The sequence below is a fragment of the Sphingobium sp. TB-6 genome, from assembly GCF_012927365.1.
Classification (GTDB): domain Bacteria; phylum Pseudomonadota; class Alphaproteobacteria; order Sphingomonadales; family Sphingomonadaceae; genus Sphingobium.
Genome location: NZ_JABBGL010000026.1, coordinates 1 through 52,938, shown reverse-complemented (window position 1 = coordinate 52,938; position 52,938 = coordinate 1). Strand labels below are relative to the sequence as shown.

General features: G+C 60.1%; 55 protein-coding genes and 1 pseudogene. 20 read left to right on the top strand and 36 right to left on the bottom strand.

Features of this window, described 5'->3' with window-relative positions; all coding sequences use genetic code 11:
• From HHL26_RS22085 to HHL26_RS22010, 16 genes are all read right to left on the bottom strand, one after another.
• On the bottom strand, positions 1-882 hold an 882-nt coding region (locus HHL26_RS22085; protein ID WP_169576724.1), incomplete at its 3' end, for an SDR family NAD(P)-dependent oxidoreductase.
• Positions 883-915: 33 nt separating this feature from the next.
• Positions 916-1,722, bottom strand: a complete 807-nt coding sequence (locus tag HHL26_RS22080; protein WP_066564604.1) for an SDR family oxidoreductase — start codon at positions 1,720-1,722, stop codon at positions 916-918.
• Between the two features lie 2 nt (positions 1,723-1,724).
• Positions 1,725-2,486, bottom strand: a complete 762-nt coding sequence (locus tag HHL26_RS22075; protein ID WP_066564606.1) for an SDR family NAD(P)-dependent oxidoreductase — start codon at positions 2,484-2,486, stop codon at positions 1,725-1,727.
• Entirely contained in the window at positions 2,476-3,330 is an 855-nt protein-coding gene (locus HHL26_RS22070; RefSeq protein ID WP_066564609.1) for an enoyl-CoA hydratase-related protein, read from the bottom strand. Before HHL26_RS22070 ends, HHL26_RS22075 begins: the two co-directional genes overlap by 11 nt.
• 3 nt (positions 3,331-3,333) lie before the next feature.
• Entirely contained in the window at positions 3,334-4,968 is a 1,635-nt protein-coding gene (locus HHL26_RS22065; RefSeq protein WP_066564611.1) for a GMC family oxidoreductase N-terminal domain-containing protein, read from the bottom strand.
• A gap of 51 nt (positions 4,969-5,019) precedes the next feature.
• On the bottom strand, positions 5,020-6,522 hold the full coding sequence (locus HHL26_RS22060) for an AMP-binding protein (protein ID WP_066564612.1): 1,503 nt from the start codon (positions 6,520-6,522) through the stop codon (positions 5,020-5,022).
• 29 nt (positions 6,523-6,551) lie between these two features.
• Positions 6,552-7,439 carry an enoyl-CoA hydratase gene (locus HHL26_RS22055; RefSeq protein ID WP_066564614.1) on the bottom strand — a complete coding sequence of 296 codons (888 nt, stop codon included), beginning with the start codon at positions 7,437-7,439 and terminating at the stop codon, positions 6,552-6,554.
• An 86-nt stretch (positions 7,440-7,525) separates the two neighbouring features.
• Entirely contained in the window at positions 7,526-8,392 is an 867-nt protein-coding gene (locus HHL26_RS22050; RefSeq protein WP_066564616.1) for an enoyl-CoA hydratase/isomerase family protein, read from the bottom strand.
• Positions 8,393-8,432: 40 nt separating this feature from the next.
• Positions 8,433-9,191 (bottom strand): glucose 1-dehydrogenase, encoded by a 759-nt coding sequence (locus HHL26_RS22045; RefSeq protein WP_066564781.1) that lies wholly within the window; start codon positions 9,189-9,191, stop codon positions 8,433-8,435.
• A gap of 45 nt (positions 9,192-9,236) precedes the next feature.
• Positions 9,237-10,085 (bottom strand): TauD/TfdA family dioxygenase, encoded by an 849-nt coding sequence (locus HHL26_RS22040; RefSeq protein ID WP_169576723.1) that lies wholly within the window; start codon positions 10,083-10,085, stop codon positions 9,237-9,239.
• Positions 10,086-10,154: 69 nt separating this feature from the next.
• Positions 10,155-11,879 carry a flavodoxin domain-containing protein gene (locus HHL26_RS22035; RefSeq protein ID WP_158511804.1) on the bottom strand — a complete coding sequence of 575 codons (1,725 nt, stop codon included), beginning with the start codon at positions 11,877-11,879 and terminating at the stop codon, positions 10,155-10,157.
• A gap of 37 nt (positions 11,880-11,916) precedes the next feature.
• Entirely contained in the window at positions 11,917-12,249 is a 333-nt protein-coding gene (locus HHL26_RS22030) for a non-heme iron oxygenase ferredoxin subunit (RefSeq protein ID WP_066564622.1), read from the bottom strand.
• Positions 12,246-13,550: a cytochrome P450 gene (locus HHL26_RS22025; protein ID WP_066564625.1), complete on the bottom strand. Its 1,305-nt coding sequence runs from the start codon at positions 13,548-13,550 to the stop codon at positions 12,246-12,248. The genes HHL26_RS22030 and HHL26_RS22025 overlap by 4 nt, the downstream gene beginning before the upstream one ends.
• 138 nt (positions 13,551-13,688) lie before the next feature.
• On the bottom strand, positions 13,689-14,465 hold the full coding sequence (locus HHL26_RS22020) for a glucose 1-dehydrogenase (RefSeq protein ID WP_066564628.1): 777 nt from the start codon (positions 14,463-14,465) through the stop codon (positions 13,689-13,691).
• Between the two features lie 45 nt (positions 14,466-14,510).
• Complete coding sequence (locus HHL26_RS22015) at positions 14,511-15,620, bottom strand: acetyl-CoA acetyltransferase (RefSeq protein WP_346765615.1); 1,110 nt, start codon at positions 15,618-15,620, stop codon at positions 14,511-14,513.
• A gap of 110 nt (positions 15,621-15,730) precedes the next feature.
• Positions 15,731-16,903 carry an alpha/beta fold hydrolase gene (locus tag HHL26_RS22010; RefSeq protein WP_066564642.1) on the bottom strand — a complete coding sequence of 391 codons (1,173 nt, stop codon included), beginning with the start codon at positions 16,901-16,903 and terminating at the stop codon, positions 15,731-15,733.
• Between the two features lie 149 nt (positions 16,904-17,052).
• On the opposite strand from HHL26_RS22010, the gene HHL26_RS22005 reads away from it, so the two are divergent.
• Positions 17,053-17,931, top strand: a complete 879-nt coding sequence (locus tag HHL26_RS22005; protein ID WP_066564645.1) for a LuxR C-terminal-related transcriptional regulator — start codon at positions 17,053-17,055, stop codon at positions 17,929-17,931.
• 76 nt (positions 17,932-18,007) lie between these two features.
• On the opposite strand, the gene HHL26_RS22000 is transcribed toward HHL26_RS22005, so the two are convergent.
• The 15 genes from HHL26_RS22000 to HHL26_RS21930 all read right to left on the bottom strand — a co-directional run bounded on the left by HHL26_RS22000 (position 18,008) and on the right by HHL26_RS21930 (position 32,850).
• Positions 18,008-18,616 carry a VOC family protein gene (locus HHL26_RS22000; RefSeq protein WP_240962547.1) on the bottom strand — a complete coding sequence of 203 codons (609 nt, stop codon included), beginning with the start codon at positions 18,614-18,616 and terminating at the stop codon, positions 18,008-18,010.
• Positions 18,617-18,699: 83 nt separating this feature from the next.
• Positions 18,700-19,326 (bottom strand): 3-isopropylmalate dehydratase small subunit, encoded by a 627-nt coding sequence (leuD, locus tag HHL26_RS21995; RefSeq protein ID WP_066564647.1) that lies wholly within the window; start codon positions 19,324-19,326, stop codon positions 18,700-18,702.
• Positions 19,326-20,732: a 3-isopropylmalate dehydratase large subunit gene (gene leuC / locus HHL26_RS21990; protein ID WP_066564650.1), complete on the bottom strand. Its 1,407-nt coding sequence runs from the start codon at positions 20,730-20,732 to the stop codon at positions 19,326-19,328. The genes leuD and leuC overlap by 1 nt, the downstream gene beginning before the upstream one ends.
• The gene (locus HHL26_RS21985) at positions 20,729-21,649 is read right to left on the bottom strand and encodes a hydroxymethylglutaryl-CoA lyase (RefSeq protein ID WP_169576722.1); all 921 of its coding nucleotides are present in this window, start codon (positions 21,647-21,649) and stop codon (positions 20,729-20,731) included. The genes leuC and HHL26_RS21985 overlap by 4 nt, the downstream gene beginning before the upstream one ends.
• Complete coding sequence (locus tag HHL26_RS21980; RefSeq protein ID WP_066564655.1) at positions 21,646-22,878, bottom strand: CoA transferase; 1,233 nt, start codon at positions 22,876-22,878, stop codon at positions 21,646-21,648. Before HHL26_RS21980 ends, HHL26_RS21985 begins: the two co-directional genes overlap by 4 nt.
• Positions 22,875-23,513 (bottom strand): nuclear transport factor 2 family protein, encoded by a 639-nt coding sequence (locus HHL26_RS21975; RefSeq protein ID WP_066564658.1) that lies wholly within the window; start codon positions 23,511-23,513, stop codon positions 22,875-22,877. Before HHL26_RS21975 ends, HHL26_RS21980 begins: the two co-directional genes overlap by 4 nt.
• Positions 23,510-24,619, bottom strand: coding sequence for a Gfo/Idh/MocA family oxidoreductase (locus tag HHL26_RS21970; protein ID WP_169576721.1), 1,110 nt, complete (start codon positions 24,617-24,619; stop codon positions 23,510-23,512). Before HHL26_RS21970 ends, HHL26_RS21975 begins: the two co-directional genes overlap by 4 nt.
• Positions 24,620-25,876, bottom strand: a complete 1,257-nt coding sequence (locus tag HHL26_RS21965) for a cytochrome P450 (RefSeq protein WP_158511805.1) — start codon at positions 25,874-25,876, stop codon at positions 24,620-24,622.
• Between the two features lie 132 nt (positions 25,877-26,008).
• The gene (locus HHL26_RS21960; RefSeq protein ID WP_082749252.1) at positions 26,009-26,416 is read right to left on the bottom strand and encodes a heme-binding protein; all 408 of its coding nucleotides are present in this window, start codon (positions 26,414-26,416) and stop codon (positions 26,009-26,011) included.
• Positions 26,413-27,321 (bottom strand): SDR family NAD(P)-dependent oxidoreductase, encoded by a 909-nt coding sequence (locus HHL26_RS21955; RefSeq protein ID WP_169576720.1) that lies wholly within the window; start codon positions 27,319-27,321, stop codon positions 26,413-26,415. Before HHL26_RS21955 ends, HHL26_RS21960 begins: the two co-directional genes overlap by 4 nt.
• A gap of 25 nt (positions 27,322-27,346) precedes the next feature.
• Entirely contained in the window at positions 27,347-28,372 is a 1,026-nt protein-coding gene (locus HHL26_RS21950; protein ID WP_169576719.1) for a phosphotransferase, read from the bottom strand.
• A gap of 106 nt (positions 28,373-28,478) precedes the next feature.
• On the bottom strand, positions 28,479-28,916 hold the full coding sequence (locus tag HHL26_RS21945; protein ID WP_169576718.1) for an SRPBCC family protein: 438 nt from the start codon (positions 28,914-28,916) through the stop codon (positions 28,479-28,481).
• Positions 28,917-28,941: 25 nt separating this feature from the next.
• Entirely contained in the window at positions 28,942-29,703 is a 762-nt protein-coding gene (locus HHL26_RS21940; protein WP_066564680.1) for an SDR family NAD(P)-dependent oxidoreductase, read from the bottom strand.
• Entirely contained in the window at positions 29,700-30,458 is a 759-nt protein-coding gene (locus HHL26_RS21935; RefSeq protein ID WP_066564683.1) for a glucose 1-dehydrogenase, read from the bottom strand. The genes HHL26_RS21940 and HHL26_RS21935 overlap by 4 nt, the downstream gene beginning before the upstream one ends.
• A 49-nt stretch (positions 30,459-30,507) precedes the next feature.
• Positions 30,508-32,850 carry a TonB-dependent receptor gene (locus HHL26_RS21930; RefSeq protein ID WP_082749255.1) on the bottom strand — a complete coding sequence of 781 codons (2,343 nt, stop codon included), beginning with the start codon at positions 32,848-32,850 and terminating at the stop codon, positions 30,508-30,510.
• Positions 32,851-32,971: 121 nt separating this feature from the next.
• On the opposite strand from HHL26_RS21930, the gene HHL26_RS21925 reads away from it, so the two are divergent.
• Positions 32,972-33,286, top strand: a complete 315-nt coding sequence (locus HHL26_RS21925) for a hypothetical protein (RefSeq protein WP_145907831.1) — start codon at positions 32,972-32,974, stop codon at positions 33,284-33,286.
• A gap of 311 nt (positions 33,287-33,597) precedes the next feature.
• Here the strand turns inward: HHL26_RS21925 and HHL26_RS21920 are convergent, their stop codons facing one another.
• The 4 genes from HHL26_RS21920 to HHL26_RS21905 all read right to left on the bottom strand — a co-directional run bounded on the left by HHL26_RS21920 (position 33,598) and on the right by HHL26_RS21905 (position 36,879).
• Positions 33,598-34,272: a sulfite exporter TauE/SafE family protein gene (locus HHL26_RS21920; protein ID WP_169576717.1), complete on the bottom strand. Its 675-nt coding sequence runs from the start codon at positions 34,270-34,272 to the stop codon at positions 33,598-33,600.
• A 105-nt stretch (positions 34,273-34,377) separates the two neighbouring features.
• A complete protein-coding gene (locus HHL26_RS21915) occupies positions 34,378-35,265 on the bottom strand; it encodes a recombinase family protein (RefSeq protein ID WP_066564693.1) in 888 nt (295 codons plus the stop codon).
• A gap of 148 nt (positions 35,266-35,413) precedes the next feature.
• On the bottom strand, positions 35,414-35,998 hold the full coding sequence (locus tag HHL26_RS21910) for a thermonuclease family protein (protein ID WP_237230217.1): 585 nt from the start codon (positions 35,996-35,998) through the stop codon (positions 35,414-35,416).
• Positions 35,995-36,879, bottom strand: coding sequence for a toprim domain-containing protein (locus HHL26_RS21905; RefSeq protein WP_237230218.1), 885 nt, complete (start codon positions 36,877-36,879; stop codon positions 35,995-35,997). The genes HHL26_RS21910 and HHL26_RS21905 overlap by 4 nt, the downstream gene beginning before the upstream one ends.
• 92 nt (positions 36,880-36,971) lie before the next feature.
• Here HHL26_RS21905 and HHL26_RS21900 point away from each other — a divergent pair, with 92 nt between their 5' ends.
• From HHL26_RS21900 to HHL26_RS21820, 17 genes are all read left to right on the top strand, one after another.
• Positions 36,972-37,262, top strand: a complete 291-nt coding sequence (locus HHL26_RS21900) for a hypothetical protein (RefSeq protein WP_066564695.1) — start codon at positions 36,972-36,974, stop codon at positions 37,260-37,262.
• A 106-nt stretch (positions 37,263-37,368) separates the two neighbouring features.
• On the top strand, positions 37,369-37,746 hold the full coding sequence (locus HHL26_RS21895; RefSeq protein ID WP_206377573.1) for a hypothetical protein: 378 nt from the start codon (positions 37,369-37,371) through the stop codon (positions 37,744-37,746).
• Positions 37,746-38,423: a lytic transglycosylase domain-containing protein gene (locus HHL26_RS21890; RefSeq protein ID WP_100239752.1), complete on the top strand. Its 678-nt coding sequence runs from the start codon at positions 37,746-37,748 to the stop codon at positions 38,421-38,423. The genes HHL26_RS21895 and HHL26_RS21890 overlap by 1 nt, the downstream gene beginning before the upstream one ends.
• Entirely contained in the window at positions 38,423-38,800 is a 378-nt protein-coding gene (locus HHL26_RS21885) for a TrbC/VirB2 family protein (RefSeq protein WP_240962546.1), read from the top strand. The genes HHL26_RS21890 and HHL26_RS21885 overlap by 1 nt, the downstream gene beginning before the upstream one ends.
• A gap of 58 nt (positions 38,801-38,858) precedes the next feature.
• Positions 38,859-39,203, top strand: coding sequence for a type IV secretion system protein VirB3 (locus tag HHL26_RS21880; protein ID WP_157801350.1), 345 nt, complete (start codon positions 38,859-38,861; stop codon positions 39,201-39,203).
• Positions 39,196-41,586, top strand: coding sequence for a VirB4 family type IV secretion/conjugal transfer ATPase (locus HHL26_RS21875; protein ID WP_169576716.1), 2,391 nt, complete (start codon positions 39,196-39,198; stop codon positions 41,584-41,586). The genes HHL26_RS21880 and HHL26_RS21875 overlap by 8 nt, the downstream gene beginning before the upstream one ends.
• A 14-nt stretch (positions 41,587-41,600) precedes the next feature.
• The gene (locus tag HHL26_RS21870; RefSeq protein ID WP_169576715.1) at positions 41,601-42,311 is read left to right on the top strand and encodes a type IV secretion system protein; all 711 of its coding nucleotides are present in this window, start codon (positions 41,601-41,603) and stop codon (positions 42,309-42,311) included.
• 329 nt (positions 42,312-42,640) lie between these two features.
• The gene (locus tag HHL26_RS21865; protein ID WP_169576714.1) at positions 42,641-43,648 is read left to right on the top strand and encodes a type IV secretion system protein; all 1,008 of its coding nucleotides are present in this window, start codon (positions 42,641-42,643) and stop codon (positions 43,646-43,648) included.
• Between the two features lie 10 nt (positions 43,649-43,658).
• Positions 43,659-43,988 (top strand): hypothetical protein, encoded by a 330-nt coding sequence (locus HHL26_RS21860; RefSeq protein ID WP_169576713.1) that lies wholly within the window; start codon positions 43,659-43,661, stop codon positions 43,986-43,988.
• Positions 43,989-43,990: 2 nt separating this feature from the next.
• On the top strand, positions 43,991-44,683 hold the full coding sequence (locus HHL26_RS21855; RefSeq protein WP_169576712.1) for a VirB8/TrbF family protein: 693 nt from the start codon (positions 43,991-43,993) through the stop codon (positions 44,681-44,683).
• Positions 44,680-45,525 (top strand): P-type conjugative transfer protein VirB9, encoded by an 846-nt coding sequence (virB9, locus tag HHL26_RS21850; RefSeq protein WP_169576711.1) that lies wholly within the window; start codon positions 44,680-44,682, stop codon positions 45,523-45,525. The genes HHL26_RS21855 and virB9 overlap by 4 nt, the downstream gene beginning before the upstream one ends.
• A 1-nt stretch (position 45,526) precedes the next feature.
• Positions 45,527-46,708: a type IV secretion system protein VirB10 gene (gene virB10, locus HHL26_RS21845; RefSeq protein ID WP_346765614.1), complete on the top strand. Its 1,182-nt coding sequence runs from the start codon at positions 45,527-45,529 to the stop codon at positions 46,706-46,708.
• Positions 46,705-47,718: a P-type DNA transfer ATPase VirB11 gene (virB11, locus tag HHL26_RS21840; protein WP_169576710.1), complete on the top strand. Its 1,014-nt coding sequence runs from the start codon at positions 46,705-46,707 to the stop codon at positions 47,716-47,718. The genes virB10 and virB11 overlap by 4 nt, the downstream gene beginning before the upstream one ends.
• Positions 47,715-49,511 (top strand): type IV secretory system conjugative DNA transfer family protein, encoded by a 1,797-nt coding sequence (locus HHL26_RS21835; RefSeq protein ID WP_169576709.1) that lies wholly within the window; start codon positions 47,715-47,717, stop codon positions 49,509-49,511. The genes virB11 and HHL26_RS21835 overlap by 4 nt, the downstream gene beginning before the upstream one ends.
• Before the next feature lies 1 nt (position 49,512).
• Positions 49,513-50,292, top strand: coding sequence for an LPD7 domain-containing protein (locus tag HHL26_RS21830; RefSeq protein WP_169576708.1), 780 nt, complete (start codon positions 49,513-49,515; stop codon positions 50,290-50,292).
• A 233-nt stretch (positions 50,293-50,525) separates the two neighbouring features.
• Positions 50,526-51,344, top strand: a complete 819-nt coding sequence (locus tag HHL26_RS21825; RefSeq protein WP_169576707.1) for a MucR family transcriptional regulator — start codon at positions 50,526-50,528, stop codon at positions 51,342-51,344.
• 145 nt (positions 51,345-51,489) lie between these two features.
• Complete coding sequence (locus HHL26_RS21820; RefSeq protein WP_169576706.1) at positions 51,490-51,912, top strand: HIRAN domain-containing protein; 423 nt, start codon at positions 51,490-51,492, stop codon at positions 51,910-51,912.
• Positions 51,913-51,941: 29 nt separating this feature from the next.
• Here the strand turns inward: HHL26_RS21820 and HHL26_RS21815 are convergent, their stop codons facing one another.
• Complete coding sequence (locus HHL26_RS21815; RefSeq protein WP_066564733.1) at positions 51,942-52,478, bottom strand: hypothetical protein; 537 nt, start codon at positions 52,476-52,478, stop codon at positions 51,942-51,944.
• A 177-nt stretch (positions 52,479-52,655) separates the two neighbouring features.
• Here HHL26_RS21815 and HHL26_RS21810 point away from each other — a divergent pair.
• Positions 52,656-52,811: pseudogene (locus HHL26_RS21810) on the top strand (HU family DNA-binding protein); the annotation flags it as partial.
• Positions 52,812-52,938 lie beyond the last annotated feature (127 nt).

The window sequence follows — 52,938 nt, the reverse complement described above, 5'->3', positions numbered from 1 at the left end:
GACGACCGCCGCGAACGAAACAACAACAGACGTAGCCAGCACGGCCCTGTCTCCGGGGGCGACATCATCTCGGAACAAAGGGGCGCAATCATCTCGGAAACGAGGGGCGGCTTCATCGGAATCGGCAGGCAATCGACATGTCATCCCGCCATCCACGGTAATGGACTGGCCGGTGACGTAGCCACCGCCATCGGAAGCTAGATAGAGGGCGGCTGCAGCGATATCCTCAGGCTGACTATAACGACCGAGTACCGATGCTATTTCAAGATAAGCCTGCCCTTCAGCAGAATCTGCCGGGGAAAACCAGTTGCGCGTTATGCCGGTGACCGTGTTCGCCGGATTGATGCAATTTGCCGTGATCCCATATGAACCCAGTTCTATGGCAAAGCCCTTCATCAATCCGGACACAGCGTGCTTCGACGCGACATAAGCCCCTTGGAGTCGAAGTCCATATTCCGCGCAGACGGAGGCAGTGGTGATGATGCGCCCGTATCGGCTCGATCGCAGCAACGGCACACAAGCCCGCGTGAGACGAAAAACAGCATCGACATTCACAGCGAACACGCGGTTCCAGTTTGCGTCTGTCGTCTCATGCAGCATCGCTAGATCGCCCGGAATCCCCGCATTGTTCACGAGGACGTCCAGTCCACCCAAAAGCTCAGAGGCCGTGGTTACAAGGGTTTCGTGCGCGTTGTCCGACACGAGGTCCTGCGCAACCGGAAGTATTGCCGTGCTGCCCGCAAATGCACTCTGCAACTTCTCAGCGGATATGTCGACGGCCAGAACCCGAGCGCCGTCGCGTGCGAAGGCTTCCGCGACCGCCCTTCCAATTCCGTCGGCTGCACCTGTGACGAGCGCGCGGCGTCCCTCAAGTTGTGCCATGCCCTATCCTTTCATGAATGACAGGTTCAGTCGTCAGTTGAAATACATACCCCCATCGACATTCAGCGTCTGGCCGGTAACGAACGCGCTTTGGTCAGTGCAAAGGTAGAGAATCGCGTCGGCGCAATCTTGTGGGCGACACAGACGTCCGAGTGGCGTCGCTGCCAGAAGGGCCGCTTCAATGCTCAAGGCACTCTCAGAATCGCCCTTCTCGTAGGCGCTCTTGACGGCATCCCACATGGGTGTCTCCACGGCACCTGGTGCAATGGCATTCACGCGTATCTTATGGGGCGCGAGTTCCTGAGCCATTCCCTGCGTCAGGTTGATGACGCCCGCCTTGCTGGCTGAATACACAAGCGATCCGATGGATGGCTTGCGCCCAGCCGCCGAAGCGATATTCACGATAGCACCGCCCCCACCCACCTTGATCATATAGCGCGCGGCAATCTGGCTAACGAAGAACAGACCCTTCAGGTTGATATTCAGGACCTTGTCAAACTCGTCCTCTGTGACATCCATCAGCTGCTGCATCGAATACACGCCTGCACAGTTGATCAGTATGTCCAGTGCACCATGCTCCTGCCAGACCGCATCGAGTGCCGCTCGCACGCTCGAGACGCTTGTGACGTCGCAGGCCAGGTAAGACATTCGTTCGGGGAAGGCCGCACAGGTTTCAATACATGCCGCACCCGCCTTGTCAGCGGCGAACACCATCGCGCCTGATTCAGCGAGAGCCCTTGCCGTCTGACGACCGATTCCACTAGCCGCACCGGTCACAAAGGCAATCTGGCCGCCAAGATCTACAGTTGGCCTGGTTGTCTTCGCTCCCGCCTTTTGCATTATTATCTCGGCCCCATCCGAATTGCGCCATCGAGACGGATGACCTCCCCGTTCAGCATGGGATTTACGATGATCGACCGTACAAGATCGGCATATTCATAGGGCTGACCCAAGCGGCTCGGATGCGGCACCTGCTGGCCAAGGCTGTCTTGAGCGGATTGGGGAAACGCCTTCATCATGGGTGTCATGAAAATGCCCGGCGCGATTGTCATCACGCGGATCTTTTCGCGTGCCAAGTCTCGCGCGACGGGGAGCGTCAGTCCAACAACCCCGCTCTTCGACGCAGCATAGGCTGCCTGCCCTATTTGCCCGTCGAAAGCCGCAACCGATGCGGTGTTCACAATAACGCCCCGCTCTTCGCCAATCGGCTCTGCAGCAACGAGGCGCGCGGCGAACTGACTAAGAGCATTGAATGTTCCGATGAGGTTGATCTCAACGGCCCGTCGGAAATCATCGAGCGGGTGCGGCGTCCCGTCGCGGCCAACTGTTTTGATCCCTGGCGCAATCCCCGCGCAGTTTACGAGGATCCGGGCTGTCCCAAAAGCTGCCTCTGCCTCGGCCAGCGCTGCCTCAATGCCGCTCGCATCCGTCACATCCGCCGGGATGAACCGCCCCTCAATCGCACGAGCATGCGCATCACCTGCCTCGCGGTCCCGGTCGAGGATCGTGACCTTCGCACCTTCGGCCGCAAGCATGGCCGCGGTTGCAGCACCCAGTCCCGAGGCCCCGCCTGTCACCAGCGCGGTGAGGCCGTCAATTTTCATAATGTTTCTCCCAATCCCTTCGCGCTGAGCGCGTTCCGCCGCCCCTTGTCGCAAAATCCGGTTGGCGTTTGCCCAGGAAGGCCGCCACGCCTTCCCTGCCTTCCGCAGCGGCAGCTTGGGTGCGCACGCTCAGCGCTTCCAAGTCCATCTGCGCTTCGGGGCTCATGCTATCGGAAGACAGTAGCAGGCGGCGGGTCGCGGCAAAGGCTCCGACAGGGCCTGACGCCAGCGTTTCCGCTAGGGCACGCGCTTCCCGAGCTAAGTCTCCAGGGGGAACCGACCTCGTTACGAGGCCGAGTGCCACTGCCTCCGCGCTTGTCAGGCGCCCATTGGTATAGGCAAGTTCTTGTGTCTTGCGCAGTCCGATTAGGCGCGGCAGCAGCCAGGTCGCGCCGCCGTCGGGCGAAAAGCCGATGCCGGCATAGGCCATGGAAAAATGCGCGGCATCGGACGCCAGAACGATGTCGCCGACAGCCGCAAGCCCAAGGCCGCCGCCCGCCACCGGGCCGTTCACAGCCACCACCAGCGGCTTGTCCATATGGAGTAATTTACTGACGGCCGCGTGCAACGGGGTGGTGATGCGGTCCAGCAATATCCCCACTTCGTCTCCGCTTGCGGCGATACGCTTCACGTCACCGCCGACGCAGAAGAAACGCCCCTGCCCCGTTAGCAGAACGCATCGGACCGCAGCATCACGCGCTGCCTCCTGCACTCTCTCAAGGAGCGCCTCGGCCATTTCGACGTCCAGCGCATTCCCTGTCTGAGAGTTTGAGAGGGTTATAACGGCAACCCCGTTGGTCCGCTCGATGCGCACCGGTGGCTTGCTGTATTCCGCGGGGTTCACGGCTCAGGCCGCCTGTTTGGCTGCGGCCACCCGGCCCGCGATGATATCGGCCGCCTTTTCGCCGATCATGATGGCGGTGGCATTAGTATTGGTGCTCGGCAGTGTCGGCATGATGGATGCGTCGGCGACGCGCAACCCTTCAATGCCTCGGACCCGCAGCTGCGGATCGACGACCGACTGAGCGTCACTGCCCATGCGGCAGGTTCCCACCGCATGATAGCCCAGCGCCGCCTTGGCGCGAATGAACGCCGCCCATTCCTCATCGTTGGCAGGAATCGGATTGGGACTGCGGTCGGCGGTCACAAGGCTCCGCATCGCTGGTGTATGATAGAGTTGGTTGATCAACTTGCAGCCCTCGATCATCGTGGCCAAATCTCGCTCGTCATCGAAAAGACGATGCATTATCCGTGGCCGGAGATCTGCGTTCAGCACGACTCTGCCACGACTCTTGGGGTGACAGACGGACGCATAGAGCGTGATGATCTGTTCCTTTGGAAGTCCACTGGAATCCCAGGAGGTTGCGTTGGGGTCCATGTCGTAGCCGAGCGGCATGAAATGGAACTGGACGTTGGGCTCATCCAGATCGTCGCGCGTTCGCACCAAGCCCATTGCCGGTACAGCCGGTGCGGAAAGCGGACCGCTGCGGTTCCATGCATAGCGCAATAGATAACGGAGAATATCGACAGGCCGCATCCGGCTGTTCATCGTCGGCTGGTTCACATATTTATTCTGCCCGACGCCCGGATGTTCCTGAAGATTGGCGCCGACCTGGGACGCATCCTGGCGAACACTAATGCCGTGCTCTTGCAGGATACCGGCAGGCCCGATGCCAGAGCGCATCAACAAGGCCGGTGTCCCCATAGCGCCTGCAGAGAGGATCACTTCGCCGCGCGCCCTGGCCTTGCGCTTGATGCCTTTGTGCAGATAGGTAACCCCGACCGCGCGCGCACCTTCAAAGTCCACATGTTCAACATCGGCATCGACGATGATCTCGAGATTGGGCCGCGAGCGGGCTGGGCGCAAATAGGCTTTCTCCGTGCTACAGCGCCAACCGTCGCGTTGCGAGCCATGGGTGAGATACACCCCTTCCATCTGCCCGTCCTGATATTCGAAAAGGGTCGGAATTCCAAGCTCGTTGCAGGCCTTCAAAAAGGTATGCGTTAGCGGGTGGAAACCTGGTCGCATGGGCGCAACGGACAGCGGACCGTGCGACCCATGAGCTTGGCTCGGCTTGCCCGACCAGTTCTCAGACTTGAGAAAATAGGGGAAGACATCGTTGAAGCCCCAGCCCGTTGCGCCCGCCTCGGCCCAGCGATCATAATCCCGTCGCGTGCCGCGGACATAGACCATCCCGTTGATGGCGCTGCCACCCCCCAATGCCTTGCCGCCGGACCAGGCGAATGACCGATTGTCGATGGTGGGGTCCGGATCCTGGGGATAGACCCAGTCGTATTTGGTGTTGCCAATCAACTGAACCACGCCGGCGGGAACCTGCATCACCAGCGACCGGCCGTTCCCCCCTGCTTCGAGAAGAACCACCTTGGACCGCCCGTCTTCGCTGAGCCGGTTTGCGAGTACCGCGCCGGCGCTACCCCCGCCTACGATGATGTAATCAGCGACTATCGCGTCGTCTTTCATATGCTTCCTCTCCGGCTCGGCCATGTCGCTCAAAAGGTCGGCCGATCGACCTCACCCTACCGCTGACGGCCGGTTTACTTTCGTTTCCTCCATGGCAGCGATGCGCTCTTCGCGCAGTTGCTGCCGCCGGACCTTGCCGGCGTCGTCCCGCAGCGCGCCCGTCACGAACTCGAAACTTCGCGGAAGCTTGTAGGCAACCAGCCTTTCGCGCAGGAATGCGAGCAATTCGTCGGCGGTTAGGCGCCCCTGCGCCTCCACCGTCGGTTGAACGATAGCGTGGGTGGTGGCGCCATAATCATCATCGGGCAGCCCGATGACCACGGCTCCCTCTACGTCCGAGTGCGCCATCAAGGCGCCTTCGACCTCGGCTGGGAAGATGTTAGCGCCCCCCGACACAATCATGTCGGTGCGGCGATCGGCGATGTAGAGATAGCCGTCTTCATCCATCCAACCGAAGTCGCCCAAGGTTTCAAAGCCATCTTCGGTCGTCCGCGCGTCGGCGCCGATATAGCGATAGGTGGACCCCCGGCCTCCGGCCGGAAGCGCGAAAATCTCGCCCACTTCCCCGCGCGGCAATTCCTTGCCTGCTTCATCGACGATCTTGATCTTGTCGAGGTACGGACGCCCCACCGACCCGCGATGGGCCAGCCATTCAACGCCGTTCAATATGGTGGTGACAATCCCTTCTGTACCCCCGTAAATTTCCCAAATCTTCTCGGGACCAAGCCAGTCGATCCACTCCTGCTTGAGCTCTCGCGGCATGGGCGCAGCCCAATGCCACACCGTCTCAAGCGAGGAGACGTCATATTTTTCGCGCACCTCTTTGGGCAGGCGCGAAATTCGCATCATCATTGTCGGTACGAAGCTTGTCCATTTAACTCGGAAAGCTTCAATTAGTCGAAGCGCCTCCTCCGGATCGAACCGCGTCATGCCGATGATCGAGTGGCCCTCAGACAATGCCTGGATGTTCGTCGTCACCGGCATGTTGTGGTAGACTGGGCCAGTTGCGAGGATCGGCCCCTTGTCGGGAAATCGCAATGGGGGTTTCCGATCGGTATCGAAACTGTTTGGCCCCGGGGCTACGATAATCTTCGGGCGGCCGGTCGATCCCCCGGAAGACATCGCTTTCCATCGGGGAGCGATGACGGCCTGTAGCGGCGTTGCTTCCGGATGGTCGCGTCCAAAATCACCAGGCTGCGCCCCGAATGCTTTCCGTAGCGCCGCGTCGGATGCGATCACCATCTTCGGCTCTGCCACTGCTACGATCGCTTGAAGTTCGGCGAGCGGCAGACGATAGGATACAACGTGCGGCGTAGCCCCGATCGTCCAAAGTGCGAACATCAGCTCGTAAAATGCCGATCCATTCGGAAGCGCCAACGTGACAAGATCGCCAGGGCCGATGTTGACGCCACGCAACGCATGGGCGCGCCGGAGCGCCCGGTCAGCCAATTCGCCCCAGCTTATCACATCGTCGCCATGCCGGATCGCCCACGCATCGCAGCCATGGAGCGCTGAACCCCGCGCAGGAATTTCAGCCAGAGGAATTATGGCCATTCGCAACATCCTTTATAATGTGCCACCGCTTATTCAGAAGCGGGCTTGCCCTTCCAGGCGGCCTTGTCCCTCACAGCGGCTGGGAGGTTAGTGGGATCGATCGGCAGGCCAAAAATCTGCTCATTATGTGAATGGCTAAGTTGATGCAGAGCGAAGCTCGTGCCCATAGCGTTCACGCGACCTTGTGCATCTTGCGCGGCATTAACGGCTTCCTTGAGAAGCTTCAGCGTGAAGGCTGGCTTTTTGGCGATTTTGCACGCCATGGCCTCGGTGAAGCTTTGCAGTTCCTCCCTGGGAACCACATGGTTCACCATTCCCAGCCGATAAGCCTCCTGTGCATCGATGAAATCGCTGGTGAACAGCATTTCCTTAGCCTTGCGGACCCCCAGTTCCCATGGGTGATTGAAGAATTCAGCACCGGCGACCCCAATATCAGCCGTATTATCGGCGAATTCTGCGTCCTCCGCCGCAATTATGATATCACACGGCCAAATGAGCATCAGTCCGCCGGAGATCGCCTTTCCCTGAACCTGAGCGATCGTGACCTTCGGAATGTTGCGCCAGCGCTCGGAGAGGCCGAGGAACATTTCCTTTTCAATCCCCATACGCCCTTCGGCTCCCGTGCAGCTGAAACCGCACCAGGTCCCCACAGGATCCCAAGGCGCCATTTCCGCCACGAAATCCGGAATACGAAGGTCATGGCCGGAGGAGAAATGCTTTCCCCGCGCGGCGAGGATAATCACCTTGACCGAGTCGTCCCGAGCGGCTTGGTTGAAGGCAGTATTGAGCTCATAGAGCATCGCCGCATTCTGGGCATTGCGGCTCTCGGGCCGATTAAGTGCAATCCGCACCACGCCCGGAACGACGTCCTCGAACACTATGGTCTCAAACGCCTCTCGTCCAACTTCGCTCGTCATAGCTCATCCTATCCCGCAGTGCCTGTTATCGGCCGATCTGTGCCAGGGACGCCTGAGCTCCTATTGTCAGGCGTCCCAGACAATCATCAAGCAGCGTCGCGCTTACGCCCCGCGCCCGCGTCGGCTTGGTTTTTGGGATAGAGCCGCTCGAGCTTGGAGTAGGTTTCCTGCCCCTCGTTGCTCTTGTCCCAGACCATCCAACCACGATCCATGTGGGAAAGTGCCTGCAGCGCCATGCCATATCCCACCCCAACCCGGTCGTTGAACAGTTGCTTCCAGCGATCCACGAAGCACTGCCGCGTGTAGCGAAGGGTTAGATCATCGTAGGTTGCCATCTGGTGAGCGAGTTCTAGGGCACGGGGCATCAGCTCTTCAGGCTTCACAACTTCGTTGACGACGCCCAGACGCTGGGCTTCATAGGCATCGATATGCTGGCCCGTGAGCAGGAAATATTTGCCGCGGTTGGTCCCCAGCAGTTCCTGCCACAGGATGTGCACGCCATCACCGGGCACCTCGCCGGCAGTGAAATGACCCTCATCGGCATAAACGGCGGTCGTCGATGCAAGGTTGATGTCGCCCAGAACCATCAGCTCGCCGTGGATCAGCGCCGGGCCATTACAGGCGCAGATCAACGGCGCCTCGATTTCGAACAAGCGGCGGAACATCATCTTTTCGCCCCAGGAGGGCACATCGAAATTGCTGGGCGTTTTAATGGGAACACCCCATTCGCCGTGGCGGTCGATGAAGACATCGCCGGTGCCGGTGAACACGACGACACGATTGTCACGGTCGCCCCCAATATCCGTGAAAGCGGGGGCCCATTCGGAATGATGCTCAGCGCCATAGAGCACCGGTCCGTTATTGCTATGCCACTGCACGACGAGAACACCGTCCGCCGATCGGTCGAACTTGAGGGTCTTGTACTTGTCGAAATATTCTGGACGCTCGCTCATCACATCTTCTCCTTAAAATCCAAATTAATGATCGACCCGATCAGGCGATGACCATTCCGCCATCGACCGACAGCGTTGCTCCGGTCAGGTAAGAGGCCGCTTCGGAACACGCCCATATGACGGCCGAAGCGATTTCGTCCGGCCGGCCCGCCCTGCTCATGGGCACGGACGACTGGACATATTGGTCGATGCTGAAGAAACCTTCGGCTGCTTTCTTAGCGAGCATTGGCGTTTCTATGACGCCGGGGCATACGATATTCACCCGAATGTTCTGCTTGGCATATTCGAGCGCAGTTACCTTGGTAAGGCCGATCAGCGCATGTTTGCTCGCCACATAGGCGGGCAACTGCGGCGCTGCGCGCAGCGAAGAAACCGACCCCGTGTTCATGATTGCTCCGCCGCTTGTCTTGAGCATGGCCTGGATCTCGTGCTTCATGCACAACCACACGCCGGTGACATTGACGGCGAATATTTGATCCCAAAGTTCCCGCGTACAATCCACCGTGGTGCCGGTATCCGGTGAGATCCCCGCGTTGTTATAGGCTGCGTCGAGGCGGCCGAAGCGGCTCACCGTCTCGCCGACCGAGGCCGCGACAGAGTCCTCATTGGTCACGTCAGTGAGCAGGAAGATCGCCTCACCCCCCGCTCGAAGAATGGCCTCCAGGGTCTCGCTCCCGGCGCGCTCATCGCGGTCAAGCACAGCCACCTTTGCGCCCAAAGCCGCGAACTCCTGCGCGGCGGAACGGCCGATGCCACTGCCGGCACCGGTAATGAGCGCAACCCGTCCGCTCCAATCCATCTTATTCACGTGCGTTGCTCCCACTAATCGGTGCCGAGAAATGCATCATTTGCGCATGTTTTCGGGAAGGCGATCGTCGGGAATGGGAGGGCGATAGTCTTCCGCCACGCCATTGGTGATGCAGACGCGCTGCAACGTCCGGGTTTTACCCGGTACAAGCCCGCCGCGCGCATGATGATATGCTTGGTTCGCCCAGATCACGAGGTCGCCATTACGCCACCGATGCTCGTAAATGTTTGCATCGGCGTAAAGATGCTCGTGCAGTTCAGCGAGCAGATCCTCGCTCTCTGTTTCGCTCAGCCCGACGACGAGAGCCGTGTTTTGCTGGGTTGCAAAGAGCACTTCCTTACCCGTGATGGGATCGACATGTATCAGCGGATGTTCAGCGCGGGGCGCATTATCCGGGTAGCCTTCAATGCGCTGGCGTCCGGTTAACCCTTCTTCGCTGGCGGAGAAGAGATTGAGGCCTTTGAGACCGCGCAGACGCTCTCTGGTCGCGGGTGCGAGCGCTTCGAGCGCCAGACTTCCGCTTGCGAACCGTGTCCACGTCTCTTCATAGGGCACTTCGATCCCGTGCAAGGAAATGCCCAGAAGCGGAACCGGTGTGTAGAGGAAGTCGAGGTGAAAAGAGACCTCGGAGTCGCCTAGAATGCCATCTTTTCGGGTATTCGAAACATACCCAACCGTCGTGAAATCTTCCAGGACGGGGCCCAGCTTGGACATCACCCGCTTCTGCTGATCCTGCGTCAATGCTTGTTCGCGAAAGACAAGATAGCCATGCTCCTTGAACAGGCGGACCACCTCGTCGTCATTCTTCTCTTCACGCAGGTCGAGGTCCACCTCAACCCCGAATGGCTGAATTCTTGAAATCTTCGTTGCCGATTGAACAGACATCACAACCTCCTAGATGCTGGATTTTATCGCATGGCGGACCTGCTCGCGGGCCGCGTCCCGTTTCACCGTTCAGTACACATCCCGCTGGTACCGATCCTCGCTTTGCAAAGTTCGAAGGAATGCCTCGGCTGCTGGAGCGGTAAGCCCCATCCCAATCTGGAAGACGGAGATCAGGGCACGATGCACATCCGGAGCCATGTTAGCCGCGTCGCCGCAGACAAAGACATGAGCACCATCGGCAATCCAACGGCAGAGTTCATCGGCCTCTTCCACAAGCCGATGCTGCACATAAACCTTGGCTTCCCCGTCACGCGAGAAAGCGGTATCAATTCGGGTCAGAATGCCCGACTGCAAAAACGCGCTCAGTTCGTCCTCATAAAGGAAATCAGTGGACCGATTGCGCTCACCAAAGAACAGCCACGCCCGGCCTGCACCTTCCTGCGCGGCGCGCTCTTGCAAGAACCCGCGATAGGGGGCGACGCCCGTGCCCGCGCCAATCATAATGACCGGAACTTCCGGGGCGGGTAGGCGAAAATGCGAATTGGAATGCACATAAACTTGAACACGTGTCCCGACGGGCGTCCTCTCGCATAGCTGACCGGTGGCTACGCCCCGGCGCTCTTCACCCCAAAGCATGTAAGCGACGGGGGCGATGGTCAGATGCACCTGACCCGGAACGGCTTTGAGACTGGATGCAATCGAATAAAGCCTAGGCTGCAGAGACCGCAACATGTTGACAAAGGTCTGCGCTTCTAGGTCGGCAGCGGGATAGCGCCGCATGATATCGACGATGTGATGATCGCGCGTCACGACCGTGGGCGGGCTGCTCTCCGATCCCGAGCCAAGAGCAGGAAGCAACTGGCTGGCCGACGCTGCACCCCATGCCTCGAGGAAGCGCGGCGTTACCGCCGTAACATCCAGATAGAGGCGGAGCGCATCGCCGAGCATCAGCGTCTCCCCTTTGAGCGTCACAACCGTTTCTGCGGCGAGCCGCCCAGCATCAAGCACAGCTGCTACCAGAGCCGGATCATTTTCGACGATGACTCCTAACGCGTCACCGGGCTCATAAGCCCCTGCAGTCGTGTCCGACAGCGATAGCGCAAGATGACGCGTGGCCTTCGTCGAACCCTCACCCGTCAGCACGCGGCTCTCAACCACGATGCCCTCGGTCAATCGATATTTTTCACGACGCGCCGCTGCTAAACCATTGCTTAGGCCGACAGACGGGGTGACTACCGGCTTATGCGTGATCGTTGCGAGCACGGCGGCCCGCCACTCTGCTGCCGGTTCCTCATAGTCGATGTCGCAGTCCACCCGGTCGAGAAGGCGCCGTGCGCCGAGTGCAACAAGTGCTTCGTCCAGGCGACGCCCGGCTGCACAAAAATGCTCGTACGTTGAATCACCAAGAGCCAGCACGGCGTAGCGCAGATGATCGAGTGATATGGCATCGGCAGAATTGAGAGCGGCAAAGAAGCCCTCTGCCGCGTAGGGCGCATCACCGTCACCGGTCGTGCTGGCAACGAAAAGCGCGATCTCGATGTCCGCTAAGTCGGCAATGTCCGCGTCCGCCATATCGATGACCCGGGCAGTCAGTCCATTCTGTTCAACAGCCTTACCCAAAGCCTTAGCGACATCCTCGCTGGCGCCTGTCTCCGTCGCGAACAGAACCGTCACAGATCCTGCTTTCAAACCGCCATCGCCGTTCGATGCCTCGTGGTCATGCCTATCGTGCACGCCGTCGGGCATGTCACCTTGGACCTGATGCGCATCGAAGGCCGTTTCGATCAATGTCACCGCAAGGATCTCCAGCCGGAAAGGTCGAACGGAGAGATCACGCCGACGCCGCCTCGGCATTGTCGAACGTCACATAAATTTTGTCGCCCTCGACTTCGACTGGATAGACCTTGACCGGAATCCAGGCCGGTACGCCCGTCACCTCACCCGTCAGGAAGCTGAAACGGGAACTGTGCGCCGGGCATTCCACGCTGTCGCCGCAAATCCATCCCTCGCTGAGGGACTCGTCCTCATGGGTGCACCGATCATCGATAGCGCGGAACCCATGATCCTCGATATGCGCGACGCAGAGCGTGCGATCGCCAACCTCGATCTTCCGCATCTCACCGGGCGGAAGGTCAGTGACTTTGAGGATTTCAACCTTGCTCATGCGCGCGGACTCCAATTGTCGAGGATGACGGGGAAAGAAATGTAAGTGGGGATCTGATCGCGGGGATCGTCCGATGGCTTAAGCGGCAATGTTTGCGCCTGCGCGTGGGGATCCCGCCTGATTCCCGCGCGGAAGAGACCTTGAACGAGCCTCAGATGACTGCCGCTCTTGCCGTCATTGCCAAGTACGGCCCGCAGGCCTAGGCATTGGTGCGCGCCGGTCGCAAACGCCAAGCCATAGCGGCTGATACCCTCTGGAATCTCTCGCCGCGGATTGAATTCATTGGCGTCGTCGCCGAAAACCGCAGCATCGCGACCCGCCCGCGCCACCCATGCCTGCACTTCGTCACCTGCCTTCAGGTGAACATCGCTGACCTCGAGATCCTCGACAGCCAGCCGCGTGAGGAAAGGGACAAAGGGCGCACGGAGCCGCAGTGCCTCCTGCAAGGCGTTGCTCACGAATTCCATATCCTCGATGCAGCCGCGATCGTCGGGATGCTTTTCGAACCAGTCGAGAAGATATTCGACGGTAGAAAGCACGGCTTGCACGCTGGTGCCGGTTGTCGCGACGAAGAAGAGGATCGCCTCCTTGATGCCGACATCCTCGTCGGCATAACTTTCATGGGCCTGCGTAGCAATCATCTGCAACAGGTTGAGCGGCACATCCTCTTCCGTCAGTTCACCCGCCTCAAGCCCCTTCAACTGCTGACGAGTATACTCGAGCGACGGACGGTAAAATTCTTCAACGAAAACCTTTTTCGCTTCGATGCCCGCTTTGGTAACGCCTTCGCGATCCTCGAAATGCGCCGCGCTCAGACCCCCAAAGATCGGCAGCGCGCATCCGCGCAACCGCGCCATGCCCTCCTCCGACTCGACGCCCTCGATACCGATGATCTTCGCCGCGAATTCCAGGAAAATCAGCTCGACCACGCCGGCTAGGTCACAACCAAACGCGCCGTCCTCGTTGCGCTTGATCATGCGCCCCATCCACCGGTCGACGGAAGGTAGAATGATGTCCTCTCGGAAGCGGACGAGCTGTTCGGGCCGCACCAGCGAATTGAGCAGGCGCCTGCGCTGGCGATGAACGTCGCCATTGCTCATGGCGAGATTGCCTTGCTGGAATTCGCGCACGTTAATCGCGGCCAAGGCGTTCGGACACACGTAATTGTCCGCTGATACATCGGCATTTTCTTCGACTGCCTTGGAGCGAAGAACCTGCTGCATGGTATCAAGCGTGTCGATCTTGACACGCGAGACCGGGCACTGAGACTTGGCTGCCTGTGGCACGGTGTCCATGTTCATACTCTCCCATTGCGGAAGTGCGCGGCCGCTTGCCGACGCATCCACCGCTTGAAACTTGCATCATCGAAATTAAGGTGAGTGAGCCGCCGTGTATGTCACCGATGCTGGGGACCAACGACGCCGCACGTCGCCATGCTGCTATAGCGCCGACCAGCCGCCATCGACGGGAAGGCAGACCCCTGTCACAAACTCCGCCTGATCGGAGCTGAGGAACATGACGGCCTGGGCGATCTCACGAGGTTTGCCTAGCCGCTTCATGGGATGCATGTCCGCGATAGCCTGCCGGGCGGCATCCTCCTGCTCCCGCTCCAGACCGGACAGGCTCTGCGCCATCATGCCGGTCGGAATCCCGCCGGGCGCTACCGCATTGATGCGGATGCGGGCGGTCGCATATTCAATGGCGGCGTTTTTCGTCAGTCCAACGAGCGCCGCCTTGCTTGCCGCATAGGCGGTCTGCATCGGCATGCTGTGATGGCTCAGGAAGGATGCCGTGTTGACTATGGATCCCCCGCCCTGCGTCTGCATGACCTTGATTTCGGCGCGCATGCAGAGCCAGACACCGGTGACGTTGATCCGCATCACGCGGTCCCACTCATCCAGGGTTAGGTCCGCCGCGAGCGTCGAGGATTGGGTTATGCCGGCGTTGTTGAAGGCGCAATCGACTCGCCCAGTAACGGCCTTCGCCCGATCTATCGCGGTTGCAACCGAATCTTCGTCTGCGACATCTGCCGTTATGGGCTCGAACCGAGCCCCGATGGCGCGGAGTTTTTCAGCCGTTTCATCCAAGCCGTCCGAGGAGCGATCAATGCCGACCACGACCGCGCCGGCCTCCGCGAAAGCCAGAGCGCTTTCCTGGCCGATGCCGCTTGCAGCACCGGTAATGAGCACTGTCTTGCCGTCGAAACGCGCTGCCATCTTATCTCTCTCCATATTTCTTATTTTGTCGGGGAGTCCGAAGCGTTAGCGGACCCGCACCAGTACGCTCGCATAATTGGCGACTGCCGCCCCGCCCATGTTGAACACACCGGCCAGTTCGGCCCCGGTAACCTGCATCCCTTCGGGTGCTTCGCCGCATAGCTGCATGGCGCAAAGCGCGTGCATCGACACGCCGGTTGCCCCGATCGGATGCCCCTTGGCCTTCAAACCGCCAGAGGCGTTGACGGGAAGGCGCCCGCCGATCTCCGTCCAGCCTTCCAGCACGGCTCGCGCGCCCTCACCGCTGGGAACGAGGCCCATGGCTTCATATTCGATCAGCTCGGCGATCGTGAAACAGTCATGTGTCTCGACAAGCGACAGATCGTCGAGAGTGATGCCCGCCTCCGCTAATGCCCTCTGCCAAGCCTTGGTGCAGCCTTCGAACTGGGTGATGTCGCGCCGCGACATAGGCAGGAAATCCTGAACATGCCCTCTCCCGCGGAAATGGACGGCGCGCGCGGCGCCAGCGGCTATGTCTGGCGCCGCCAACACGACCGCGGCCGCGCCGTCGGACACCAAGGAGCAATCGGTCCGCTTCAACGGACCTGCGACGAAAGGATTGTGCTCACTTTCAGCCCGGCAGAATTCATATCCAAGATCCTTGCGCATCTGGGCCCAGGGATTGCTTACACCATTCCGATGATTTTTGGCGGCAATCCGCGCCAGCGCGTCGGTCTGGTCACCATATTTCTGAAAATAGGATTGCGCTATCTTACCGAATATACCTGCGAACCCGCCCTCAGTTTCACCTTCTTCTGCGAGATAGGAGGCGCGAAGCAGGTTTTCGGCGATCTGCGGCGAGGTAGAATCAGTCATCTTCTCGACGCCGACCACAAGAACGATCTCCGCCCGGCCTGCTTCGATGGCGTTAACGCCTTGGAAAACTGCGGCCGACCCAGAAGCGCAGGCATTTTCCGTTCGCAATGCGGGCTTGAAACGCAGCAGAGGACTGGCTTGCAGCACCAATGCCGACGTCAGATTCTGTTTTGAAAAGCCCGCGTTGAAGTGTCCCAGGACGATGGAATCGACATCTTCCGGCCCAATACCGGCATGGGCGATGGCTTCATTTGCCGCTGCAACGACCAATGTCTCCACGGTTTCGTCGGGTTTCTTTCCAAAAGGCGTATGCCCCCAACCAATGATCGAAGCGGTCACGTTCGTACTCCACGACAAAGATGTAAGTTTCCAAAGCAATTTAGCCCAGTTTAGCGCCCTAAGATCTCCCGCTCCGCAAGCCAGTCCTGCGTGAGTGAAGTCGCGCGTTCGAGATGTTGAGGTTGTCCCACATAGTAGTGAGTCGCCCCTTCGATCACGATGTGCTGCTTGTCCGTAGACGTAGCCGCCTCATAAACGGACCGACAGTGATACTGAGGGACCGCATCGTCGGCCGTGTTTTCTATGAAGAGGAGCGGCGCAGAAATCCGCGCGGCGTTCGCAACTCCTTCTGCGTTGGTATCATCGATCGACCATTGCGAGAGCCAGGCGCGCAGAGTGGAAAAACGCGCGAGCCCAACCGGACCGCTGTTCACAGTTTCTGGCACCCCCAGATAGCATCGGCCGATCGGCCGGTCATTGGGATCGAGGGTCGCATCCAGAAAGCGAGGATCGGCAAGTGTCCGGTGCGTGACAAACCCCCGCTCCTTTTCCGCTCCACCTGCGGTCCTTAAGCGTTCAAGCGTGCTCTTCACCCACTCGGTGATCCGGCGAACCCGCGCCAATTGTGCCGCACGATATCGGGCGATGAACTCGGCCGAATAAGGAGGCTCGAGCTTTCCCGCATAGATATCGAGTGCAGGGTCGCGCACATCTGGATCGCGCTCATCGATTACCGAAGGGTCGATGATATCGAGCAGAAGTTTGGCCCGCGAACTATGCGCCGCCTGGAACACCACCGCATCAGCGGGAATCAGGCCGGCTTTCGTAAGGTCCAGAGGATCGCCTGCCGGCGTGTGGGTGATAGTCGGTGATTCTGCCTGCGATTGGTAGAAGAGGGACAGCGATCCGCCACCGCTCCAGCCTACAAGGACGATGCGCTTGTATCCCCATACCGATTTGGCGTGCCGGATATACGCCCCGAGATCGAGGAGGACATTCTCCAATATGCAGGCGGTGTCGTTCCGCGCGTATCGGCTGCCAGCGCACAGGACATGGGCTCCCCGACGTGCAGCTTCCCTGGGTACTGGAAGGAGCTGCAGCGTTGAAGCCGGATGCATGTAGATCTGCAACGTTTCGCATGGAATGCCGGCGGGTCGGATGAGGATTCCCTCGAGGTTCACAGCACCTTGATTGCCTGCGAAACCATAGGTTTCGGTGAAACTTTGCGTCTCATCGTAGTGGATGTGGACCCATTCAAAGGTGATTTCGTGCGCATGCGGCATGCAAGAACCGTGCCTTCCTGCTTCAAAAGCCTTTCGGCCTTGTGAATCTGTGTATCGATGCCTAGGATGTAGCAGGAAGCCAGGCGTGCTCGTGTCCCTACTGCGCGGGACCAAAAAGCAAAAAATCGGCATGGCTCAACGGAGAGACTATGCCTTTTTGGACCGCCTTACCGGAATTAGCGCTTCACAAGCTTGCCGCGAATTTTCCCGCCTTGATAATGTCCATCGGACAGAAACAGTTTGGCGTAAAGCTGCTGACGCTCCTCAATGATACCTGCGGGGCCGAGCACGCCACGGTTTTTCACCTGACCGCCGACAATTTGATCGAAGTGACGGCGGCCAGCATGGACGGTTCCGACACCGCCCATCGGCAGGTCGGCGTTTATCTCAAGGAAGGCCTGTGGCGCCGAGATCCTACCCTTACGGAAGCCAAGCTCCGCCTCTCGTCCGAAGATGAGGCGTTCGTCCGTACTGATATCGCCCATCTTGGCGACGACGTTCTACGCGACATCGTCTACGGCCAGCCGGATATCGGCGATCGCCTGCTCATCTGTTCCCGCTGGGGCGATGACATCGTTGGGCTAAGCGTACTGCGCTCCTCCGATGCAGGCCCATTCACTAGTTCCGATATCAACGGGGTGCAGTCGATCGCAGGAACAATTTTCGCTCTCCTCGCCAAGCATATCAGTATCACTTGGGACGGACCCAACATATCGGTCGCCCTCACGTCCCTTCACGAAATCGAAACTTGCATCTCTGCATGCGCCTCATCGCTCCCGAGGCGCGAGGCGGAAGTCTGCAGCCGTATCATCTACGGCATGTCCACTGTCGGCATCTCGCTCGAGCTCAACATCAGCGAGGAAACCGTGATGACGTACCGGAAGCGGACCTATCAGAGATTGGGTATCGCAACCCAGCGGGAACTGTTGCTCTGGTACCTGGATCTATGGAGCCACTGGCAGGATCGCGCCACCCGCGAACCCGCTCCGCTGTCGTGGAAGCCAGAGGAGATAGCGTCCACTTCATAGCATAATGCCGGCCCCCTTGGTCCGGGGCCGGCAGATAACTTAGCATGTACTTGAAGCATCAGTTAGACGGTAATCTTCAAGGCTTTCGGCGTCGCGCGGCGATCAGCTCGGTCATCGCTTGACTGACATCCCGTCCGGCTGCAATGGCGAGCTTTTTGCCTTCGTTCCACATAGTCAGGTCGGCCTGTCCCTTGGCGGAGTGGCGATTCCAATCTGGATCGGTCGGATAGGTGATTTCGAGACGAAGGCCGTTGGGATCCCGGAAATAGATACTGTAGATCAAGCCCCCGTGATCGGTCGGCCCCACGACCTCAATGCCCTTGCTCGTAAGCCATCGGTGCCACTGATCGACTTCCTCGCGCGTCTCCGCTTGCAATGCGATATGATCGAATATGTCATAGGCAGGATGAGACACAGGGGGACGTGCCGGTAATCCAGGAGCCTCGAAGAAGGCGATCGTGGACCCATCTTTCATCCGAAAGAAGATATGAAAATAGGGAAACGGATCGCCAGTCGAAGGGATTGTGTCGTCGATGACCGTACTTGCCAATTCCATGCCCATGATGTTCATGTAGAAATCGGCAGTCGCTTCGACATCATGCGTCACCCAAGCTGCATGACTAAGCATGTGCGGAGTGAGCCGTGCCGAAGGATCGGCAACCGCCGTCTCGGCGGACATAACCATGGAAATTCCTCTCTGGTTGGGAACAGGTTGCTGATAATGAAAAGCTCCGCAGGCCGCTGTCCCCAAGTCGCGGGACCGATCCGCTACTCGCGGGCGACGGATATTGCTGGCATCTCGCCGATGCTCACATTTTGTCGCCTCCATGCATCAATCTGCTCCTGGCGTCTCAATGTCTCGCCAATCTCGTCAACCCCTTCCAAGAGCGCAGCCTTGCGGCCAGCGTCGATGTCGAACGCTGAAACATAGGCGCCATCGGCTTCTATACATTGCCGGACAAGGTCGATCTTCATGCGGGCGGTGGCAGGGATTTCGGCGAGGCGCTGAAAGCGTTCGTGTTCCTGTAACTCGAGGATGATCGGCAGGATCCCGTTCTTGAAGCAATTATTGTAAAAGATGTCCGCGAAGCTTTTCGCGATAATTACGCTGATCCCAAAGTCGATCAGCGCCCATGGCGCATGCTCCCGACTTGAGCCACAGCCGAAATTATGCCCGGCGATCAGGATGCCCGCATTCCGCCAGGGGTCGCGATTGAGGATGAACCCCAGATTTTCGGACCCATCTTCGCGGTAGCGCATGCGTGCGAACAGGGCGGCGCCCAGCCCCGCGCGGCTGACCGTCTTGAGAAATTCGCCCGGCAAGATCTTGTCAGTGTCGACATTGTCCTGTGGCAGAGAGGCCGCGATTGCGTCAAGTTCCGTGAATTTCCGCATCAAAAATAGGTCCTGACATCGGTGATCGACCCCGCCACTGCCGCTGCCGCTGCCATGGCCGGCGACATGAGGTGCGTTCGACCGCCAGGCCCTTGCCGCCCCTCAAAATTGCGATTGGAGGTGGAAGCGCAGCGTTGCCCAGGCGACAAGCGATCGGGATTCATCCCCAAGCACATCGAACATCCAGCATCCCGCCACTCAAATCCCGCATCCCGGAATATATCGGCAAGCCCTTCCTCTTCAGCCTGACGCTTGACGCTGCCGGAACCCGGCACGACCAGCGCGCGCACGCCTTTAGCCACGTGACGCCCAGCCGCGATCGCCGCAGCGCTGCGCAGATCCTCGATCCTCCCATTTGTGCAGCTGCCGATAAAGACGACATCGATCGGCACGCCCATGATCGCCTGCCGCGGCCGCAACCCCATATAATCGAGCATGGTACGCGCCTGATCCTGCTTCCCAAGCTCCAGCGATTCGATCGAGGGTATCGCCTCATCGATGCGGATTACGGCTTCCGGGCTGGTGCCCCATGTCACCATAGGTGCAACCTCCCTGGCATCCACGAGCAGCTCCTTGTCGAACGTGGCGCCGGGGTCGGACCGCAACTCCAGCCAGCGATCCGTCGCTTCTTGAAAGGCTGCCCCAGCCGGAACGCTGGGCCTGCCCTCCAGCCATGCAAAGGTCTTGCTGTCGGGCGCGATAAGGCCAGCGCGGGCGCCTGCTTCAATCGACATGTTGCACACGGTCATCCGCCCGGCCATGTCTAGGTCAGTAATCGCCTGCCCGACATATTCGATCACATGGCCGGTTCCGCCAGCGGTCCCAAGCTTGCCGATAATATAAAGGACGAGATCCTTCGCCGTAGTGCCGATGGGTAGGGCATGCTCGACCTGCACGCGCAGGGTGCGTGCCCACTTTTGCCGCAAGGTCTGGGTAGCAAGGACGTGCTCCACCTCCGACGTGCCGATGCCGAAGGCCAAGGCGCCGAAGGCGCCATGGGTGGAGGTATGACTGTCCCCGCAGACGATCGTCATGCCGGGAAGCGTCAGGCCTAGTTCGGGGCCGATGACGTGAACGATGCCTTGCGCCTCGCTGCGCAGCGGAACGTACGGCACGCCGAACTCCGCGACGTTCCGTTCGAGCGTCTCTACCTGAAGTCTGCTGTCGGGATCCGAGATCGGCCTGTCGCGATTTTCGGTGGGCACATTATGATCCGCAACCGCTATCGTCAGTTGCGGATACGGAAGCTGCCTACCCGCTGTGCGAAGTCCCTCGAAAGCCTGCGGGCTGGTGACCTCATTGATCAGATGGCGATCGATCTGGAGCAGCCACGATCCATCATCAAGCTCCAGGATCGCATGCGCTTCCCAGATTTTCTCGAAGAGAGTGCGGGGCTTGCCGGTCACGCCATTTCCTCCCGGCGTGTCTGTGCATTCAGCGCGTCACGAACCCGCCCGCCGACACAAGCGCCAGGGAGGGTCGCGGCTTTGTCCGCCGCCTCCAGCAAGCGCGACAGATCGATGCCTGTAGCCACCCCCATCTTTGCGAACGTCCAGATGAGATCTTCGGTCGCAACGTTGCCTGTCGCACCCGGAGCGAAGGGACAGCCGCCTAGCCCCCCAAAGGATGAGTCGATCACCGACACGCCCGCGTTGAACGCCGCCAGCGCGTTGGCCACACCAAGGCCATAGGTATCATGGCCGTGAAAGGCCCAGTGACGAAGCTGCGGGAAACGTTCCTTCGCGCTTCGGAAAAGGTCGCCAACCCTGTCCGGGGTCACCCGGCCAGTCGTATCGCACAGGCAGTATTCCGCCTCCGCCGACACCTTTGCCAGTGCCTCGACCAGATTGAGCGTGGCAGCCGGATCGACTGGGCCATCAAACGGGCAATCGAACGAGGTGGCAAGGTTCAGACGAATCTTGGCGTCAGGCGGGAGCAGTGCAACGATTGCCCGAAAATCTTCGACAGATTCCTGCGGCGTCCGCAACACATTACTCTGATTGTGCTTGGGCGAAACTGAAAGCACGAAGGCAAGGTGCCGTGCATCGGCGGCAAGCGCGCGCTCCGCCTGACGCTGGCTGGGAACGAGCACCTGAATATCCAGGCCCGGTTTCGTCGCGCAATGGGCAAGCAATTGCGGAGCGTCGGCCATTTGCGGGACCGCGCGAGGGCTTACGAACGCCGTCGCCTCCATGCGCCTTATGCCGGCGTCATAAAGCATGTCGATCAACAATGCCTTTAGCGCGGTGGGAATGAATTCACCGATCGGCTGAAAGCCGTCCCTAGGGCCGACCTCGACAATCGAAACTAATGATGCGCTCATTTCAAAACTCCGGCGCTTTTGAGTTCGAGAATATGTGTTTCGTCGTAACCCAGCAGATCCTTCAGGAGGGTTTCGCTATCGGCACCGATGTCCGGACCAGTATTGCGCACTTGTCCCGGGCCGTCGGGAAAATGCGGCACGATGCCCGGATGAAGGACCATCCCAAGCAGGGGATCCTCCAGTTCGCGTACCATTCCGCGCGCACGATATTGAGGGTCGCGCGCGATATCCTCGGCCGTGTAGACCTTCGAAGCCGGGATATCCGCGTCGGCGAGCATCTTCGAGAGCCTCTCGGCCGCGTGGCCACGACTCCATTCCTCGATCAGCGCGTCAAGCTCGCAAGCGTGGCGGACACGTTGCGCATTTCCCTGGAATCGCGGATCGTCGATAAGGTCGGCTCGATCCATAATGCCCAGCAATTTGGCAAAGAGGGGCTCGGAATTGGCGGCGATGAGAATCCATTGCCCATCGGCTGTCGGATAGGCGTTGGACGGCGCGGCGGTGGCGATCGCGCCACCCGTCGGCTGCTTGACCTTGCCCAATGCGCCAAATTCGGGAAGCATTCCCTCCATCAAACTGAGCACGCTTTCGGTCAGCGCGACGTCCACCATTTGAAACCTGGGGTCTGCGCCAAAACTCTCCCGGCGCCAGAGGGCGGAGACGATGCCGAAGGCGGCATATAGTCCCGCCAGCGAGTCACCGATGCTGACGCCTACACGAACCGGCGGCAGCCCATAGGTTCCGGGGGGATGGTTCGTCAGATGTCGGATACCACCGATCGCTTCGCCGATCACGCCGAAGGCGGCCTGATTGCGTCCCGGCCCACTTTGGCCATAGCCCGAAACATGCGCGACGATCAGCCCCGGCTGGCGCTCACGCAGCACCTCCGGGGCAAGTCCCATCTTGGCGAGTTGGCCGGGGCGAAAATTCTCCACGACTACGTCGCAGTGCTCGACAAGATCGAGCAGAACCTGACGACCGGCGGGGGTCTTGAGGTCGAGCGCGACACTACGCTTGTTGCGCCCGTGAACCGACCACCAAAGCGACCGCCCGTTGACCTGGGCGCCCCATTGTCGCACCGGATCCCCCTGTGGCGGCTCGATCTTGATGACCTCGGCGCCCAGATCCCCAAGCAGGCGTGTACAGAAAGGCGCGGCAACGAAATGGCCGATCTCCAGCACGCGGATGCCCGAAAGGACACCCCCTTCGCCGCCCTGCTCGTCGCTCATGCGCCCACCGCATCCTTCGCAGCGCCGCTCAACGCCTTGTAATTGCTGATCCGGTCGGGATCGATCTCAAGGGGCCGGCGATAGGATGGATCGAGGCGATCCCGGCTGGGCTGCGGAGCCGTTTCGGCGACCTTGAACTCGAATGGTTGCAGGCAATCGTAATTTGCGCCGCCTTCCGGGGTCTTCGATCCTTCGACCGTATTGATGGAAGGCGCCACCCAGTCCACGATATATTCGCGCGCGACGATACCCCATTTGCCCTTCCGCTTTTCCATGCGGTCAATGTAGCGGCCGCCAATGGCGCTGAACGGGGCTCCCGTCTTGTTCATGCCGGAATAGGACAGATATGTTTCACAATGCGCGACATCGCCGTCGATCCAGGCGAGGTGATTGCCGATCATGTGCTGAGTCGCGCTATGATTTTCTGAATGCATCTTGCGCACCCAGGACCAGAATTCGTCCGGCGATCCGACGAACATGTTGTGATCGTCGATCGCGTCTTCATGATAGGCGGACATCACCATCTCCCTGTCGAGACGATCGACGCCACGGCAGTACCGGTTCACCACGTCCAGAATTTCCTGCCGATCCATAAGATAGGTCAGCTTTTCCTGCATCTCCTCAAGCGTCATCATATGCTGCTTCTCCGGTTCCAGTCTGCTGCGCGCTCGATGCGATCGAGCAGCCGGTGAGTTTTGACGGCATCATCAAAGGTCGGAGCGATCGAAGAACCGGTGGTGAGGTCTTCATGGACCGCGCGGTAGGCATGCGCGACGGCGTCGGAATATCCCAAGGGATCGGTCGGCAGCAGCCGATATTGCGCCGGAACGGTCAGATCATCGGTCGGCCCGGTGCCTTGGCGACCGCTTATCCGCACATGGCCATATTGAAGATGACCGCTGTTGCCTTCCACGATGAGAACCCCATCTCTCCCGTTGATTTCCCAACGGAATCCACATTCTGGCGCATCGCCTCCGCGATACTGAAGCGCAACGACCGCGCCGCTGTCCAATATACCGCCGACCGCAATCTGGTCTGGAGCTGTAGCGTCAACGCTCCCGTCCGCATCGACGAGCTTCACCAACGGGTAGCGCGTCGCCAGGCTGGCATGAAGGCGCGAGAAATCGCCGAGAACCCAGGTGAACATGTCGACCATATGGCCGAACGGAATGCTCAGCATCGTCGCCCCGCTCGTATCGTCCAGCACATAGGCCATGCCGGCCATGGCGGCACCGCCCCAGGGAAATCCGCCCGCACCGATCACATTGGACGAAATCACCTCGCCAACATAACCCTTCCGGACCAGATCGCGCAGGTAGCGGATAGCCGGTGCACTCCGACCCTGCAGGCCCACAAAGGCTCTGACGCCGCGTTCCTCGGCGGAGGCCGCGATCGCGCGCCCTTCGTCCAAATCCTTGCCGAGCGGCCATTCGCAGTAGACCGCCTTGCCCCGATTTAGGGCCTGAGCGACCAGTTCCTTATGATGCGGCACCTTGACGGTGACGACCACCAGGTCGATGCCCGGCTGCGCGGCAAGTATGGCAGGATCGTCCGTGGCGAAGCCAATGTCATGAGCCTCACCCGCGGCTTGAGCACTGCCCGGCGTCGAAGCGGACAGCGCCCGGATCACAAAACGATCCGGCATGGCGCGAAGTGCCTCGAAATGGGCCGTGGCGGCCCAGCCTCCCTTGGCGCTCAATCCAATGATGCCAACGCCTAGCGGTGCTGCGGTCCCAGGCATCTATCCGGCCACCCGCGAACCGGGCGTGAAGTTCACATGGAGGCTTTCAAGCGCATGGATCTGGAAATGCTCCATAAACCTTGGTGCTGGATGATTTTCAGATATGCGGATGTCCTTCAATCGTTCCAGCAGGCGGTTGATCGCCACCCGCATCTCCATGCGCGCAAGCTGGTTACCGACGCAGAAGTGAATGCCTCGACCGAAAGCCAGATGGTTCCGAACGCCCTTGCGGTCGATGTCGATCTTCTCGGGACATTCCCATTTCGCCTTGTCATAATTGCCCGCTAGGTAGCTGACTTGGACCACCGTTCCCTTGGGGATCTCCACACCGCACAGTTCGGTGTCCTGCGTCGTATAGCGATATTGATGCGGCACCGGGGCATGGGCGCGCAGCATCTCTTCTATCACGGCCGGAATCAGTGCGGGATCGGCGATCAGCCGCGCCTTCAACGCCGGATCGCTCAGGATCATATACATGGCGCTTGTGATGCCCGTGGTCGTGGTCTCGTTGCCTGCGACAAGGATGAGCTGCGCGATCATCAGCAGCTGGCCCATCGTCAGCTTTTCGCCGTTCACCTCCGCATGCACGAGCCGGCTCAGCATATTGTCATTGGGCGCCGCTTCATATTCGCGCGCGCGGGCCGCCAGATAATTCTGCATGTCGATCATGCGATCCGTCAGCATGAGCTCGCGCTCCGGAGGACAGTTGGGGTCGTTGCGATCCACCCAAGCCGTCGACCAGAGCTTGAACTGCTCATAATCTTCCCGGGCAACGCCAAGCTGGTCGGAAATAATGTACATCGGCAGGTGAACGGCAAATCCCGAACTCAGGTCGGTCTCACCCTGCTCGATAAATCCGTCAATCAGCTCGTCTACGAGGTTTAACGCATAGGGTTCAAGCTTCTTGACATAGCTTGGCGTGAACACTTTATCGACCAATGCCCGGTGAAGGCCGTGTTCCGGCGGGTCGGCGAACGCCAGCACATGCTCTTCGGGCCAGCCGCGCTCGCGATAACGCTTCGCCACCTCTTCGGACACCGACGTCTGCCGGTTGATCATGATCGGCGTCTTGCTCGAAAAGATCCCGGGATTGCTGTTGACATAATTGATGTCGTCATAACGGCTGACGATGTACATCCCCGTACCGGGGTCCCGGTATACCGGCGCTTCTTCCAGCAACCGATTTAGGAAAGGGAAAGGGCATCGCTGCACTTCACCCGATGTGTAGCTACCCAGGTCATCCTTCACGGTTTCCATATTCCTGCTCCACTGACTGCCGGTTCCGACTTTCTTGCGAAGTCGTTCGGACGTCATTCAAAACTTACTGGTTCGTCCTAGCAGACGCGCTGCATGCAGCCTGTCACCGAGCACCGGGACAGCGCGCACTAATCATGCGGCCAGAGCGGACGCACCGCTCTGGGCAACTTGCTCATCCTGATCGGGCAGCACTCCCGATACTCCGATGGCGCCGACACAATACCCGTCCTGCCGGAGCGGGATGCCCCCACGAAACGGATAAATTCCTGCTATCGCGGTCATCGACGGCAGAGCGGCGACGGCTTGTTCCAACGCGGCGGTGGACATGTTGAGTTCTACCGCCGTGCGCGCCTTTCCCTCGGCTACCCGCAACGAGATGAGCGGCGCATCTTCAAGCCGATCCAGACGCAGCAGATGGCCGCCTTCATCGACGATGCAGATCGTCACCGCAAAGCCGCCTGCCGCTGCGGCCGCATGCGCTTTGGCCATGATCCCATCGATCTCGGCGGGTGTGAGACGCGGTCGAAAAAGCATAGTCATTCCTCTCCCGCCGCCAAGGGCGCCGTGCTCATGCCTTCACCTTCTCCGTCCAGCGGCGCCGTCCGGTACATGTCCAGGATGAAGGCGTCGATTTCCCTGTCTGTCCTGCTGCGTGCCAACTCGCACATATATTTCGCATCTTCCCCCACAGGGTAGCGCGTTTCGGGCGTCTTCACCTTCAAGGCGTGAAGCACCACCGCAGCAAGAGCATCGGGAGAGGTAAATTTCTCGGCAGCCAGACCTTCGTCAGCCCTGTACTTCATCTGTCGGTAAAGCCGCCCGTAAAGGGCTGCCTCTTCCTCCGGCAGATGGGTTATCACCTGCGCGAGCGATGCCTGGCTGCGCCGCATCATCTGGGTATCAAGAGCGCCCGGCTGCATAAGCACGACATCGACGCCCCAGGCGCTCGCCTCCTGCCGCATGACATCGACCAACCCTTCGAGTGCAAACTTGGAAGCGACATAACTCGCCATTACGGGTGTCGCGACGACACCCGACCAGGACCCCGTCAATATGATGCGACCCCGCGTCCGCCTGAGCGCGGGCAGGCATGCCTGATAGACAGCGAGATTGGAGAGACAGTTGATCTCCATCGTACGACGGAACACGTCCAAGGGGGTCATTTCGGCCGGAGCGAAGGGTGCCACGGCAGCGCAAATGACGACTGCGTTCAACGACCCGAGTTTGCTTATCAGACGCTCGACTTGCGCCCGGAGCTCCTCGGGATGGGAAAGGTCGGCATGTTCCAGCGCCGCGCAGTCTGGGAATGCCTTGGAGAAGGGGAAGATCGCTTCGGGGCGCGAAACGGTTGCAGCCACCTGGTAGCCCGCCTCCAGTAGCGCTTTCGTGACCGACAGGCCCATCCCCCCGTTCCCACCGATCACGAGGGCGGCGGGCGCGGTCAAAGCTGCCTTCCCTGGCGCATCAGCCTCACAGCGATTCTCTAACGAGAGCAAGCGTACCATGGTCCTCGACCGCGGTGGAGACCCGGAGCAGCGCCACGGCCATTGTCTCCCAGCCATAGCTTTCCGGCGGACAAGTCAACCATCCGATATACAGCGTCCAGAGGGCCGCGCGCCTATGCTCGGTCCAGAGCACTTCGGGTGAGGGAGGTGTCCGCACGCCCAATTCGATCAGCTTGTCGCGGTAATATTCAAGCAAAGCCCGCTCATACGCGCGTCGCTCCGCAATCGATAACGCGGTGTTGATGATATAGGTGACGTCGTGAAGCGCGAAGCCCTTCACGCATAACTGCCAATCATGCAGACCCACACTGCCGTCCGGCATGCGATAGGTGTTGCCGATATGAAGATCCCCATGGAGCAACGTCTGCGGCAAGGTTGCCTGATGCTGCTTGTTCGCGCACATGCCCGCGAACAGTTCGCGTTCGGTGGTACCCAGCCGCTCCAGCAATTCCCGCTTGAATTTGTGAAGCTCCAACTGACTGCGAATGCCTTCTTCAGGAATGACGCTTCGCATATGGTCTTCCACGCCGCCGCGGAGATGGGTTTCGACCCAGGCCATATCTCCAACGAACCGGTCGCTTTCCCAAAAGGTCGCATGAACCTTGGCGATGGCGTCGAGTATGCGCTTTACATTCTCGACGCCCACCGCATCGAGATTGCTCGGGAAGGTCGCCCCCCGTTGCGTGACGTCCTCCATGATTAGCAGGTAGCGCTTCGTCGCCCGATCGAAGTAGCCACCAAGCGAGCCCGGGGCCTCGATGGCAAGGGACGGCCTTATGCGGTTATAGAAATTTACCTCATTCGCGAATAATCCGTCGAGCTGACAGTACCACGCATCCGTGCCCTTTTTGCGCGGATCGAAGGATAACTTAAGGATGACGTCACGGGGCAGGTCAGCCGGAGAACCATCCGAATAATCAAGTGTTGCCGTAGCCCGCGCCGATGTCGAAACATCTCCGTCGCCATATTCGTGCGACTTGACGATCGACACGCCACCGACAGTGGCGCCGGGAACCACTTGACTGACAATATCGCTGAGAAGACCCGGAGTCAGTTCATAGGGAGAGGGAGGTATTTGCATCAGAAGACTCCTTGGATTATTCGAACAGCGCTGCCAGTATGTCGAGACTCCCCGAGAGCAGTTGAAGCCGGCTTTGTTCGAAATCTCGCGCCTCGGCTTCCGGCAGAGGCGTGTCATAGGTCAGGCGGCGCTCGACGAGGGTCGGACCTTCGCCACTGACGGGGTAGAGCTGCATCGCGCCATAGACATTATAGACCGGCAGGGGCAATTCGCCGATAACGTCATATTCCTGGACCCAAACCCGATCATCCATGCCCGTGAGTACTTCATCGAAATAGCTCCCGTCGGAATAGGTTACTCTCCGCCTCACGCCGATCGTGAGCCCGTCACCGCCCTCCAGTGTTATTTTTGGATGATGCTCAATCCATTGTGAATGCGAACCGAAGTCGCGGATCGCCGCCCAGATCTGGGCGACGGGTGCATTGATTATCCTACGCGCGCGCACCGTGGGCATTAGAACTGTTCCTCATTTATGTACGTTATTGAGCCGTCATTCCGCCGTCGACGGGTATCGCAGCTCCAGTAATGAAGGACGCGTCGTCGCTGGCGAGAAATGCTACCACAGCAGCGATTTCGCTGGGTTCGGCAAAGCGTTTTAAGGCGTGCTTATCTGCCCAGGCTTCCACCATCCCTTCCTCCATGAACGAAAGGGCCAGGGAAGTCAGAACACCGCCCGGACATAGCGCGTTGACGCGAATGTTATGGCGGCCATATTCCAATGCCGCAGACCGAGTCATGCCGACTACCGCGGCTTTGGAGGCCGCATAGATGGACAAGGTTTCAAAGCCGATGAGAGCGGCAACTGACGCGATGTTGACGATGGCCCCGCCTCCCCCCGCGACCATTGAAGGCAGGACATGCCGCATAGCCAACCAGCAAGCCCGCAAATTAACATCGATCACCCGAGCGAAATCTCGTTCCTCGCCGTCAGCCAGCAAGGCGGGCACACCGTCGATTCCCGCATTATTCACTAAGATGTCGATCCGGCCCCAACGCTGCTCGATGTCGCACAGGGCAGCCCTCAGCACGGACGAATCGGCAACGTCGCCGATACTCCCACATGCCTGATTGCCGATTGCCTCCGCCACGGCTTTCACCCTCTCGTCCAGATCGATGCACATAACCTGTGCACCTTCTTCCGCGAGACGGCGCGCTGTTGCCTCTCCGATTCCTTGCGCCGCGCCCGTCACCACGGCGACCCTCCCCTTCAGACGCGGCGCCCTAGAAGTCGTAGCGGTCATCGCAACGTCCAGCCGCCATCGGCGGCAAAGCTCCCGCCGGTGAGGAAACTGGCCGAATTCGACGCCAGAAAGACGATAACGTTTGCGATCTCCTCCGGCGTCCCGGGGCGTGGTATCGGCAGCCCCGAAGCAAATTGCAGGATTGGAGCGAAAGCCTCCTCCCCCCCATCGGGTCGCACCATCGGCGTGTCGACCAATCCGGGGTGAACGGAATTCACTCGTATTTTATCCTTAGCGAGATCGAGCGCGGCCACCTTCGTCATACCCGTCACGGCAAACTTGCTCGCTGTATAGGCAATAGCCCCCCATTCGGCTTTCAAGCCCGCGACGGACGAGACGTTCACAATTGCACCTCTGCCAAAGCGAATCATGGAAGGCACAACCGCCTTCATGCCGAGAAAGCAGGAGACCTGATTGACATCGATCGTACGCCGGTAATCCACCTCGCTCACTTCGTGCAGAGGCGCCGGAGGCAGAGCTATCCCGGCGTTGTTCACGAGGATGGAAATCGGACCGAACGCATCTTCCGCTATAGAAACAGCGGCGCTCCAGTCACAAGCGTTGCTGACATCATGAGCCGCAAACCGAGCGGCCTCGCCAATTTCTGCGGCGACGCACGCGCCTTCGGCCTGCTTCACGTCCGTCAGGACAACCTTGGCTCCAAGAGCCGCCAGCGATCTCGCCGCTGCGGCGCCGATCCCACCGGCCGCTCCGGTGACAATGGCAACCTCGCCCAGCAATGTTTCGGCGTTCATGCCATTTCCTTTGCCGGGGGCCAATTCTGGATCCGCCCCCGGTTTGTCATTAAAAACGATAGCTGAAGTTCGCGCCGAACGTGCGCGGCTCGCCGGTGAAGCGTACGGCGCCGTCGCCGGAAGAAGCCACCGAATTCCAATAATATTTGTTCGTCAGATTGCGGCCATAAATGCTGACCCGCCATCCATTGATGGACTCCACGCCCAACCTGGCATCCAGCAGAGTGTAGGACGGCATGGCGAAAGCGGGATTTTCCCCAAGATCAGCATAGGTCTTATCGCGATAGGTCACGGTCCCGCCAATAAAGGGTGTCAGGTTTCCCCCTGTATCAAACTTATATTCCGCATCGAGATTAGCTGACCAAGGTGGAGCATAGTTAAACTCCTTGCCCGAAAAATCGAGCGGCTGACCAGCGAAGTCAAACCCAACGTAATTTTCCACCTTGGTTTTGATATAGGTGACCCCGCCGCTGAGACGTAGCCCCCCAAATTGCGCCGTAATTTCCAAATCCGCGCCATCGACGGTCGATTTGGGAATGTTCACCAGTGTAGCTGTAACGAGCGCACCCTGCAGGACTGGCAGAAATGAGAAGAACTGCTTGTTCACATAGTCATAGTGAAAAGCCGAGAGGTTCAGCTGGACGTGATTATCCAGCAGCGTCAGCTTCGCGCCAGCCTCATAGGAAGTCAGCTTTTCCTGCTTCACCGGCTGGATGACGGAATTGAACAGGTTCACGATGACAGGAAAGGTTCCTGCCTTGAAACCGCGGCTCACTGAACCGTAAAGCAGTACGTCGTCCGTTACTTTGTAATTGATGGCGCCCCGCCAGGCAACATTATGTTCCTTCTGCTGGCCGTCGGCAAAAATTGGCAAGAATGTGGGAGCCGTACCTCCATCATCGATCGTGATGCATCCGCCGGAAACATAGGCAGCAGCCAGCGCCGGATTGATTGCTCCAACGATAGCCTGCGAGACACCTCGGATACCTGGCGTGCCGCCCCGATCGAACGTGCAGCCGCTGATCGTCTGCTTCGTCTCGGTGTAGCGCGCACCGGCAGTAAGGGTCAGCCCGTCGATCACCTCGTAGTCCACGCTACCGAACACTGCCGCAGCGCGCTGGGTTAGATCATATATCCATTCGGCAGGAGAGTTGGGCGGAAACCCGGTATATCCGACATAGGAGTTGGCGACGCCTTCGGTGATGTCATCCTTGCCGTAGCTTGCACCCAACACGAAGTTGAGACCGATGTCCTTGTAGTTGCCTGCGATCCGGATTTCCTGATTGAAGGACTTGATGTCGGCCTTCGCAGTCGCGGGCTGCATGGGAACGGCGGTGCCATCTTGGTCATGCGGCGAGCGAAAGCGCGTTTTAATGTAGTTCGTTATGGAGGTCAACGTCAGCTGATCGGTAACATCATAATCGGCGCGAAGGACACCCTGGTAAGTATAGTTGTCCGCTCGCGTGTCATAACCCGAGTCGAAATCGGCATCGCGGGCGTTCGTCGGCAAATTGTCCCGATACAGCAGGAACGGCTGTGCGGAAGGCGCAGCCGGATTCACAGGCTGGATGAGGAATGCCTGGGCTTGCTGCTGCTCGCTGCGGTCTTTAGCCGCATTCAGATTGACCGAAACTTTGAGCCTATCCGTGGGAGTCCAGTCGAGGAGCAACCGCCCTGCAATTTTGTTTTGATCGCCGTTCTTTTGATCATTTAGATAATAACCGCGCTGCCAACCACCGAACTGCGTGGTCTGAACGGCGAGGCGCGCTCTCAACGTGTCTGAAAGCGGACCACTGACAAAGCCTTCGGCATTGGTTTCATCCCAATGATTAACGTCAATCCGAAAGCCTGCAGAAAGCTCCGCTGTCGGCTTTGCCGCAATCACATTGATGGAGCCACCAGTCGCATTCTGGCCGAACAGGGTTCCTTGCGGCCCCTTGAGCACCTCGACCCGTTCGACGTCGAGGAACAAGGCTTGCCCCATAACAGGATAAGGAATCGCAGCTTCGTCGATGTATGAACTTACAGTTGGAGGCGCTGATGCCTGAAAGGAGTTGAAGTTTACGCCGCGCAGCGAGAAGACCGGCGGACCGAACACGCTGGTAGAGGCCGTAAATCCAGGCACAACCGCGCCGAGCCCCTCTGCATCGACGACCCCGGCGCTCTGAAGCTGCGTAGCGGAGGCGACCGAAACGGTGACGCCCACATCATTCAGCCGCTGCTCGCGCTTTTGCGCAGTAACGATGATTTCGCCAAGTCCGGTTTCTTGAGAGGCCGGCTGCGCAACTGGGGCGGGCGCGCCCGCAGATTGAGCGTTAGCCTGCCCACTAACCGCCATAGACCAGCAGCACAGGGCGGCGATTGCTGCAGATGTATAAAAATCCTGTTTCATTCATCCCCTCCTGGAATACCCCTATTTGGGGTCTGAAGAGCAGCTTATGCGGCTAGTCGATCACGCGATGTCACCTGACGGGGTGACTTTGTCCAGCCCCGCTCAAAAAGGCGGCTCTGAGATGCTGTTGGCCGCGGCGTTTGCTGCACGATACAATCCTGATTGCAGGATCGCATTTATCCTGCAATCAGGCGATGAACGAACCAGATTTCTAAACATCATGCGACATCCTCTCCTTCGTCGTTACCCAATGCAAGAAACGCTGCAGAGGATAGAAGGCGTAATGGGGTCGGCCCAGCGAATTCTCCATGGCTTCGCCCAGAGCAACGTCTTTACGCCGACCGGCGGCTCGGCCGTTTCCGATGCGTTGGCCGAAGCAATATCCCTGCCCGCCAGCAACTGGCTACGCCACGTCGTAATCTGGTTTGGTGCATGACGCGGAACCAGCGATCGAGATTTTCGTGCGCGGAGCGAGTGATAGAGCGCTTGAGCGTTACCTGGCCAGCCAGACAGATGGCCGCCGTCGTTCTACCAACGGGTCTTCGCGCTCCATAAGCGCCCGCGACACTTCGCCATGTTCAACAGATTATGCAGGCGCATCAACGCCTACCAAAAGATATCCGAATCTGCCGCGCGCTGGGAGGCTCCGCCGGACATGGCCTTGCAGCCCGAATGGCCACGAAAAGTCCGGCGCAAAACCGCCAATCTCAACAGCAAACAGAAGCCTGGCCCCTCGGCTCAGGCGGTTCAGACCCGACTATTCTGATCCGGTCCTCGTTGAAGCCCATGGCGGCGCTGGAATAGCATCTTCGCCGCCGATGCGATCAAAATCGCCGCCAGCATGGGCAGTAGCGCAGCTTCGGGCACGATGCCGAGCAGCCGACCACCAATGAAGCTGCCTACGATCGGGCCCAGCGCCATGATGATGACGAACATGCGATGCCGTCCGATCACCGCGAAGCTGCTGTCGCGGCTGTAGCGCGCGAACCCCGCGATCATCGTGGGCAGGCTGATCGCGAGCGACAGGCTGCCAGCCAGCTTCACGTCGACACCGAACAGCAGGATCAGCGTCGGGATCAGCAACTCGCCGCCGGCAACCCCAAGCAGCGCTGCAACGATGCCGATCGCAAAACCGCCAAGAATGCCGACAATGATCCGCATCATCCCGTCGGCGACCAGACTGTGGCCGCCGCTCAGGCCTTGACCGAACATAAGCACCATCGCGATCCTCACCAGGAGGATGCCGATCAACCGGTGCAAGTTTTCCGGCCGCAGGCCGATTGCCCATCCGGCGCCGAACCAGGCTCCCGCAAGGCTTCCGGCAAGCAGGTTGAGAATGACCGGCCAGTGCGCGGCGATCTCGGCGAAGGGAACGGTGCCCATGCGGAACGGCAGCGCGGTCGCCACCACGATCAAACTCATGGCCTTGTTGAGGATCCGGCAGTGAAGGTCGTGACGGGATTGCGGACCGTCAGCACGTCAGTTTGCGTCATTGATCCGTCCTGCCAGTTTGAGAAGGTCGCCACGTCATTCGAGAAGTCCAAGAGCGCGCGCCCGCTCCTTCTCGCGGCGCACGCCTTCGGGTGCCCATGACAGACCACCGCGGGCCGTGGGTTCCCGTAGATCGCGCGAAAGCCATGTCGCGAGTTCCCGCAACGTCGCATCGGGATGCGTGCGAACCCTGTCCGCGAGTAACCGCGCGACGCGGGTATCGGGCGGCAAGCGCCCTGCTTTGTCGAGAATGGAAGGGTTTGCATGGCCAGCGCGCACCAAAGTGCGGCAGGCCTTGACCAGCGTCCGTTCCGAGAAGGAGCGGACTGGTGGCGAGATTGCCTGCAACTGCCTTACCACCAGCTTCCACGGCAGATGCGGGCGCAGACGCTCGACCGTCGGCAACCATCGATGCCGCCCATCGAGCAAATCATTGAGATAGCGCTCCCGATGACCATAGCGGATATCAGCGATGGCGCGCGTGTCGCGCGCGCGCATCTTGGGGTTGTCGGGTTTGGCGCCCCGCGCGACCGCGGCCTTCAGCCCCGCCCGTGTTCGCTCCCGGATGAGCGCCCTTTCGAACTCCGCAAACGCGCCCAGCATCTGGGTCATCAACATGCCTTGCGCGCTGCCGGTGTCGATCGGGTCATTGATGGACCGGAAATGGGCGCCCTTCTTCCTCAGCATCTCCACGACCTCCAGCAAATGCGACAGCGAGCGCGCGAGGCGGTCGATGCGGACCACCAGCAGCGTGTCGCCCTCCCCTGCCCTTCCGATGGCGCGTGCCAGCTGCGGACGCTCGCGGCTCGCGCCGCTGGCCTTGTCTTCAAAGATGATGGCGCACCCCGCCGCCCGCAGCGCATCGAGTTGCGCAGCGGTATCCTGCTCGTCCGTCGAAACCCGCGCATAGCCCAAGATAGCCAATTCGATTTCGCCCGATCTGCCGTTTGGCCCGTTTTGTCACAAATAGGGTAACGGGGGCAACCGGTCGGTTGCTCCCGTTACGCAGGTTCTATTCGGGAATGCTCGAGGGAATCGAACCGCTGACAGTGCGCCCGCACGTCGCTCCCGACTATGAGGTACAAGACGGCGGCAACGCCGCTCGATCAACCGCCAGTCGGCGCATGCCTTCATAGTTCTGGCCCCATAGACCAATGCGTTGCCGGGCCGCCTGCTGCATCAGCTTCACATAGGCACCGCCAGAATATCGCCGATAATCTACGGCATAGCCCTGCGCGACCATTGTGGCTGCGAGGCTCGCCCCATTTTTCTTCAGGCGACATGAGAGGTTCAGTCGACCATAGCTGGTTGCGGGGCTGCGACACTGCTGTTCCTGGCGAAGCGCGACATCAAACAAGCTGGCTGCACACTCGACGCCCCCATCGCGCTGAACCAGACCTGCCATCGTCTGCGCTGACAGCCGCTTGAGCTGTGGAAGATCATCGTCCGGCGCATCAATCCCAACAGTGCGAACCGTTGATCCCGCTACCTCCAGCGTATCACCATCAATCACTCGGGGTGCTGGATCGATTAATCGCAGCGACGCAATTCGTCCGATCTGCTGCTTTTGCTGTGCCAAGGCATAGACCGACACCGCACCAAACATCAGCGCAAGCATGACCCGTTGATGGTTGGGAAGCCCAGGAAACAGCTTCACTGCGAACGGATCTCACGCAAAAGGTCATTCCAGTCGCCAGAGTGCGGCGGCAGCTTCACATCGAGCTGCCGCCCCTTGTCAGTGAGATGCGGCTCCGCGCGTTCAATGGCGCGCTCTGCCTCACCGCCATGCTGGCTATAGATGATGATCTTGTGGATGCTCTCGGGAATGGTGATGGCCTGATATCGTTCGATCCCCAACACCGGCCACACGAAGGTTTCCGGCTCCAGCATGTTCATGACGCTCGCGGCGTCCTCAACCCCTTCTGCGAGCCGCAATATGCCATCGGCAGGAATTCCACCCCATCGTACGGCGCCACCACCAGGGTTTCCCAACAACCTCTTGGGCTTGGTGATCGCAGCCTTGCCCTTCCCGTCAGCCTGCAAAAAGGTGCGGTGGATGGCGACCACACCGATATCTTCTTCAACCGGAACAATGAGAGCAGGCGCAAAAGCCTTGTCCTCACCGCCGCCAAACTGACAGCGTGCATCAAAGCGGGCGGTGATGCCCGTCGGCACGATCGCCCGACCGCGGATATACCGTTCCGCGAGACTGCCGATGAAGGGATCGGCAAAGCGCCACGTAGATAGCGCCAGCTTATTGAAGTCGGCCTTCCCTCCCTCATGGCGTCGGCCAGGATCATGGCCAGCCGGCGGAGCGAATTGGCCGGTGCGCAGCGCTTCGACAATGGCATCGGAGGTGCAGCCGGCGAAGCAGTGAAAGAGCACTGCTTTGCGGCCGACCCGGACCGACAGGCTGGGATCGCCATCGGCATGGGCGGGACAGCGGCACATGGCGTAATCACCCTGCCATTTGCCGCCAAGCTGTCGGACGATGCGTTCGGCATCTCGTGCCACCGCGTCGGGATTGCGACCGCTCACTGGACCTCCTCTCACTTGCCACTTACCCTAAGGCTAATAAGAATAACGTCACGATACCAGCGATATATATATAAATCGCTGCATGAGGTAAAATGGAACTCGAACTGATCCTGGAACGCGAACTCACATCCCATCGCCCGGTCGCGGGCACGATCACCGACATTCAGGTGCATCAACGGGATGACGATGGCAAGTGGTACATCAACGTCCGGGTCAGCTGGCGCGGTTCGACGCCCTACCATGTCGCACTCTACGATAAGAAAAGAATCCGTTTATATTCAAAGATTTCATCGGCCATTCGTCATATTGTGAACGCCTATGGCTACAGCGCGATGATTGGCGTCAATCCATCGCCTCAATGGAACGATCCATCCCGTTTCTGAAATCGAAAAGCCAGATAATCCCTTAGTTTCAGGAATTTGCGTCATCGGGGCAGGCTAGGCAGTGCCCTGAAAGCGACTTAAGCTGTTTTCCCATAGAGGTGAAAACATGCGAAATCGCTTGTCTATTTCCTTCGGCGTTGCTGCATGCCTTTTGACGTGTGCTACGCCCTATTCGGCCAAGGCCGCCGACAGCACATGGGCTTGTGAGGTGCTGCTGTGCGCAAGCAATCCGGGCGGCTGGATGCAATATGCGCAGTGCGTGCCTCCCATCCGCAAATTATTGCGAAGCCTTGCCCTGGGCGGGGGCTTTCCGACATGCACCGCTGGCGGTGTCAGGGCGGCAAAGTACAGAGAGCCGAAAAATGGGCGACCCGGCACTGTCGTCATGACGATGCAGGACGGCAGCCGGCAGACCTATATTGTCCCGACCCAAGCGGAGGTGGCGCAAGCCGAGGCCACAGCCATTCCGGGTGGGCCGCAATAATGCAGTTCACGACCGCCGCGATCTTGGGGCTGGCCGCACAATGCGCAAGCGGCGTTGCCCCATCCACGATTGCAGCCGTGGTGCATACCGAAAGCAAAGGTTATCAGTTTGCCCTCAACGTCAACGGTGTGGCCCAGCAACCCGATCGCCCGACCAATGCGGCGGATGCGGCGCGCATCGCGCGCAGCTACATCGCCAAAGGCTATTCGGTTGATCTTGGCCTTGGGCAGATCAACTCCAACAATATGAATGCGCTCGGTCTTACATGGGCCAGCGTGTTCGATCCCTGCGCCAATATCGGCGCGGCCGGACAGGTGCTTGCGGGCAATTACCACCGGGTCCGCGACGGCAGGATGCCCCAGGAGGCCCTGCGCGTCGCTCTCTCGATGTACAATAGCGGCAGCCAGATTCGCGGTTTTCGCAACGGCTATGTGCATCGTGTGCTGAGCAACGCTGGCGTCGCCAATGGTGTGACCCCTGTTGCCTATGCCGCGCCGATAAGCGCCGCAGAAGGCGGCAAGGAGAGCCAGCCCCCCACCACGATGCTGGCCGAGTTGGCTGCTGAAAATATGGCCAATGCCGGGCCGACACCGGCGGCATCGCCACCGCCCGCCTGGGACGTCTTCTCCCGAGCGGCTTTCGAGCGTGCCCGTCACGCGGAAATAGGAGGAAGCTGATGAAATTGAGCGCAGTCTCGCAAATACGCGCGTGGCCGGTACGATCGTCCGTCCAACGCTATGTAAGGGGCATGTCACCACTGCAACGCAAGGTGACGTCATTTGCAGCCATAGCTGCTATCGTCAGCATTGCGACGCTCCTGTCTCCCGACCCCGCTTTTGCCCAATCTGCCAATCTGGAGGGCTTCGCCAATAATGTGCTCAGCCTGCTCAGCAATGGCCTGCTGCGCGCCTTGGCGGTGATCGCGGTCATCATCGCGGGCGCGGGATGGCTCATGGGGCGGGTCAACACCGGCGGCCTTGTCACGGTGATCATCGGGATTGCGATCATCTTTTCCGCGCCGTGGATAGTGGATCAGATCGCAGGCTCCGCCTGATAGCCAAGCGGCTCGACACGATGCCGGGCCGCCATTTTCTGAGAGCCAGGAGGACCGCTTGGGCGAGGAGAGAGAAGAAATAGCGCGCAACACGCTGTTCCTGGCAGTGACGCGCCCTGCCCTATGGGCGGGCATCCCCATTGAGGCCGCCGTGCCGATCCTGTTGGTCTCGGCCATTGTCCTCATCGGCACCAATAATCCGATCTATGCGCTCATCACGGCGGCGGTCTGCTATGGCCTCGCCCGCATCGTGGTGCGTCAGGATGTGAATGCCTTTCGGCTGATTTTCCTGTTCTTCCGCACCAAGGCGGCGAACCGCAACCGGACCTTCTGGGGCGGATCGAGCTATACCCCTCTTCCTCTCAAGGGCATCGCGCGCAAGGGCTTCGGCCGCCATGGCTAATGCCCATCGCCTCTCAGCCCAGGTGCCGTTGAAGGTCGCGCTCAAGGAAGTGATGCCGACCAAGTTTCTGCCTTATGCCCGGCATATCAACGACCAGATGATCGTGCTCGATTCTGGGGCCATTATGCTCAGCTTCGAGTTGCAGGGCCGCGCCTTCGAATCCGCCGATGTCCGCGACCTCAACGATTGGCACGCCAAATTGAATGGCATGCTCCGCAACCTCCATGATGACCGCCTCTCCATCTGGACGCATCTTGTAAGAGCGCGGGTCGAACAATATCCCGGCGGCAATTTCCGATCGAAATTCGCCCGCGATCTGGATGCCGCCTATTTCGGTCGCATCAACCGCGAGCGGATGTTCATCAACCGCTTCTTTGTCACCCTGCTGGTGCGCCCTTCTGCGCATGGCGCCGACAAGCTCATTCATCTCTTCCGGTCCAAAGGCAGGAATGACGCGGCCGCCAATGCGGTCGATCAGGATTTGATCGAGTTCCTGGAAGATAAGGCCCGGGATTTCGAGAAGTTGATGGCCCGCTGTGAGCCACGCCGCCTCGCTATCTATGGGCAATGCGGCCTTAAATTCTCCGAACCGCTGGAAGTCACCGAGATGGTGATGACCGGCCGCTATCGCCGCGTGCCGATCATTCGCGGCCATCTGGGCAGCGCACTCTATCGGCAGCGGGTCATTTTCGGTGGAGAGACCGTGGAAGTCCGCGATGCGGATCGCAGTTCGTTCGGCGGCATATTCGGCATTCGGGAATATCCCGCCTTTACCACGCCTCGCCAGTTTGAATCCCTCCTCGCCGTCGATTTCGGGTTCGTCCTCACCCAATCCTTCACCTTCCTCGGCCGCGCCACCGCAGCGGAGCGCTTCCGCCTGCGGCAGCGACAGATGGAGAATGCCGACGATCGGGCGATCAGCCAGATGCACGATCTGGTCGATGCGGCCGACGATCTCATGTCGAACCGCTTCGTGCTCGGCGACCATCATTTTACCCTGGCCGTCTATGGCGGCAGCCTTAAATCCCTGCGCGATCATATGTCGATCGCGCGTGCCGCGCTTGCAGACACAGGCATGGTGGCAGCACGCGAGGGGGCCGCACTGGAAGCCGCCTATTGGAGCCAGCTTGTCGGCAATTTTGCATGGCGGGCGCGGCCGGCGCCGATCACGTCGCTCAATTTCGCGGCCTTCTCGCCCTTCCATACCTATCCCGCCGGTCACGCGACCGGCAATCATTGGGGTGATGCCATCGCGCTGCTCAAGACCAGCGCGCGTAGCCCCTATTTCTTCAGCTTCCACAAGCGCGATGTCGGACACACGATGGTCATCGGCCCGACTGGCGGTGGCAAGACGGTCCTCCTGAACTTCCTCATGGCACAGGCGGAAAAGACCGGTGCCCGGCAGATCTTCATCGACAAGGATCGCGGCGCCCAGATTTTTGTGCTGGCGAGCGGCGGCAGCTATCTGACGCTCGCCAACGGCGCACCGACGGGCTTTGCGCCCTTGAAGGCATTGTCGGACACGGCGGAAGACCGAGCATGGCTATCGCTGTGGATCCGCCAATTGGTTCGCGTCGAAGGACGGGCCATTTCCGTGCAGGAAGAAAAGCGGATTGATGATGGCATTGCGGCCGTCATGAAACTGCCGCCCGCGGCCCGCTCGCTCGACGCGTTGCGGACCATGCTCGGCATGGCCGATGAAGGCGGGGTGGGTGCGAGGCTTGAGAAATGGACTTCGCGCGGCGCGCTGGGCTGGGTGTTCGATAACGCCACCGACGAAATGACGCTCGACGCCCGTTTCATCGGCTTCGACATGACCGATTTTCTCGACAATGCCGATATTCGCGCTCCGTTGATGCTCTACCTGTTCCATCGCATCGACAAGCTGCTGACCGGCGAGCGCACCATGATCGTCATCGACGAATTCTGGAAGGCGCTGGGTGACAATGCGTTTCGCAGCTTCGCGCAGGACGGCTTGAAGACATATCGCAAGCGCAATGCGCTCATGGTGTTCGCGACCCAATCGCCCGGCGATGCGCTCAAGAGCGACATCAGCCATTCCATCCTTGAGCAGGTCGCGACGAAGATCATGCTCCCCAACCCCAATGGCCAGCGGCGGGACTATATCGACGGCTTCTCCATGACGGAGGCCGAATTTGCCCTCATCCGCGAGGAGCTTGCCCAAGAATCCCACAAATTTCTGGTGAAGCAGGGCCACGATTCTGTTGTCGTCGAATTGGATCTGACCGGCCTCGACAATGAGCTGGCCGTCCTGTCAGGCCGTGCGGAAACGACTGCCGTGGCCTGCGAGGTGATCGCCGAACATGGCCCCGATCCGGCCGTGTGGCTCCCCATTTTCCATCAGCGCCGACGCTCAAGTTGAGAGGAGAGGGTAGGATGAAGGGCAAAAGACTTCACTATTGGGTGGCAGGGGCCTCGCTTCTGACCATCGCGACATCAGCGCAGGCGCAGGGTATTCCCGTCAGCGATACCCGTGGCCTATTCCAGCAACTCGAGCAGGTTCGCCAGGGCGTATCGATGTTGGCTCAAGGGGCCAATCAGCTTCAGCAGGCCCGCGACCTGTATCGCGACCTCAACAAGGCTACCGATATCGGGAGCATTGCGAGCAGCCTGCGCACCGACGCCATGCGCGAGTTAAACGTCTCTTCCGGCAGCCTGGATGGCTATGCCAACGGAAATCTGGATGTGATCGGTCGCCTGCGCGGTCGTTCCGACAGCGTGTATCAAGGCTTGATGGGGCAGCTGTCCCCCGACGTCTCGGACAGCACGCGCGCAAGCTATGAGACCGGTGCACGAAGCGCGGCTGTTACGGCAGGCCTGGCCGGATCGGTGGGCGATTCCGTAACGAGCCGGCGCGAAGGCCTGGAAGAACTGCGCAGCCGCCTGGCCAGCGCGAACTCGGCGGCAGAACGCGCCGACATGAGCGCTCGCCTTCAGCTGGAACAGGCGCAGATGACGAATGACATGATGGCCCTGCAAGCGGTCGAGCTGCAACGCCGCGCGAAGGCCGAGGCCGATTATCAGGGCTTTGTTGCCGCACAGGACCGTCAACTCTCAAGGCTCAAATCTCAGGCAGGTGTCGAATAATGCGTCAGGTCGTCAAAATCAGCAGCGCGGCATTGCTTTTGCTTTCCGCCTGTTCCCGGTCTGAACAGTCGCAGTCTGGTGAGACATTGCGGTCTGACATTCCACTCCGCTCGGTTGAGTATTTGATGTCTCATTCCGACGATGCAGCGGCAGTTCAAAAGATGTGTTCGGAATGGAAAAGCTCACAGAGACCGGTAGCGAGTTGGCCCTCTGTCGTGACTCAGAACTGTAATAACGACGATACCGTGCGAATGCTTAAAATTGAGGATGAGCGACGTGAAAAATTGAAGCGTCAGGCTGGTATTCAGAATTAACAAGGTGGCAGCGCCATGAATTTTCCGATCTTCGAAAACATGATGAATTCAGTGGATGGCGCCCTCGCCGGCATTATCGCACTTTATTCTTCGGTGATCGGTATTATTTCTGCCCCCCTCCGCGTCGGCGTCACCATCTACATCATCCTCCTGGGGGGCGCGATCCTCAGGGGAGCTGTGCAATATCCCGCGCGTGAATTTGTCTATCGCGCGCTGAAGCTCGCAGCCCTTACCTGGGCAGTCAGCTCACTCTATGGTGCATCCATCGGCCTCTTCACCATGAATGGTTTGCCAGGGCAGTTCGCCAACGCGCTCGGAGGCGCAGACGTCAACGGTCTTGGCGGTTATTTCGACAATCTGCTGCAAGGTGCCTTCCACGCGATCACGAAGATCGAGGAGATTATTCGAGCTCATACGATCGTAGCGGGCAAAAATCTTGTCGGCATTCCCAACAATTTCGTCGAGATAATCCTCGCCGCAATTGCCAATCTCATCATTTTGATTGTCGCCCTGCTGTCGTGCGCGTTGGGTTTCACGATCTGCGCCTTTGCCCTCTTCGCACTCGCGCTGCTGGCAGTCGTCGGTCCGCTGTTTGTGGCTGCCTTGTTGTTCGATTCGACGAGGGGCTGGTTCTTCTCATGGATGGGATCGGCGATCAGCTATATCATGCTGGTGGTGTTCGCGTTGCTGGTCACGCTGTTCATCTCGCAAACGACCGATACATTCATCAATGCGATCAGCAACGACGACGAATTGCTGATCGCGGTGATGAAGGCTCTGTCATTCTATGTGCTGGGCTTCTACTTCTTCCTGCAAATCCCCAGCCTGGCATCGGGTCTGGGCGGTGGCGGCCCTGCTCTTGCCGCCCAATTTGCCAACGCCGTTACAGTGAACTTCGCCCCGGCCGCAGGCCGCACCATGGCGGGCGCACCCTCAAGCGGCGTCCGCGCCATTGGTGCGGGCGCCTGGCAATTGGGTGGCAGCCGAAACGGCGGCGGCGGAACGCTGACCCGCACGCGATAGGAGAAATGCCGTGAATATCGTCAAGGCCCTCGTGCCGCTTGCCCTTCTTGCACTTCCGCCGGCTGCTCCCGTCTTTGCGGCCAAGGAAGCCAAGGTCCCGCGCTGCAATGGCCAGGCCAAGCGGCCCGCCAATCCCTATGGGACAATCCTCCCGACGCTCCCCGCGCGCAGTGCAGTGGCACCCACGCCTGTAACCCCACCGACCCAATTCTTCCCTTCACCCAGCAGTCCGCAAAGCGGTGGTCCAGCAGCGAAGGTGGATCGCGTGCCACCGATCAGCGAGGCCGCGCCTCCCCCTGCCCCCGGCGCGGCCTCTCGCGCCGTCTATGCGAGTTGCTGATCATGGCAATCGGGGTCAAAGACAGCGCCGAGGATCTCAAGGCCTATTTCGCCGAAGCGCGAAGCTGGGATCGGGAACGCTTCGTCGCGGCCGAACGGTCGAAGCGGCTCGCCTGGATCGTCGCGGGCGCCGCCAGCACCATCGCGGTGGTCGGCGTCGCGTCGGTGGCGATGTTATCGCCGCTCAAGACCGTGGTGCCCTATGTCGTCACCGTCGATCGCTCGACCGGCGCCACCGAAGTGACCCAGCAGCTTCGCGGCGACAAGACGGTCACCTATGATGAGGCGGTCCGCAAATATTTTCTCGCCAATTATGTCCGGTCCCGCGAGGGCTGGATACCGCAGGCGCGGCAGGAATATTTCAACCAGGTGCTCGCACTCTCGGCGCCGGAGGAACAGCGCCGCTGGATCAGCTTCTACAAGAAGGACAATCCCGACTCCCCCCAAAACCAGCTGACGGCCAGTGATACGGTCTTCGTCGCGGTGCGGGCGGTCTCCTTCATCTCGCCGACCGTGGCCCAGGTGCGGTTCACCAAGCGGCTGGAACGAGATGGGCAGGCCACCGAAACGCCAGCCATCGCAACCATCACGTTCGACGTGCTCTCCAAGCCGGAATCTGAAGCGGGCCGCTACGCCAATCCGCTCGGCTTCCAGGTGAAAGCCTATCGCGCGGACGTAGAGATAGGTGGAAAATGAAACAGCTCCTCATGGCATCAGTCGCGATGCTGGCCTGTGCGCTCCCGATGAGCGCCCACGCCGAAAACACACCCCGCCCGGTCACCGCCGATCATCGGGTCCGCGAGGTCAATTATAGCGATCAGAATGTCATCGCGATCCGCAGCGCCTTTCGCACGGCCACCCAGATCGAGTTCGCGCAAGGCGAGGTGATCAAATTCGTGGCCATGGGCGACACCGTGTCCTGGGAAGTCGCCCCGGCTGAAAATTCCCTGTTCATCAAACCGCGCGAGCGCGCGGGCGGGACCAATCTCATCGTGGTCACCGACTATGCCGGCCAGAAACGCAATTACACCTTTGCGCTCGCCGCCGTCGCCAATGGCCGCTCGTCCGAAACATTCTACAAGGTCAGGGTACGCTATCCCGAGCAGGAGGCGGCAGCCCGCCGGGAGGCCGCTGCCCGCCAGCAGCTCACCCAGGTTCTGGCGCAGCAAAATGGGGCGATCAGGGCAGCGCTCGACCTTGGCGTGCTCGAAGGCATGCGCAACCTCAACTACAGCGTGCAGGGCTCGTCAGAAATCCAGCCGTCCGAAGTCACCGACAATGGCCAGTTCACGGTCCTGCGCTTTCCCAATCAGCGCGAGATCCCCGCCATCTTCACGGTGAATCCCGATGGCAGCGAAGCCACGGCCTCCTTCGATGTGCGCGACGAATTTGTCGTGATCCATGGCGTGTTCCGACAGCTGCGCCTGCGCCGGGGCAAGGTGGTGCTGTGCATCTACAATGACAGCCCGAACTTCTACGGCCGCGATCCCAAGACGGACACGGCGTCGGAAGTGGTGGAGCGCAAGACGGAGAATTGACGTGAACGACAGGCATTTCGACGTCGACGCGACCCCCGACATGAACGAGATCGACCGGGATGCGGCAGCGGTCGATCGCCCCAACCGCATTCCTTCGCTGACATCCTTCCAATGGGACACGAAGAAGATGATCGTGGCCGGGGCCATCGGCGGCTCGCTGCTGTTTGCCGGCCTCACTATCGCTGCGGGTGTCGGCGGTAACAACAAGCTGCCCGAGGTCAAGGCCAAGCCGCCCGCGCCTGAAGTGCCCTATGATCCCAAGACCGTGATCGCGCCCACGCTGGAGACAGCCGCGCAAGATCCCAATGCGCCCATTCCGCTCACCGGCGAGCAGGTCCCCGCAATCGGGCCGGGAACCCCTGGCACCACTCGGACGCAATCGCCGGAAGCAACCGCTGCGCAGCGACGGATGGCAGAGGCGCAGGCCCTGCGCGATTCCGCCCGCCGCTCCACCCTGGTTGCCTATAGCGGCACCAGCGGCCAATCGCTTGGCCAACAGGCCGCAGCGTTCGGCGGCAACCTGCCCGATGCCAGCGCTGCTGAAGGCGGCTCCCAACAAAATACCGCTCTGGACAATCTCAAGCGCACCTCCGCGATCGGCCGCACCAGCGCGCGTATGATCGGTGACCGCAATTATCTGGTCACGGCAGGCTCGATCATTCCCTGCACCCTCCAGACCGCGATGGACAGCAGCGTGCCCGGCTATGCCACCTGCATCGTTCCACGCGACATCTATTCCGACAATGGTCGGGTCGTGCTGATGGAGAAAGGCACGCGCGTCTTCGGCGAATATCAGGGCGGGCTCAATCGTGGGCAATATCGCCTCTTTGCCATGTGGAGCCGCGCCGTCACGCCGCGCGGCGTGGCGATCGATATTGCTTCACCGGCATCGGACAGCCTCGGCCGGGCCGGGATTGGCGGGAAGGTCGATCGCTTCTTCTGGGAACGCTTTGGCTCCGCTCTGCTGTTCAGCGTGCTGGAGGATGGCGCCTCTGTCGCCTCCAATGCCGTGGGCCAGGCCGGCAGCAATGTGACCCGTGTGCCCTCGGACTCCGCATCCACCATCCTCCAGGACACGCAGCAGATAAAGCCCGTGTTGCGGGTGCCTCAGGGGACCGACCTTGCGATCACCGTGGCCCAGGATTTCGACTTTGCCCAGGTTTATGGATTGAGTCTCAAATGACCGTCACCGCCTTCCGCAATACGGCGGTGCTGGACGACGCCATCCAGCCCTTACGCAAATATCTCGATGACGAGGACGTCACCGAGGTTGTCATCAACCAGCCTCTGGAGGTTGCGGTCGAGCGGCGGGGTGGCTGGACTTGGGGCCGGGAAGAGGAATTGACCCTCCCCCGCCTCAACATATTGGCGACGGCAGCAGCAGCGTTCACCTCGCAGGACGTCACGCGCGAAAACCCGATCTGCTCGACCATCTTTCCAACCGGCGAACGCGTCCAGATCGTCGCGCCGCCGGTGGCGCCGGACGGAACAGTGTCGATCACAATCCGCAAGCCCTCGACGAAGGCCATGAGCATGGAGGAATTCGATGCCAGTGGCCTCTTTGCCGAAACGAAGGTCGCCGAGCGGGGCATGACGGACATCGAGCATCAGCTCCTTGGCCTGCTGGCGGACGCGCGCCATGTCGAATTTTTCAAGCTCGCGGTGCGCAGCCGCCTCAATATCCTCATCTCCGGCGCAACCGGATCGGGCAAAACGACCTTCGCCAAGGGGCTGATCCAGCTCATCCCGGAAGAGGAACGGCTGCTCACCATCGAAGACACACGCGAGCTGGTGGTTCCCCACCGCAATGTCGTCCACATGACCTACAGCAAGGACGGCCAGGGCACCGCCAAGGTCACAGCCAAGGAATTGCTCGAAAGCGCCCTGCGGATGCGGCCCGATCGGATTTTGCTGCAGGAGCTACGGGACGGCACCGCTTTCTTTTACCTGCGCAACGTCAATAGCGGCCATCCCGGATCGATCACGACCATCCACGCTGCGTCGGCGGAACTGGCCTTCGACCAGCTCACCCTGCTGGTGAAGGAGAGCGAGGGGGGAGCGGATCTTGGCCGTGACGATATCCGCTCGCTCCTCAAGATCCTCGTCGACGTCGTGGTCCAGATGAAAAAAGTGAGAGGGCAGTTTCGCGTCACGGAAGTCTATTATGATCCCGCAGGGCGGCACGCCGCATGAGCCGGGGCACGACGCTGGCGATCGGCATTCCCGCCGTCCTCCTGCTCCTGTGTCTTACCGGCTCCATTGTCGCGTGGTTTGCCCTGGGCCTTCCCGCCTCCGCCTATGATCCGCTGAAGATGCCAGCCTTCTTCTGGTATTATCGGGGTGACCCTGTGGTCCAAAAGGGCCTCGCCGGCGGCATGGCAGCCGGATCGCTGCTGTCGGGTCTGCTTCTTTACTGGTTCGTGACCCGCAAGCCGCCATTGCACGGCGCGGCCCGTTTTGCCAGGGAACGCGAAATTGTGCGCCATGGCTTCCGCGGCAAGGACGGGATCGTTCTGGGCAAGAAATCCGGTCGCTACCTGATTTTCGAGGGCAATGAACATTGCATCGTCGAAGCCCCCACGCGCTCAGGTAAAGGCATCGGTATCGTCATCCCCAATCTGCTGAGCTGGCCCGGCTCGACCGTCGTACTCGATGTGAAGCGCGAGAATTATGATGTGACGGCGGGGTTTCGCGCGAAACATGGCCAGGCCGTCTATCTGTTCAACCCGACCGAACCCGAGGGCCGTACCGCCCGCTATAACCCGCTCAGCTATATCGACAGGCAGGACGCCGACCAGGTCATCATCGAGCTCCAGAAGATCGCGACCATGTTGTTCGTGCCTCCTGAGCGGGGTGAACCCTTCTGGACCGATTCCGCGCGCACGGCCTTTGTCGGCGTGGGCGCCTATCTCGCCCAGGCCGACGGGCCCTTCACGATCGGTGCCATCTACCGGCTGATGACCACGGGCGATACGCGGGGCACTTTCCGCCGGATACTCGACGATCGGAGTCTGCGCCTCTCGGCAGGCTGCCGCAACGCGCTCGCTGATTTCACGTCGGGCGCTGACAACACCTTTGCCGGCATTGTCCAGACGGTCACATCCAAGCTCAGCCTCTGGCTCAACCCCCGGGTCGATGCGGCCACCGAGGATAGCGATTTCGATCTGCGCGAACTGCGGATGCGGCCCATGTCGGTCTATCTGGGGGTGTCACCCGACGAGCTGGATCGGGTCGCGCCGCTCTATAATCTCCTGTTCCAACAGCTTATCGACCTCAATGTCCGCGAATTGCCTGACGCACGCACGCCGATCTCCGTGCTGGTGCTGCTCGACGAGTTTGCGCGGCTCGGCCGCGCCCAGGTCATAGCCGGCGCCTTCTCCTATGTGGCCGGCTATGGCATCCGGCTTTTGCCGGTCATCCAGTCCCGGTCCCAGCTTCGCGCTGTCTATGGCGAGCATGTTGCCGACGAGATCGTCGCCAATTGCGGCGTCGAGATCGCGTTCACGCCCAAGGAATTGCGGGTTGCCAATGAGCTGTCCGAACGGATCGGCTATGTGGGGCAAGAGGCGGTCACCAAGTCGCTCACGATCCATGGCATTCTTGCCAATCGCTCAAAATCCATGTCCGACCATCGCCGCGCGCTGTTGCTGCCGCAGGAACTGATGCAGTTCCCCAGTGACGAGCTACTGTTGCTGCGCGGCGGCATGCCGCCGATCCGGGCTGACAAGATCCGCTATTATGGCGATCGCCATTTCACGCGCCGGCTGGCTCCGCCACCGAGCGTCGCGCCCATCGTCCGGCGCATCGCGGAGGATGAGGACCTGCCTCCCTGCGTTCTGCCCGACGCCGACCAGCTGGCGAACCCTGACCCTGAGACCTTCGCCATGGATTGTGTCGTGATCTCGGATTTTGACGACATTTTGATCGACGTGGAGGCGAGTGAGCGCGGCGACCGCCGTGTGGGCATCATTGAGCAGGAGCGATAATATGGCTGATAACCTCACCCCTCCCGAAGCTGGACCCGAGCCGACGCGCAAGCGCGCCACCGTCGAAATGCCCCAGGAGCTCGAAACCCGTTTCTTGCGGGTGGGGGACAAGCTCTATCGCAGCGCGCATGACAAGTATCCGGTGGCGACGATTTCTCCCGACCGCATCAAGGCGAAGGATAGCCGCGCCCTCCCCGATCTCATTCGGCTTGCCAAAGCCAATGGCTGGACGGCGCTCAAGATCAATGGCGACGCGGAGTTCAAGCGCGCCGCCTATCTGGCCGCAGCCGCACAAGGGCTGACGATCGAGGGGTATCGGCCTGACGCCAAGACGCGGGCGGCGGCGCAACGTGACCAGACCCTCCAGGCTGGAACCCCGAAGTCACGTACCCAGACACGCGACGTTGGCGAGGCTGAGTCTAAGCAGCGCGCGTCCAGAACGGCCAGCCAGGTCCGGGACAGCAAGGAAAAGCCCGACCTGCGGACCGACCTCGCCGAACGGTTCCGCCGTCAATCCCACATCGACAATGCCAAGGACCCGGAACTGCGCCGCGCGCAGAGTCATGTCGCCCATGCCATGACGATTGCGGCCAAGCGCTTCCCGCAGGATGAAGGTCGGCGGAACGCCTTTGTGGATCGCCGCAAGGAAGAGGTGGCTGTCCGGATAGAGCGCGGCGAACGGATTGCGGGCGTGCAGATCCGCCAGCAACAGGATGAGCGCATCCGCTCGATCCAGCAAAGCCAGATTTTGCAACGGCAACGCTCACCCAACGGACGCTGATCGGGTGGAACGAGGAGCTCGGAAGGGAGAAAGCGTCCTTGTCATCTTTGCAGGGCAGCCGGTTTGATCAATTGGCAGAGATTTGATCTCTGTTGAAATCAGAGAGTGACAGCCGTCTAAGAGTAAATGCCGGGTCACTCGTCAGACGTTTATGATCTCCTAGAACGCGCAATATTTACATTGCTGGAAATATCGCGCACAGCAGGCTCATCACTCAAGATGGGTCAATCCTCATGGCAGACGAAACCAATTCCGACATCACCGCCCTCACCGTTCAACTGTTGAGCGCCTTCGTCTCGAACAATAGTGTTTCGAGCGATGGTCTTGCGGAGCTGATCAAGACCACCCGATCTGCCTTGACCCAGGAGGTGGCGGCGCCCGCCGCGCAAGCAGCAGCGGAAGAATTTGCGCCGGCCGTTTCGGTTCGAAAGAGCCTTGCTTCGCGGGATCATATCCTCAGCCTCATTGACGGCAAGCCGTACAAGACCCTGAAGCGGCACCTCGCCCAGCATGGCCTGACGCCCGAACAATATCGCGAGCGCTACAAGCTGCCCAAAACCTATCCGCTCGTGGCACCCAGCTATTCGGATGCGCGTCGCGCCGTGGCCGAGAAACTGGGTCTGGGGAAGAAGCCTGTCGCCGCACCGGTTGAAAGGGCCGCGTCCGTCCCTGCCCCCACGGTTGCTCCTGTCAAGGCGCCTGTGAAAGCGGCAACGCCGAAAGCTTCGCCCGCACCGGTCGCCAAGGCCGAAATGAGCTCGAAGCCCACCAAGGCCGCTACGACGGAAAAGGCCGCGCCCCGCAAGCGCCTGTCGATCGCGACGCCGAAGGCGGAGAAGCCGGCGGCCGTGAAGGCCGAAGCCTCGGTTGCCCCGTCCAGCGCGCCCAAGAGCGAGGTGGCGAAAACCGCCAAGCCGAAAACTGCGGCGAAGGCGAAGCCTGCTACAAAGGCAAAGGCAGCACCCAAGACCAAGGCTGCGAAGGGTGACGCAAAGCCAGCCGCTCCAACACCCGTGGAAGCGAAGGCACCGGAAGCCGCCGCCGCCAACTGAATAGGGGGAAATGTGCAGCCTCACGAAAACGTGGGGCTGCACATTTTGATCTCGCTAGGTGGACGGCCTACCGGCGAAACCATTCGTCGCGGACGGCCTCCAACCGCTCTGGACAGCGAACACCGATCCTCCTTAAGCGCAGCCCGTGCCCCAGTTAATCAGTCTAGCCGTTGTCGGAGCGTTATACACCAACAAAGATGGCTCGAACCGGCAGTTCGAAATCCGGATGCTCAATCCGGGCGACGCGATTTCGCTGATCCTTGAGCCCGCCAACAGATCAGACAGCAGCGCCGTCGCCGTCTTCTCCTTCCGCGGTTTTCAGATCGGCTATCTATCCGCTGAACGCTGTGGCTGGATTGGCGCGAAAATCCAGCAAGGACAGGATGTCCGCGCCATCTTCCAGGCACCGACCAACGATGGCGCGATCATCCGGGTCCATCTCGATGGCGGCACCCCTACCCTGCCCCCGCCCCCACCTGAGTCGGTGCTTTCGGTCGATGCGCTCTATGCGCAGCAAGCCGATCTCGCATCAGGCTTCTGGCCCGATTATCTGCCGCCCGATGATTGAAGCGCACCGCGCCCGGCCAGCGTCAGTCCCTAATGGACCCGCCCCAGGGCGCGCTTCGCTTCGGGCGTGATCGTGTAAACCGCTTCGCGCTGCGCGCCCCGGTTGGCGTGATCGACCCGGAATCCCTTATAGTGGCGGCGCAGCAACCCCGCGCGGACCAGGTCCGACGCTGCCCTACTGATGCTGGTACGGCCCGATCGCACTATACGGGCCTTGATTTCCTCCGCGATCCGCGCCTCGGCTGCGACCGGATCTTCGGGCAGCTGCCCCTTGGTCACAAGATCGGCGCGCACTGCATCGATCAGCGTGCGGCGGCGACCGTCCTTCTGCGCCAACGGGATCAACGCCTCGCAAAGCCAGTCCCGCACCGGCAGCAGCGCGCCGTCATAGCGGACATAAGGCCCGATGCTATCGCCTTGCCCCACGGCCTTGTAGATGAGGTTCAGCACCATGAAGGCATAGCGCGGGCGCTTGGAGACCTGCGAAATTCGGTCGATAAGATCGGGCAATGACCCAAGGGTGGGGGCTGTTTCGCGGGGTTCGAAAAGGTCGGGCTGCTGGAACATATCAGGAATCTAGCACATGCGCGGTCCCTGTGAATCCCCCCGCGCCGCTGGGGAACCACAAAAAACAGATATGTCACTTTACCGACCGCGGTAGATTGGCTTGTGGACGCAAATCCCGTTGCCGCTGGCCCAAAAGCCAGTAAATAAGGCCTCTCCATACATTGGGAGAGTTCCTTCATGAACAATACCGCCCTCGCCGAAGCCATCGCGACCGAGCATGGCCTCACCAAGACCGACGCGCGTACCTATGTCGATGCCGTGTTTACCGCCATCGCCAATGCCGCAGCCAACGGCAACGAAGTGAGCCTGAACGGATTTGGCAAGTTCAAGGTAAGTGCGACGTGAAAGTCGTCTAAATAATTGTTTGCGCATGAATAATCTCATGGATCAAACCTGATGTTCCGTCATCAGTAGCCTACCGGCACATGCGGGACTGGTAACGGTCCGGTATGAAGCTGCT

Coding starts and splice junctions, on each gene's coding strand:
- HHL26_RS22020 (WP_066564628.1), bottom strand. CDS start 14,465: ATGGCAGCGCGTTTCGACGGCAAGACAGTGCTCATTACCGGTGCTGCA.
- HHL26_RS21945 (WP_169576718.1), bottom strand. CDS start 28,916: ATGCCCACGGTGCGCGCGCGTAGGATAATCAATGCACCCGTCGCCCAG.
- HHL26_RS21925 (WP_145907831.1), top strand. CDS start 32,972: ATGCTGTTGGCCGCGGCGTTTGCTGCACGATACAATCCTGATTGCAGG.
- HHL26_RS21920 (WP_169576717.1), bottom strand. CDS start 34,272: ATGAGTTTGATCGTGGTGGCGACCGCGCTGCCGTTCCGCATGGGCACC.
- virB11 (WP_169576710.1), top strand. CDS start 46,705: ATGACCGTCACCGCCTTCCGCAATACGGCGGTGCTGGACGACGCCATC.
- HHL26_RS22030 (WP_066564622.1), bottom strand. CDS start 12,249: ATGAGCAAGGTTGAAATCCTCAAAGTCACTGACCTTCCGCCCGGTGAG.
- HHL26_RS21825 (WP_169576707.1), top strand. CDS start 50,526: ATGGCAGACGAAACCAATTCCGACATCACCGCCCTCACCGTTCAACTG.
- leuD (WP_066564647.1), bottom strand. CDS start 19,326: ATGCGGAAATTCACGGAACTTGACGCAATCGCGGCCTCTCTGCCACAG.
- HHL26_RS21870 (WP_169576715.1), top strand. CDS start 41,601: ATGAAGGGCAAAAGACTTCACTATTGGGTGGCAGGGGCCTCGCTTCTG.
- HHL26_RS21975 (WP_066564658.1), bottom strand. CDS start 23,513: ATGATGACGCTTGAGGAGATGCAGGAAAAGCTGACCTATCTTATGGAT.
- HHL26_RS21855 (WP_169576712.1), top strand. CDS start 43,991: ATGGCAATCGGGGTCAAAGACAGCGCCGAGGATCTCAAGGCCTATTTC.
- HHL26_RS21865 (WP_169576714.1), top strand. CDS start 42,641: ATGAATTTTCCGATCTTCGAAAACATGATGAATTCAGTGGATGGCGCC.
- virB9 (WP_169576711.1), top strand. CDS start 44,680: ATGAAACAGCTCCTCATGGCATCAGTCGCGATGCTGGCCTGTGCGCTC.
- HHL26_RS21930 (WP_082749255.1), bottom strand. CDS start 32,850: ATGAAACAGGATTTTTATACATCTGCAGCAATCGCCGCCCTGTGCTGC.
- HHL26_RS21985 (WP_169576722.1), bottom strand. CDS start 21,649: ATGAGCGCATCATTAGTTTCGATTGTCGAGGTCGGCCCTAGGGACGGC.
- HHL26_RS21970 (WP_169576721.1), bottom strand. CDS start 24,619: ATGCCTGGGACCGCAGCACCGCTAGGCGTTGGCATCATTGGATTGAGC.
- HHL26_RS22060 (WP_066564612.1), bottom strand. CDS start 6,522: ATGGCCATAATTCCTCTGGCTGAAATTCCTGCGCGGGGTTCAGCGCTC.
- HHL26_RS22080 (WP_066564604.1), bottom strand. CDS start 1,722: ATGCAAAAGGCGGGAGCGAAGACAACCAGGCCAACTGTAGATCTTGGC.
- HHL26_RS22065 (WP_066564611.1), bottom strand. CDS start 4,968: ATGAAAGACGACGCGATAGTCGCTGATTACATCATCGTAGGCGGGGGT.
- HHL26_RS21965 (WP_158511805.1), bottom strand. CDS start 25,876: ATGGAAACCGTGAAGGATGACCTGGGTAGCTACACATCGGGTGAAGTG.
- HHL26_RS22040 (WP_169576723.1), bottom strand. CDS start 10,085: ATGTCTGTTCAATCGGCAACGAAGATTTCAAGAATTCAGCCATTCGGG.
- HHL26_RS21885 (WP_240962546.1), top strand. CDS start 38,423: ATGAAATTGAGCGCAGTCTCGCAAATACGCGCGTGGCCGGTACGATCG.
- HHL26_RS22025 (WP_066564625.1), bottom strand. CDS start 13,550: ATGAACATGGACACCGTGCCACAGGCAGCCAAGTCTCAGTGCCCGGTC.
- HHL26_RS21960 (WP_082749252.1), bottom strand. CDS start 26,416: ATGACTATGCTTTTTCGACCGCGTCTCACACCCGCCGAGATCGATGGG.
- HHL26_RS22050 (WP_066564616.1), bottom strand. CDS start 8,392: ATGAGCGAGCGTCCAGAATATTTCGACAAGTACAAGACCCTCAAGTTC.
- HHL26_RS22055 (WP_066564614.1), bottom strand. CDS start 7,439: ATGACGAGCGAAGTTGGACGAGAGGCGTTTGAGACCATAGTGTTCGAG.
- HHL26_RS21830 (WP_169576708.1), top strand. CDS start 49,513: ATGGCTGATAACCTCACCCCTCCCGAAGCTGGACCCGAGCCGACGCGC.
- HHL26_RS21835 (WP_169576709.1), top strand. CDS start 47,715: ATGAGCCGGGGCACGACGCTGGCGATCGGCATTCCCGCCGTCCTCCTG.
- HHL26_RS22075 (WP_066564606.1), bottom strand. CDS start 2,486: ATGAAAATTGACGGCCTCACCGCGCTGGTGACAGGCGGGGCCTCGGGA.
- HHL26_RS22045 (WP_066564781.1), bottom strand. CDS start 9,191: ATGGATTGGAGCGGACGGGTTGCGCTCATTACCGGTGCCGGCAGTGGC.
- HHL26_RS21980 (WP_066564655.1), bottom strand. CDS start 22,878: ATGAGCGACGAGCAGGGCGGCGAAGGGGGTGTCCTTTCGGGCATCCGC.
- HHL26_RS21815 (WP_066564733.1), bottom strand. CDS start 52,478: ATGTTCCAGCAGCCCGACCTTTTCGAACCCCGCGAAACAGCCCCCACC.
- HHL26_RS21890 (WP_100239752.1), top strand. CDS start 37,746: ATGCAGTTCACGACCGCCGCGATCTTGGGGCTGGCCGCACAATGCGCA.
- HHL26_RS21900 (WP_066564695.1), top strand. CDS start 36,972: ATGGAACTCGAACTGATCCTGGAACGCGAACTCACATCCCATCGCCCG.
- HHL26_RS21940 (WP_066564680.1), bottom strand. CDS start 29,703: ATGACCGCTACGACTTCTAGGGCGCCGCGTCTGAAGGGGAGGGTCGCC.
- HHL26_RS22005 (WP_066564645.1), top strand. CDS start 17,053: ATGCCTTTTTGGACCGCCTTACCGGAATTAGCGCTTCACAAGCTTGCC.
- HHL26_RS22000 (WP_240962547.1), bottom strand. CDS start 18,616: ATGGTTATGTCCGCCGAGACGGCGGTTGCCGATCCTTCGGCACGGCTC.
- HHL26_RS21895 (WP_206377573.1), top strand. CDS start 37,369: ATGCGAAATCGCTTGTCTATTTCCTTCGGCGTTGCTGCATGCCTTTTG.
- HHL26_RS21935 (WP_066564683.1), bottom strand. CDS start 30,458: ATGAACGCCGAAACATTGCTGGGCGAGGTTGCCATTGTCACCGGAGCG.
- HHL26_RS21875 (WP_169576716.1), top strand. CDS start 39,196: ATGGCTAATGCCCATCGCCTCTCAGCCCAGGTGCCGTTGAAGGTCGCG.
- HHL26_RS22010 (WP_066564642.1), bottom strand. CDS start 16,903: ATGCCGCATGCGCACGAAATCACCTTTGAATGGGTCCACATCCACTAC.